The sequence below is a fragment of the Streptomyces sp. NBC_00988 genome (genome assembly GCF_045162645.1).
Lineage (GTDB): Bacteria > Actinomycetota > Actinomycetes > Streptomycetales > Streptomycetaceae > Streptomyces.
Map to the genome: position 1 here is coordinate 4,986,198 of NZ_CP108730.1, position 57,671 is coordinate 5,043,868.

The window sequence follows — 57,671 nt, forward strand, 5'->3', positions numbered from 1 at the left end:
CGCCAGGTCGTGAGCACCGCGGGGTGCGCGTCGAGCCAGGCCTGCTGGACGACGGCCAGTCTGGTGTAGGCCGTGCGCAGGTAGTCGGTGTCGGACTTGCAGCGGGTGTCGGCCTTGGCCACCGGGCTGGTGGCGAAGTCGGTGTCGCGGGGGAGGCTGGCGAGAAGGTTGACGGGGTCGTCCGTCTCGACCCCGGCGACTCGCATGCAGTGCGCCCAACGGGCGTCGGCCGCACGGAAGTCCGGGTCCTTGTCCAGGTTCTTGCGGGCCTGCTGTTCGCCTTCGCCGAGTTCGATACTCACCTGGAGCCACCGCGCGCGCTCGGAGCCCAGCAGCCGCTTCTCGGCCTCGGCCTGGCAGCCTTCGGCCGGCCAGGTCACCTTGATGGACTTGCCCTTGGCGGAGATACGGCGGTCGGCGGGGCCGTAGAGCGCGGCGAGGAACGCCTTGCTCTCCTGCTGTTCCGACGCGGCAGGCGCGGGGCCGGCGGTGTCGGAGGTGAGCGACTCCAGGCCGAACGGCAGCGGATGGTCGGCGGTTGCCGCGCTCGGCCGGGGAATGGCTGCCGGCGTGTACCGGTGGCCGTGGGCGGCCATGCACGTGACGGCCAGCCGGCGTTCCGCCTCGGCGATCCGCCACTGCCGCTCGCTGGGCGCGTGCAGGAGTGCGTAGAAGGGCAGGTCGGCGCTGAGGCGGGCGATGTCCGGCTCCGACGGCCCGGCGGCGGGCGCGGACGGACCGGACCGGCCGACGAACACCCAGGCGGCACAGGCGATGACGGCCACGGCGGTCGCGATGACGGCGATCTTGCGGGTTACCAAGGTGCTCCTCCTCCCGGCGGGGTGGATCCGGCGGCGGACCGCCGGATCCATGACGCGGCGCGGATCAGTAGCAACCGCCCGGGTTCGAGGTGGTCAGCGAGAGGGAACTGGCCGACAGCGCGGCCGACAGCTCCAGGACCTGGCTGCCCGGCTTGACGCAGAAGAGCATGCCGCCGCCGTAGTTGATGTCCAGGTAGTACCTGGAGTAGTAGCCGCCGGTGCTGGAGTTGCTGGCGGACCAGGCGTTGTCGTTGACGGTCGTGCCGGAGCCGCTGCTGCCGTACGTCGTGTCGTTGAAGGTGTCGTTCGTGAAGTTGCTGTCGCTGTTGAAGTACGAGTGCCGCGCGCTGCTGTAGCTGGACCAGAACACACAGTGGTAACCACCGGCGCAGTTCGTGCCGGCCGATGCCGGCGACGCCGTGACGACTCCGCCGACGGCAACCGCCGCGGCCAGTGCCGCGGTCGCCGCGAGTGTCCTGCGCGAGCGGGCCCACCTGGACCCTAATGGCATAGACATGACATTCCCTTTTCTGTCGGTCTCCGGATGACCCGGGCAACACTGGCAGCAGCCCGACCGATTTCCCATGCTTTGCGGCCATGACCGAAAAGCACAGGTCAGCCACGGAAATCCGGCAAGCCCGCCGATCCTCGGATGGATGAACACATGTCTGAATAACGCCTGTTGCAGGTGTTGTCAGCCGCGTTCGGCGGCGGCCATGATGACTCGCGCGGCCACACCGGCCGGACGGGGGGGGCCGTCATGCTGCGCATCCACTTCACCGAGGCCGATCTGGCCCGCACCCGGCTGGCGTCCGAGCCGGATCCGCTCTGGGAGATCGCCCTGAGCCTGCACCGGCTGCAGACCCAGCAGGGACGCAGCGCGCACGCGGAGTGGTACCGGACGACCCGCACGCGACTGGCGGCCCACGGGCTGGAGGGGGTCCTACGGCACCTTCTGCTGCCGCTCTTCCCGAGAACGGCGTACTTCCCGGACTTCCTGACCCCGGCGGAGGGCGCCCAGGGCCTCACGGCCGGGCTCGCGGCGCTGGTGGACACCCCCGCGGACCGGGTGCGCCAGGAGGTGGCGCGCTTCGTGTCGGTCGGAGCGCCGCCCTGGGCACCGCGGCTCGTGGAACGCGACACGCGCCAGGACGTGGCGGATGCCCTGCGGCGGTATCACGAGGTCGCCGTGGCGCCCTACCGGGAGCGGACGCTGGCCCGGGTGGAGGCGGACCGGTCGATCCGGGGGCGGGCCCTGCTGGCCGGCGGACTGGACGGACTGCTCTACGGGCTGAGACCGCAGATGCGCTGGGAGGCACCGGTCCTCCATGTGCACTATCCGGCGGAGGACCGCGACCTGAGACTCGACGGGCGCGGGCTGACCCTCGTCCCGTCGTACTTCTGCTGGGGCCCGCCGATCGCGCTGGCCGACTCGTCGCTGCCGCCCGTGCTCGTCTACCCCGTACTGCGCGAGGCGCGCCCGGTCGCCGTCGACCGACCGCTCGGCGTGCTGCTCGGCCGGACCCGGGCCCAGGTGCTGCGAGGCATCGCACCCGGCACGACCACCGGCGAACTGGCCCGTCTCGCAGGGGTGTCGGCACCGACGGTGAGCCAGCACATCACGGCCCTGCGGGACGCGGGGCTCATCAGCAGCCTCCGCTTCGGCACGAGCGTCCTGCACACACTCACCCCGCTCGGGGCGGCCCTGCTGCGCGGCACGGGCAAGCCGGTCTCCTCCGTGCCCTGACCCACGGCAGGTGGCGCAGGCATGCGACCGTTCGGCCGTTCGGTGGAAACCGGAGTCCTGCCGGTGCTCGTACGCGGACGGCGGCGGGCGGGGCGGCATCGTGGCCCCCGACCCGATCCACCCGATCCACCCGTCCCACGCAGTCCAGCAGGAGGACTTCATGCTCGGCACCGACTTCACCACCGGATCGCCCAACTGGCTCGACCTCGGCAGCCCCGACACCGACGCGGCCGCCGCGTTCTACGGCGCCGTCCTCGACTGGCGGTTCGTCTCCGCCGGTCCCGACACGGGTGGATACGGGTTCTTCCAGGTGGACGGCAAGACCGTCGCCGCCCTCGGACCGCTCACCGAGGAAGGGGCGGACTCCGCGTGGATGATCCACTTCAAGACCGCCGACCTCGCCGCCACCGTCGAGGCCGTCACGTCCGGCGGCGGAACCGTCCGCCTGGAGCCCGTGGACGTCATGGGCGAGGGCATGCTGGCCCAGGCCACCGACCCGCAGGGCGCCCAGTTCGCACTCTGGCAGCCCGGCAGGACCGCGGGCCTGGAACTCACCTCAGCCCCGAACACCCTGCTCTGGGCCGAACTGCACGCCCCCGACCCGGAGGCCGACATCGCCTTCTACCAGGGTCTGTTCGGCTGGCGCAGCCAGGAGATGCCGGCCCCCGGTATGACGTACCGGGTACTGAGCACCGCCGAGGGGGACCAGCAGGACGCGTCCTTCGGCGGGGTCGCACCGCTGAGCGACGGAGCGGGCGAACTCCCGCGCTGGGTACCGTACTTCCACTCGACGGACGTCGACGCCACGATCGCGGCGGCACAGTCCAACGGCGGTTCCGTACTGATGCCGGCGACGGACGTACCCGAGGTCGGCCGGATGGCGTGGCTCGGGGACCCGTTCGGAGCGGTGTTCGCCCTGCTGAAGCCGGATCCGCGGATGTGAGGCCAGGGGTGCGCCACGGAAGTGTGACACTCGGCGCCGAAGTGTCACACTTCCGCAGGGAGGGACCCGTCACCCCAAGTGCGTAGCCGCGAACATCCGCAACACAGCCGGCAGTACGACCACGGACGGCCCCGGCTCCCCCAGCGCCTTCGCCAGGTCCGCCTCCAGCGCCTCCGGCGAAGTCCGCACTCCCCGCACCCCGAACGACTCCGCCAGCGCCACATAATCCGGCCGGGTCAACTCCGTCGCCGTGGCCTCGCCGAACGCGTCCGTCATGTACTCGCGGAGGATGCCGTAGCCGCCGTCGTCGACGATGAGCCACGTGACGTTCAGGTCGTACTGCCTGGCCGTGGCCAGCTCCGCGATGGAGTACAGCGCGCCCCCGTCCCCCGACACCGCCAGCACCGGACGCGTCGGGTCCGCCGCGGCCGCGCCCAGCGCCGCCGGGAAGCCGTAGCCGAGGCCGCCGGCGCCCTGGGCGGAGTGGAGGTGGTTGGGGCCCTTCGCGTCGAAGGCCGACCAGGCCCAGTAGGCGAGGATCGTCATGTCCCAGAAGGACGGGGAGTTGGGCGGTAGGGCCCTGCGTACCGACTCCAACACGCCCTGTTCCAGGGTCAGTTCCTGGGACGCGATGCGTTCGCGGACCTTACCCAGCACCTCCGCCACCCGCACCGGCGCCGAAGTGTCCGCCCGCTCCGTCACCGTCTCCAGCAGCGCCTGCAGCCCGTGCCAGGCGTCCGCGTGGATGCCCAACGCCGGGTGGTTCGACTCCAGTTTGCCGAGGTCGGCCTCGATCTGGATGACGCGGCCGCGCGGTTTGAACGTGTGGTAGTTCGAGGAGAGTTCGCCCAGGCCCGAGCCCACCACCAGTACTACGTCCGCGTCCTCCAGGAAGTCCGTCGTATAGCGGTCCTCCAGCCACGACTGCAACGACAGCGGATGGGTCCACGGGAAGGCGCCCTTCCCACCCGGCGTCGTCACCACCGGCGCCCGGAGTTTCTCCGCCAGCTGCCGCAGCTTCTTCGACGCGTCCGCCCGTACGACTCCCCCGCCCGCGATGATCGCGGGGCGGGCCGCGCGCGACAGCAAGTCCGCTGCTACGGCGGTCAGTTCGGGGCGGGGCAGAACGTCCTCCGGTGTCGCGTCCACCGCCGTCACCACCGGGAGGAGGGTCGGAGCCAGCAGCACGTCCTGGGGGATCTCCACCCACACCGGGCCGTGCGGAGCCGTCAGCGCCGACTTCCAGGCCTCCGCGATCGCGGACGGGATCTGCGACTGGGTGCGGACGGTGTGGACCGACTTCACCACGCCCCTGAACGAGGCGGACTGGTCCGGGAGTTCGTGGAGGTAGCCGTGGCGGCCGCCGCCCAGACCGGGGGTCGGGATCTGGCTGCTGATCGCCAGGACGGGGGCCGAGGCCGCCCGTGCCTCCTGGAGCGCCGCCAGTGAAGTCAGCGCGCCCGGGCCCGTGGACAGCAGCAGCGGTGCCGCCTCGCCCGTGATGCGGCCGTACGCGTCGGCCGCGAACCCGGCGTTGTTCTCCACCCGCAGGCCGATGTACCGGAGGTCGGAACGGCGCAGCGCGTCGAACATGCCGAGCGCGTGCTGGCCCGGCAGGCCGAACACCGTCGTCGCGCCGAGACCCGCCAGGGTCTCCACGACCAGGTCACCGCCGTTGCGCCCGGGAGGAGGATTCAGCGCGGCCTCCGTCTGAGCCGCGGTCGGGCGGAGTTCCAGGTCGTGGTCGTGGGTCACTTCGAACGAGCCTCGGCAATCTGACGGGACATGATCGTGATCAGGTCGTACGCGGTGTGCGACGCGGCCACCGACGTGATCTCGGCGTGGTCGTACGCCGGTGCCACCTCGACGACGTCCGCCGACACCAGGTTGCAGGATGCCAGGCCGCGCAGGATCTCCAGAAGTTCGCGGGAGGTCAGGCCGCCGGCCTCGGGCGTGCCGGTGCCGGGTGCGTGGGCCGGGTCGAGGCAGTCGATGTCGATGGAGATGTAGAGGGGGCGGTCGCCGATGCGCTGGCGCAGCTGGTCGGCGACCTCGTCGGCGCCCCGGCGGTACACGTCCGCCGACGTGACGATGCCGAAGCCCATCTTCTCGTCGTCCTTGAGGTCCTGCTTGCCGTACAGCGGACCGCGGATACCGACGTGCGAGAGCGCCTCCGTGTCGAGGATGCCCTCCTCAACTGCCCTGCGGAACGGCGTCCCGTGCGTGTACTCCGCGCCGAAGTACGTGTCCCAGGTGTCGAGATGGGCGTCGAAGTGCAGCAGCGCCACCGGGCCGTGCTTCTTCGCCACCGAGCGCAGCAGCGGGAGCGCGATCGTGTGGTCGCCGCCCAGGGTCATCAACCGCGCGCCGGTGCCCAGGAGTTGGTCCGTCGCGGCCTCGATGGTCTCGACGGCCTCGTTGATGTTGAACGGGTTCGCCGCGATGTCGCCGGCGTCCGCGACCTGCGCGAGCGCGAACGGGGACGCGTCCTGCGCCGGGTTGTACGGCCGCAGCAGCCGGGACGCCTCGCGGATCGCGTTGCCGCCGAAGCGCGCGCCCGGCCGGTACGAGACACCGGCGTCGAACGGCACCCCGACCACCGCCACGTCCGCGGTGCCGACCTCGTCCAGGCGCGGCAGCCGGGCGTAGGTCGCGGGTCCGGCGTACCGCGGGGTGCGGGAGGAGTCGACCGGGCCTCGGGGCGTCTCGTTGCTGGTCATGGGCACTGCCTTCTTTCCTACGCTTCGTCGCGTATGGGTTCTTTGTACGTTCGGCTACGACTCTACTGGTGGGCGGCGACCCGATCGGACGCGCGTTCGGCTGCGCCGCGCCCCGCGAGCCGGTCCCGCCACGCGGCGAGTACGGCCGCGTCGGTCGCCGGCGTGGCGAGGGAGACGGTCACATAGGCGGCCAGAGACAGCAACAGGCCGTAGTACACAGGCTCGTTGGCGAGGATGCCGTAGCCCGCCATCAGGCCGACGACCGCGAGGCCGCCGACGGTCACCGAGGCGAGCGCGCCCTGTGCGGTGCCGCGCTTCCACAGCAGGCCGCCGAGGATCGGGACGAGGAGTCCGCCGACGAGGAGGTTGTAGGCGACGGTCAGCGCCTCCACGACGTTGTTCAGCGCGATCGCCGTGACGATCACCGCGACGCCCATGACGAGGATGAAGACGCGGTTGCCGCGCACCTCGTCGCGCTCCTCGTCGTCCTCCCGCCGTACGGCGCCCCGCAGCCGCGACCAGATGTCGTTGTTGGCCACCGTGGCGCAGGCGATCAGCGCGCCGGACGACGTCGACATCACGGCGGCCAGGGCGGCGGCGAGCACCAACCCCCGTACGCCGACCGGGAGTTCGTCCTTGACGATGGTCGCGAAGGCGTCGTCCGGGCTGCCGAGGTTCGGGTAGAGGACCTTGGCCGCCGTGCCGATGACGGCGCCCGCGACGGCGTAGACGAGGCAGTAGGTGCCCGCGACCGTGCCGCCCCACTTGGCGGTCCTGTCGCTGCCCGCCGTGAACACGCGCTGCCAGATGTCCTGGCCGATGAGCATGCCGAACGTGTAGATCAGGACGTAGGTGAAGATCGTCTCGCCGCCGATGCCCAGCGGGTCGAAGTACTCGGTGGGCAGCTTCGCCTTCATCTCGCTGAAGCCACCCGCCTTGACCACCGCGATCGGCAGGAGCAGGAGCAGCACGCCGATCGTCTTCACCACGAACTGCACCATGTCCGTCAGCGTGATGGACCACATGCCGCCGAGCGTCGAGTACGCGACGACGATCGAGCCGCCGAGGACGATCGCGAGGGTGCGGTTCATGTCGAAGAGGACGTCGAAGATCGTGGCGTAGGCGATGGTCGAGGTGACCGCCAGCATCAAGGTGTACGCCCACATGACGATGCCGGAGATGACGCCCGCGCGGCCGCCGTACCTGAGATCGAGCATCTCGGAGACGGTGTACACCTTCAGGCGGGCGATGCGGGCGGAGAAGAAGACGGAGAGGGCGAGCAGGCCGAGGCCGATGGTGAAGACCATCCAGGCGCCGGAGAGGCCGTACCGATAGCCGAGACCGACTCCACCTATGGTGGACGCGCCGCCCAGGACGATCGCCGCCATGGTGCCGGAGTACATGACCGGGCCCAGGCGGCGGCCCGCGACCAGGAAGTCGCTCTTGGACTTGGCGCGGCGCATGCCCCACCAGCCCATGGCCAGCATGCCGGCCAGGTAGACGACGATCACGGTGTAGTCGACGGCCATACGGGGGCCTCCTTCGCGCGCGCTGTCGGGGTCGTCCCGGTGTCTCGGGGGGGGCTTGCGGCCACGCTCGGGTGGCTTGCGTCGCGACTGACCCTAGGTGGCCGGAAAGCGGCTGCGAAGTGTACGTTTCATCCATCCGAGCCCGAGGTGATGGAGGAAACGTCCACCATGCCGGACCTCACGGTTCCGCCCACACCGCCCACCCCACCCGTGCTTCTCTCCGCCCTCCTGGCCCGCGAGGACCTGGGGCTGCGGCAGATCGCCGGGCCGTCCGACCCCGACGTCGCGATCCACTGGGCGCACACGTCGGAGATGCCGGACCCGTATCCGTACCTGCTGGGCGGCGAACTGCTGCTCACGGCAGGGGTCCACATCCCGGACGCGGCCGGCTCGGGCACGTACTTCGCCGACTACGTCTCCCGGATCGTCGAGGCGGGCGGCGTGGCCCTCGGCTTCGGCGTCGCACCGGTCCACGACACGGTGCCGCGCGCCCTGGTCGCGGCCTGCGACCACTACGACCTCCCCCTACTGGAAGTCCCGCCGCCCACCCCGTTCTCCCGCGTGGCCCGCGCGGTCTGGCAACTGATGGCCCAGGCCCGCCTCGCCGAACTCCGCCGCGTCACCGAGGCCCAGCAGAGCCTCGCGGCAGCGGCCTCCCGCCCGGATCCGGTCCCTTCGGTGCTACGCCAACTCGCCCAACGGGTCAGCGGCCGCGCGGTGCTGTACGGGCCGGACGGCACGGAGATCGCGGCGGGAGGACAGGGCGCGTCGGGGGCCGACATGGACACGCGGGAGGCGTTGGCGGGCCTGGCGCGGGTGGTACGGCCCACCGTCACGCTCTCTCCCCCTACGGCCTCCCCCACCCCCGCCGACAGCGCATCCCCGAACCGCCCCGCCCCCACCTCCGCCACCGACACCGTCCCCGGCGCCCACCTCGCCGCGTACGCCCTCGGTACCGGTCAGGGTTTCGTCCTGGGTGTCGCCGCCCCGCAGCGCGCCCCCGGCGACCACACCATCGCCTCCGTCGCCGCCGTACTCCTCTCCCTCCTCACCGGCGAACACCAGAGCCGCACGGGAGCGGACCGTTCGTCGGCGCTCGTACGGCTGCTGCTGGGTGCCCCGCCGGAGGACGTCGCGTCGCTGCTCGGCGGGGACCGGTGGGTCGTCGTGCACGCACGACCGGACACGCCCGCGCCCGACCCCGTCGCCGCGTCCGCGCTCGGCGCCGCCCTCGGTTCCACGCTGATCGACCGGACACCGGAGGTCGTACGGGTACTCCTCCCCACCGATCGCGAACCCGCTCCGCAACCCGGCTGGACCCTGGGGGTCAGCGCCCCCGTCACCCCCGAGGACTGGCCCGCCGCCGACACCCAGGCGTCCCGCGCCCTGGCCCGCGCCCGTGCGACCCGTACCCCGTTGGTACGACACGGTTCCTCCGGCCGCGCCGGTCTCGACGAACTCGTACCGCACGACGAGGCCGAGGCGCACGCCCGTACCCTGCTCGCCCCGCTCGCCGCGCACCCCGCGCTCACCGAGACCCTGCGCACCTGGCTCTCCCTGCACGGGAGTTGGGACCGTACGGCGGTCGCCCTGGCCGTGCACCGCAACACCGTGCGGCAGCGGATCGCCCGGTGCGCGGCACTGCTGGAGACGGACCTGGACGATCCGGACGTACGGATGGAGCTGTGGTTCGGCCTGCGTCACGTGTGAGTGGTCGCCGGTGAGTGATCCACATCCCAGCGTTCGGGACGTCGGGCGGGCGCACATCCCTCTGCTCCACAATGGGAACCATGCCGATACCCGGGACCCCCAGCCGCGCCGAGCTCGTCGATCACCTTGTGAAGACCCGTATCGCGGGCGACGTAGCCACGCCCCGTGAGAACAACCTCTCGCACTACCGCAAGCTCGCGAACGGCGACCGTCACTACTGGTTCGGCCTGGAGCTCGGCAGCCGCTGGACCGACGAGCAGGACGTGCTCGCGGTGATGGCGGAGCGGGTGGGTGTGAACGACGATCCCGAGTACCGCTACGGCCAGGACACCATCGACCCGGAGCTGACGGTCGAGGGTCTCGACCGGCTGGCGGCGCGGCTGCGCAAGGCGGCCGACGGGCGGCAGCGAGTGCTCTTCGCGACCGGTCACCCGGGTGGTCTGCTGGACGTGCACCGTGCCACGGCCGCCGCCCTGCGCACGGCCGGCTGCGAGATCGTCGTGATCCCGGAGGGGCTGCAGACCGAGGAGGGGTACGTCATGCAGTTCGCGGACGTGGCCGTCCTGGAGCACGGTGCGACGCTGTGGCACACGCACTCCGGTGAGCCGATGAAGGCGATCCTCACCGCCCTGGAGCGCGAGGGCCGCCCGCTGCCGGACCTGGTCGTCGCCGACCACGGCTGGGCGGGCTACGCGGGGCGGCACGGCGTCGACTCCGTCGGGTACGCCGACTCGAACGACCCGGCGCTCTTCCTCGCCGAGTCGGAGGGCACCGTCCAGGTGACGGTCCCCCTCGATGACCACGTCGTCAGCCCCAGGTACTACGACCCGATGACGGCGTATCTGCTCGCGGAGGCGGGACTCAGCTGAGGGTCGGGACTCGACTCCCCTGTCACGGCCAGGGGTTGAGCCCCTCCGCCCGGCGCTGCGCGTACCCCGGTGTCGGGTCCAGGTAGACCCGGTTCACCGACGGGAACGCCTCGCGCAGTCGCTGCTCGGCCTGTTCGCAGGCCCACTCGATCTGCGCGGCGCTCGACCGGTCCCGGAAGTCGATCTTCGCGGCCACCAGCGCCTCGCGCGGGCCCTGCACGAGGGTCGTCAACTCCAGTACGGCCTCGATGTGTTCGACCCCGAGCAGCTCCTCCCGGATGCGGTCCCGCATGGCCTTGGGGAGCGGGCGGCCGATGAGGAGTTCCGCGTTGGAGCGGCCGAGCACCCAGGCGACGTAGAGCAGCAGGGCGCCGATGCAGAGCGAGGCGATGCCGTCCCAGACGCCGGAACCCGTGAGCTGGCCGCCGAGCAGGCCGCCGGCCGCGAGGACCAGGCCGACCAGGGCGGCGGAGTCCTCAAGGACCACGGCCTTCACGGCGGTGTCGGGGGTGTAGCGGAGGTAGCGCTTGAAGGAGGCGTCGAAGCGGGCCGCCTCGCCGCGCGCCTGGCGTACGCCCGTCCGCAGGGAGTAGCCCTCCAGGAGGAAGGCGACGCCGAGCACGATGTAGGAGATGCGCGGGTCGCCGAGGTCCTCGCCGGCGACGAGGGTGTGGATGCCGTCGTAGATCGAGAAGACCGCGCCGCCGACGAAGGTGGCGACGGCGGCGAGCATCGCCCAGATGTAGCGCTCGGGGCCGTAGCCGAGGGGGTGTTCCTCGTCGGCGGGTTTGCTGCTGCGTTTGAGGGCGGTCAGGAGGAGGAGTTCGGTGACGGTGTCGGCGACCGAGTGCGCGGCCTCGGAGAGCATCGCGCTGGAGCCGCTGATGACGCCGGCGACCGCCTTGGCCAGGGCGATGCCCAGGTTGGCGACGGCCGCGACGATCACCGTGACGGTGGACTCGCCGCCGCCGTCACCTTCCTCTGTTTCTGCCATGGCCTCAGTGTTCCCGAGGAACCCGGACCACGCCCTCCTGAATGACCGAGATGGCCAATTGCCCGTCCTGCGTGTAGATCCGCGCCTGCCCGAGCCCCCGCCCGCCGGACGCCGACGGCGACTCCTGGTCGTAGAGCAGCCACTCGTCCGCGCGGAACGGCCGGTGGAACCACATCGCGTGGTCGAGCGACGCGCCTACGACATCCCCTACGGCCCAGCCGCCGCGGCCGTGCGCGAGGAGGATCGAGTCGAGGAGCGTCATGTCGGAGACGTAGGTCGCGAGTACTACGTGGAGGAGCGGGTCGTCGGCGAGCTTGCCGTTGGTGCGGAACCAGACCTGCGAGTGCGGTTCGCGGGGCTCACCGAACTTGCCGTACGGCGGCTCCTCGACGTAGCGCAGGTCGATGGCCTCGCGGGCCTCCAGGAACTTCTCCACGACCTCGGGGGCGAGATGGTCGTAGCCGCTGAGCCGCTCCGCGGAGGTGGGCAGCGTGACCGGGTCGGGGGCGGCCGGCATGGGGGCCTGGTGCTCGAAGCCGTCCTCGTGTTTCTGGAAGGACGCGGACAGGGCGAAGATCGGCTGTCCGTGCTGGACGGCGACGGTGCGGCGGGCGCTGAAGGAGCGGCCGTCGTTCATGCGCTCGACGGTGTAGACGATGGGCGCGCCGGGGTCGCCGGGGCGCAGGAAGTACGCGTGCAGGGAGTGGGCGAGGCGGTCCTCGGGGACCGTGCGCCCGGCGGCGACGAGGGCCTGGGCCGCCACCTGTCCGCCGAAGACGCGGGGGACGACGGCGGCCTGGGACCGGCCGCGGAAGATGTTCTCCTCGATCTGCTCAAGGTCGAGCAGATCGAGGAGAGACTGAAGTGCCTGACTCATGGAGTCTTTTCTACTGGCCAGTAATTTCCGGGACCTTACGGGTCCGTGTCCTGGAGCCTGCTGAGGCCCGTGACCTGGAGCCTTCTTACAGGCCCATGTCCTTCGCGATGATCGTCTTCATGATCTCGCTGGTGCCGCCGTAGATGCGGTTGACGCGGTTGTCCGCGTACAGGCGGGCGATCGGGTACTCGTTCATGAAGCCGTAGCCGCCGTGCAGCTGGAGGCAGCGGTCGATCACGCGGTGGGCGACCTCGGTGGTGAACAGCTTGGCGCTGGCCGCCTCGGCGGGGGTCAGCTCACCGGCGTCCAGGGCCTCGGTCGCGCGGTCCACTACGGCCTCGGCGGCGTCCACCTCGGCCTGGCAGGCGGCCAGTTCGAACTTGGTGTTCTGGAACGCGGCGACGGGCTGGCCGAAGACCACGCGCTCCTGGACGTACTGCTTCGCGAACCGGACAGCGGCCTTGGCCTGCGCGTACGCGCCGAAGGCGATGCCCCAGCGCTCGGAGGCGAGATTGTGGCCGAGGTAGGAGAAGCCCTTGTTCTCCTCGCCGAGGAGGTCCTCGACCGGGACCTTCACGTCGACGAACGCCAGCTCGGCGGTGTCGGAGGTCTTCAGGCCCAGCTTGTCGAGCTTGCGGCCGACCGAGTAGCCCTCGGCCTTGGTGTCCACCACGAAGAGGGAGATGCCGTGGCGGCGGTCCTCCTTGGTGGACGGGGAGGTGCGGGCGCAGACGATCATGCGGTCGGCGTGCACGCCGCCGGTGATGAAGGTCTTGGCGCCGTTGAGGACGTAGTGCGTGCCGTCCTCGGAGAGCTTGGCGGTGGTCTTCATGCCCGCGAGGTCGGAGCCGGTGCCCGGCTCGGTCATCGCGATCGCCCACATCTCCTCGCCGGAGACGAACTTCGGCAGGAACTTCTTCTTCTGCTCGTCGTTGGCGAGCAGCTTGATGTAGGGCAGGCCGAGCAGCACGTGCACACCGGAGCCGCCGAAGGAGACACCCGCGCGCGCGGTCTCCTCGTAGAGGACGGCCTCGAACTTGTACGAGTCGATGCCCGCGCCGCCGTACTCCTCGTCCACGCGGATGCCGAAGACGCCGAGCTCGGCGAGCTTGTAGTAGAAGTCGCGCGGCGCCTGGCCGGCCGCGAACCACTCGTCGTAGACGGGGACGACCTCGGCCTCGATGAAGGCCCGGAGGGTCTCCCGGAACGCCTCGTGGTCCTCGTCAAACACCGTACGGCGCACCGCCGCCACCTCCAGCTAGCCCAGGGTCGATTTCTAAGCGCTTGCTCAGAACATCACGGTACCGGCGAGTAGATCGAGCGTCCAGCGGAACGAGTACGTAACGCTCGTCACGCCGTCGCTCCGCTCAGCCACCCGCTCCTTGCCCACCCACCCGCCCGACCCGGCAGGCCAAGCCGCCCGACACGGGGCTCCGCCCCGGACCCCGACACAGCTGCGGCCCTCGACGCCGGCCCCGGCCCGCCCTCCGCGCCTACGACGCCCGGGCCCCGCCGAGGCTCAATTCCCACCCCCGTCACCCCGCCGAAGCCGCCGCCCCCAACGCCCCCCTCGCCATCCGGTGCAGCAGCTCCGCCGTAGCCCCCCGCCCGGGCAACGACCCCGGTCGCCCCAGATGCGGAGTCGAGTTGAGCAGCCCGAACACCGAGTGCACCGCCGACCGCGCGCTGGGTTCGGCCAGCTCCGGATAGACCTCTCGTACGACCTCCACCCACAACTCCACGTACTGGCGCTGGAGTTGACGCACCAGCTTGCGGTCCGTGTCCCGGAGTCGGTCCAGCTCCCGGTCGTGCAGCGTGATCAGGGGGCGGTCGTCCAGGGCGAAGTCGATGTGGCCCTCGATGAGTGAGTCGAGCAGTACCCCCGAAGACGTCACCCCCTCCGCCTCCGCCAGGCGGCGCTTCGCGCCCGTCAGGAGCTGGCCGCTGATGCCGACCAGCAGCTCCGCGAGCATCGCGTCCTTGCCCGGGAAGTGGCGGTACAGGCCGGGTCCGCTGATACCGACCGCCGCGCCTATCTCGTCGACCCCGACGCCGTGGAAACCCCGCTCGGCGAAGAGCCGCGCGGCCTCCTTGAGGATCTGCTCGCGGCGGGTGGGGGCGTCGGTTCTCGTGGTCATGGAAGCAATTCTAGACAGGGAGGTTAGCGGTCGTTAACCTGAAGGAAATGGTTAACGCTCATTAACAGTCGAGAGCGGCCGATCGCTGTGCGAGGGGACCCACAGAATGCAAGAGGCACCGGAGCTGACGAGCGCGGCAGATCCCGCGTCGGAGGCGTGGCGGGCCAACGAGGCGGCGCACCGCGCGCTGGGCGAGGAGCTGCGGCAGAAGCTCGCCGCGGCCCGGCTCGGCGGCGGTGAGCGGGCCCGGGACCGGCACACCGCGCGCGGCAAGCTGCTCCCCCGCGACCGCGTCGACACCCTCCTCGACCCCGGCTCGCCCTTCCTGGAGCTGGCCCCCCTCGGCGCCGACGGCATGTACGACGGTGCCGCCCCCGCCGCCGGTGTCATCGCCGGGATCGGCCGGGTCAGCGGCCGCGAGTGCGTGATCGTCGCCAACGACGCCACGGTCAAGGGCGGGACGTACTACCCGATGACCGTGAAGAAGCATCTGCGCGCCCAGGAGATCGCCCTCGAAAACCGCCTCCCCTGTATCTACCTCGTCGACTCCGGGGGCGCGTTTCTGCCCATGCAGGACGAGGTGTTCCCGGACCGGGACCACTTCGGGCGGATCTTCTACAACCAGGCCCGGATGTCGGGGGCGGGGATTCCGCAGATCGCCGCCGTGCTGGGGTCCTGCACCGCCGGGGGCGCCTACGTCCCCGCCATGAGCGACGAGGCCGTGATCGTCCGGAACCAGGGGACGATCTTCCTGGGCGGGCCGCCCCTCGTGAAGGCCGCCACCGGTGAGGTCGTGACCGCCGAGGAGCTGGGCGGCGGCGACGTCCACGCACGCGTGTCGGGCGTCACCGACCACCTCGCGGAGGACGACGCGCACGCTCTGCGGATCGTCAGGAACATCGCCGCCACGCTCCCCGCGCGCGGGGCCCTCCCCTGGGAGGTCACCGAGTCGGTGGAGCCCAAGGTCGACCCGTACGGGATCTACGGCGCCGTCCCCGTCGACTCCCGTACCCCCTACGACGTACGGGAGATCATCGCGCGCGTGGTCGACGGCTCCCGTTTCGCCGAGTTCAAGGCCGAGTTCGGGCAGACCCTGGTCACCGGCTTCGCGCGCATCCACGGCCACCCGGTCGGCATCGTCGCCAACAACGGCATCCTGTTCTCCGAATCGGCCCAGAAGGGCGCCCACTTCATCGAGCTGTGCGACCAGCGCGGCATCCCCCTGGTGTTCCTCCAGAACATCTCGGGGTTCATGGTCGGCAAGGACTACGAGGCGGGCGGCATCGCCAAGCACGGCGCCAAGATGGTCACCGCCGTCGCCTGCGCGCGCGTGCCGAAGCTGACGGTGGTGGTCGGCGGCTCGTACGGCGCGGGCAACTACTCGATGTGCGGGCGGGCGTACTCCCCCCGCTTCCTGTGGATGTGGCCCGGCGCCAAGATCTCCGTCATGGGCGGCGAACAGGCCGCGTCGGTCCTCGCGACCGTGAAGCGGGACCAGTTGGAGGGGCGCGGGGAGTCCTGGCCGGCCGAGGACGAGGACGCCTTCAAGGACCCGATCCGGCAGCAGTACGAGCGCCAGGGCAACGCCTACTACGCCACCGCCCGCCTCTGGGACGACGGGGTCATCGACCCGACGGAGACCCGCCAGGTGCTGGGTCTGGCCCTGACCGCCTGTGCCAACGCGCCGCTGGGAGACCCCCAGTTCGGCGTCTTCCGGATGTGATGAGGATGCCTGAGATGGTCAACACATTCGAGACACCCGAGACGCCCGAGGTACCCGAGATGTTCGACACGGTCCTCGTCGCCAACCGGGGCGAGATCGCGGTCCGCGTCATCCGCACCCTGCGCTCGCTCGGCGTGCGCTCGGTGGCCGTCTTCTCCGACGCCGACGCGGACGCCCGGCACGTCCGCGAGGCCGACACGGCAGTACGGCTCGGCCCGGCTCCGGCGGCCGAGAGCTACCTGTCCGTGGAGCGGCTCCTGGAGGCGGCGGCCCGCTCCGGCGCGCAGGCCGTGCACCCGGGCTACGGCTTCCTCGCCGAGAACGCGGCCTTCGCGCGCGCGTGCGCCGACGCCGGGCTGGTCTTCATCGGTCCTCCGGCGGACGCGATCGCCCTCATGGGCGACAAGATCCGCGCCAAGGAGACGGTGGAGGCGGCCGGGGTCCCGGTCGTCCCCGGCGGCCGCGACCCCGAACTGGCCAAGGCGGCACACGAGTTGGGCGCCCCCGTCCTCCTCAAGCCGTCGGCCGGCGGCGGCGGCAAGGGCATGCGCCTGGTCCGCGACCTCACCCTCCTGGAGGAGGAGATCGCCGCCGCCCGCCGCGAGGCCCGCGCCTCCTTCGGCGACGACACCCTCCTGGTCGAGCGCTGGGTCGACCGCCCCCGCCACATCGAGATCCAGGTCCTGGCCGACGGTCACGGCAACGTCGTCCACCTCGGCGAACGCGAGTGCTCCTTGCAGCGCCGGCACCAGAAGGTCGTCGAGGAGGCCCCGAGCGTCCTCCTGGACGAGGCCACGCGCGCGGCGATGGGCGAGGCGGCCGTACAGGCGGCCCGCTCGTGCGGGTACGCGGGCGCGGGCACGGTCGAGTTCATCGTGCCGGGCAGCGACCCGTCGTCGTACTACTTCATGGAGATGAACACCCGCCTCCAAGTGGAGCACCCGGTAACGGAGTTGGTCACCGGGCTCGACCTCGTGGAGTGGCAGCTGCGGGTGGCGGCGGGCGAGCGACTGCCCTTCACGCAGGACGACATCAGGCTCACCGGGCACGCGGTGGAGGCGCGGATCTGCGCGGAAGACCCCGCACGCGGGTTCCTCCCCTCCGGCGGCACTGTGATCCGGCTGCACGAACCCCAGGGCGACGGCATCCGCACCGACTCCGGCCTCTCCGAAGGCACCGAGGTCGGCAGCCTCTACGACCCGATGCTCTCCAAGGTCATCGCCTACGGCCCCGACCGCGCGACCGCGCTCAGGAAGCTCAGGGCGGCCCTCGCGGACACGGTGACGTTGGGCGTGCCGACGAACGCCGGTTTCCTACGGCGCCTGCTGGCCCATCCGGCGGTCGTGGCGGGCGAGTTGGACACCGGGCTCGTCGAACGGGAGGCGGACTCCCTGGTGCCTGACGGGGTCCCCCCGGAGGTCTACGAGGCGGCAGCGGCCGTACGACTGGATGCTCTCCGCCCCGAGAACGACGGGTGGACCGACCCCTTCTCGGTGCCGGACGGGTGGCGGCTGGGCGGTACTCCCAAGCCGGTCGGCTTCCATCTCAGGGTGACCGAGCCCGTGGAGTACGTCCCGCGCGGCAGCCACACCGTTACCGCTGACCAGGTCGCCGTCACCCTCGACGGGGTGCGGCACACCTTCCACCGGGCCGGTGAGTGGCTGGGCCGGGACGGGGACGCCTGGCAGGTGCGGGACCACGATCCGGTGGCCGCCTCGCTCAGCGGGGCCGACCGGTCCGGTGCCGGTTCGCTGACCGCGCCGATGCCGGGGACGGTGACCGTGGTGAAGGTCGCCGTGGGGGATCAAGTGGCCGCGGGGCAGAGCCTGTTGGTGGTGGAGGCGATGAAGATGGAGCACGTCGTCTCCGCGCCGCACGCCGGCACCGTCGCCGAACTCGACGTGACACCCGGCGCGACGGTCGCCATGGACCAGGTACTGGCGGTCGTCACACCCGTGGAGGAGGACCAGTGACACGCGGACCAGAGACACTCCCGATGGTCGTACCGGCTCCCGGTCTGCCCGCCCGGGTGCGCATCCACGAGGTGGGCGCGCGGGACGGGCTGCAGAACGAGAAGTCGACCGTGCCCACGGAGGTGAAGGCCGAGTTCGTGCGGCGGCTGGCCGACGCGGGCCTGACCACGATCGAGGCGACGAGCTTCGTGCACCCCAAGTGGGTGCCCCAACTGGCCGACGCCGAGCAGCTGTTCCCGCTCGTGCGGGACCTGCCGGGCGTGCACCTCCCCGTCCTCGTGCCGAACGCCCGCGGACTCGACCGGGCGCTGTCCCTGAAGGCGACCCGCGTCGCCGTCTTCGCCAGCGCCACCGAGTCCTTCGCGAAGGCCAACCTCAACCGCACGGTGGACGAGTCGCTGGCCGTGTTCGCCCCGGTCGTGGCCCGCGCCAAGGACGAGGGCGCCCATGTGCGCGGCTACGTCTCCATGTGCTTCGGCGACCCCTGGGAGGGCACGGTCCCCATCGCCCAAGTGGTGCGGGTCTGCCGGGCGTTGGTCGACATGGGCTGCGACGAGCTGAGCCTCGGCGACACGATCGGCGTGGCAACTCCCGGACACGTACTGGAACTTCTCGCCGCGCTCAACGAACAGCACGTCCCCACCGACGTGTTGGGCGTGCACTTCCACGACACCTACGGCCAGGCACTGGCCAACACCTACGCGGCACTGGAGCACGGCGTCACCACCGTGGACGCCTCCGCGGGCGGCCTCGGCGGCTGCCCGTACGCCAAGTCCGCGACCGGCAACCTCGCCACCGAAGACCTCGTGTGGATGCTCCAGGGTCTCGGCATCGACTCCGGCGTCGACCTCGCCCGTCTCACCGCCACCAGCGTGTGGATGGCCGAACAACTGGGCCGACCCAGCCCGTCCCGCACCGTCCGCGCACTCGGTAAAACAGCACAGCCCCACAAGGAGCAGTGACCGCCATGGACCACCGTCTCTCCCCCGAGCTGGAAGAACTCCGCCGTACGGTCGAGGAGTTCGCGCACGACGTCGTCGCGCCGAAGATCGGCGACTTCTACGAGCGGCACGAGTTCCCGTACGAGATCGTCCGCGAGATGGGCCGCATGGGCCTGTTCGGGCTGCCGTTCCCCGAGGAGTACGGCGGGATGGGCGGCGACTACCTGGCGCTCGGCCTCGTGCTGGAGGAGCTGGCCCGGGTCGACTCGTCGGTCGCGATCACCCTGGAGGCCGGGGTGTCGCTGGGCGCGATGCCGATCCACCTCTTCGGCACCGACGCCCAGAAGGCCGAGTGGCTGCCCCGGCTGTGCTCCGGCGAGATCCTCGGCGCCTTCGGGCTGACCGAGCCGGACGGCGGCTCCGACGCGGGCGCGACGCGGACGACGGCACGCCTGGACCCGGACACCGACGAGTGGGTGATCAACGGTTCCAAGTGCTTCATCACCAACTCCGGTACGGACATCACCGGTCTGGTGACGGTCACCGCGGTCACCGGCCGCAAGCCCGACGGCAAGCCGCTGATCTCGTCGATCATCGTGCCGTCCGGGACCCCCGGCTTCACGGTCGCGGCGCCGTACTCGAAGGTCGGCTGGAACGCCTCCGACACCCGCGAGCTGTCCTTCGCGGACGTCCGGGTCCCGGCGGCGAACCTGCTCGGCGAACTCGGGCGCGGCTACGCCCAGTTCCTGCGCATCCTGGACGAGGGCCGCATCGCCATCGCGGCGCTCGCGACCGGTCTCGCCCAGGGCTGTGTCGACGAGTCGGTGAAGTACGCCAAGGAACGGCACGCGTTCGGGCGGCCGATCGGCGCCAACCAGGCCATCCAGTTCAAGATCGCCGACATGGAGATGAAGGCCCACACCTCCCGGCTGTCCTGGCGCGACGCGGCCTCCCGCCTGGTCGCCGGCGAACCCTTCAAGAAGGAGGCCGCCCTCGCCAAGCTGTACTCCTCCACGATCGCCGTCGACAACGCGCGTGATGCCACGCAGGTGCACGGCGGCTACGGCTTCATGAACGAGTACCCGGTGGCCCGTATGTGGCGCGACTCCAAGATCCTGGAGATCGGCGAGGGCACCAGCGAGGTCCAACGGATGCTGATCGCCCGCGAGTTGGGCCTCACGGGCTGACAGCCACAGCTAAACGGGCTCAGGTGCCGGGGCGCCCAGGCCTGCCGACAACTCCCCCGAGATCAGGGCGATATGACGGTAGGCCCGTTCAGCGGCGGCCAACACCCTTTCCTGTACGGCGGGTTCGCCGAGCGCGCGGTCGAGGCGCTCGGCGAAGGCCGCCCAGCGGGTGCGGTCGCCGCTGCCGTAGTACGAGGCACCGTTCCCGTCCGTGAGCCGGTACGCCTCGGTGACGTAGCGGTACAGGAACATCGCGCCGAGGGTCGAGCCCTCCAACACGTAGAGGAAGCCGAGGAGTTCACGGGGTTCGGTGGCCGCGGTGCGCCGTATCTCGCCGACGAACTCCTCGGCGGCCGGGCCGGGTTCGGGGAGGGCGCCCTGGGTGGCGGCGAAGTGGTGCAGGTCGCGTTCGAGGAGGGGGAGCTTGACGAGGTCGGGCGACCACACCGAGGTGACGGACAGGCAGGTGGCACGAGTCAGTTCGCCCTCCAGCGCCTCCAACACCACGCGGTAGGCGGCGAGTTGGCCGACGTAGCGGTCGAGCGGGAGGGCGCCGGCGAGCATCGCGGTGGCGAACCCGCTGCTCTCCAGAGCCTGGTGCCAGGCACGGGTGCCGTTCCTCAGGCGTCCGCTCAGCTGGTCCGTCATACGCCGCTCCGCTGCCGGACCGTCGCGAGCAGACGGTCGATGAGGTGGCCCTTGCGTTCGATCGTCACGTCGAAGTAGGCGGCGCTGCGCTCGGAGCGGCACACGCCGTGCACGGCGTCCTTCGCCGCGTGCTTCAGGGCCACGGCCTCCTCGGCGAGCGCGAGGAGCGTGCGCTCCAGGTGGGGGTGACCGAGAACGTACGGTTTGAAGTCCTCGCGCGGGCTCCCGGCCGGTACGTCGTCGAGGAGTTCCAGGAAGACCCGGTTGCCCAGGCCGTCGAAGTCCTCGTGGGTGTTGGCGCCGCCGAACTCGGGCACGAAGTCGGTCAGGTCGTTGAACAGCTGGCTGGCGAGGCCCAGTTGGCGCATCGCGCCGTCCAGGGCGAGCCGGTCGTCCTCGACCACCCGCAGCCCGGCGACCGCCGCGTCGAGCGGCATCCAGAACAGGGTCCCGGTCTTCAGCGCGGCCGTCGACTCCCAGAAGTCGACCCGTGTGGCGCGCGGCGCGGCCAGCAACTCCGCGCGTGTAAGCGCCGTACGCGAGGACATGTCGACGGCCTGTCCAGTAAAGCCGCCGCCGACGGAGCGGACCAGGCTGTCCACGACGGCCGGGTCGGCCGCGTGCCGGAGCGCGGACATGATCAGCCAGGCGCCGGCGTTGAGGGCGAGCGGGGTGCCGTGGGTGGCGTGGAGGGCGGGTTCGCCGTAGCGGACGTCGCTGTCGTCCTGGATGTCGTCGAGGGCGACCGCCGCCTTCAGCAGAATCCTTACGGCAACTGCCGTGCGGCGGATGACCGCGAGGTCGGAAGCGGTGTCCGCCTTCTCGGGGGACCCGTCCGCCCTCCCGGGCAACCCCTCCGTCTCCTCGGGGAACCCCCGGTAGTTGCGGTACGCCCAGTACACCATCGAGGGGCGCAGCGGGGCCCGGCCGCCGGGTGCTCCGGCGGTGGGGGGCAGTGCCTGCTGGCCCACTTTCGAGCCGAGGGCGTCGGCGACCGGTTCGTACAGGGCGCGGCGCAGGGCCGTGTCGTAGACGGAGACCGCCGCCGTCCGCGCAGGGGCGGTCAGGGTGTCGAGGAACTCGGCGAGGTCGTCCTCCAGCAGGGCCGCGTCGCTCCGGACCACCGCTTCCACGTCCGTCACATCCATCGTGGTAGCCACTCCACCTCCACAGACGACCGAACAGCAGTGCGCAGATCCCCGTAGGAGGAGCGTGATCACAACGGCCGGACGAGACAAGGCGGTTGAAAGCCAAATCGCATAGGACATGGGCTCATAAGCACGGCACAGGACAGACATGGCGCGCGTACAGACCCGGGCGGTGGCCACCCTGCCCGCTGGACAGGTAGTGAGGTTAGGCTAACCTACCTTCGAATTGTCCGGCGGGCGCTCCCGCCCTGTTCGAAAGCAGCCACACATGTCCAACGCCCGTGCCACTCACCTCTCCCGCCGCGGCATCCTCGCCGCGGGCGGCGCCCTCGGCCTCGGTGCCGTGCTCGCAGCCTGCGGCGACGACGACGCGAAAAGCGGTGGCTCGGACAAGGAGACGACGGCCGCCAAGTCCGGCCCCTGGACCTTCAAGGACGACCGCGGCACCACCGCGACGACCGACAGGATCCCGGCGAACATCGTCTCGTTCATCGGTGTCGCCGCGGCGCTGCACGACTACGGCATCGAGTCCAAGGGCGTCTTCGGGCCGACGAAGCTGAAGGACGGCAAGGCCGACGTGCAGGCCGGCGACCTGGACATCAGCAAGGTCACCGTCATCGGCAACGAGTGGGGCCAGTTCAACATCGAGAAGTACGCGGCCCTCTCCCCCGACGTCCTCATCACCACGATGTTCGACTCGGCCGGCACGCTCTGGTACGTCCCGGAGGAGTCGAAGAAGAAGATCCTCGCCGTGGGCGCGCCGACCGTCGGTATCTCGGTGTACGACGTGCAGCTGCCGACGCCGTTGCAGCGGATGCTGGAGCTCGCCAAGTCCCTTGGCGCGGACACGACTTCGGCCACCATCACCGCGGCGAAGAAGCGGTTCGAGGACGCGGCGGCCCGGCTGCGCGCCGCGGCCAAGGCCAAGCCGGACATCAAGGTGCTCGTGGGGTCCGCGAGCCAGGACATCTTCTACGTCTCCGGGTCGAACCTCTCCGTCGACCTGGAGTACTTCAAGTCTCTCGGCGTGAACTTCGTCGAGCCGGCCGCTTCCGCGCTCAAGGCGAGCGGTGGGTGGTACGAGAACCTGAGCTGGGAGAACGTCGACAAGTACGGGGCGGACGTCATCATGATGGACAACCGGACGTCGGCGATTCAACCCGCGGACATCACTGAGGGCACGTGGAAGAAGCTGCCCGCGGTGAAGGCGGGGCAGGTCATCGCGCGTAACCCTGAGCCGATCCTGTCCTACGACAAGTGCGCGCCGTTGCTTGAGGACCTCGCGAAGGCCATCGAGAACGCGAAGAAGGTCAGCTGATTCAGGGGTGGTTGAGCTTTCGCGGGGAGCTGCGGGCCGGATGCGGCTGGGCGCGCCCACGCGGCGGAGCCGCACATCAGATGCGGCCCCGCGCCCCTGAAGAGTTGCCGCTGACCTCCGATTGAGGAGTTGCCCCCGTGACTACGGCCGTAGCCGCCCCCTTCCGCTTCTTTTCCCTCCAGGTCGTGCGGACGGAGCGGCTCGGGCCGTCTCTGGTCCGGGTCACCTTCGCGGGGGACGATCTGGCGTTCTTCTTCTCCGACGGGTGTGATCAGTCCCTGTCGCTCTTTCTCCCCCAGCCCGGCCAGATCGAGCCCGCCGTGCCGTATGAACTCGGTGACGGGTGGTGGCAAGGCTGGCGTGAACTCCCGGACGACGTACGGGCCGTGATGCGCTCGTACACCCTCCGCGCCCTGCGCCGCGACCCCGACGAGATCGACATCGACTTCGTGTTGCACGAACCCGCCGGGCCCGCCTCCCGTTGGGCCTCCCTCGCCGCCCCCGGTCATCGAGTCGTGTTGCTCGGACCGGCGGTCGCGGACAATCGGGCGATTCGGTTCCGGCCGCCGGAGGACGCCGATCTCGTGGTCGTGTGGGGGGACGAGACCGCCGTACCGGCCGTCTCCGCCATTCTCGAAGCGCTGCCTGCCGGTACCCGTGCGCGGGTGTGGCTGGAAGTCCAACATGCCGGTGACATCCAGGACTTGGCGACCGACGCCGACGCCGAGGTCACCTGGCTGGTGCGTGAGAACCAGGGCGCCGAGGGGTCCCCCATGGCCCTCGGCGCCCTTCGGGATGCCCGACTCCCGCCCACCGAGCGGCCGTACGTGTGGATCGCGGGTGAGGCCGGTCAAGTGAAGGCGCTGCGGCGGCACTTCGTGGGTGAGCGTGGGTTCGACCGGCGGCGGGTGACCTTCGTCGGGTACTGGCGGAAGGGGCTCAGCGAGGAGCAGTTGCGCGACGCCGGGTGACGGTGCGAGGGGCAGCCGGGGCGTGAGTGACGGCTGTCACGGGAGCGGCGGGTTTCATGGACGTTAAGTTAGGTTAGGTTAGGCTTACCTAAGTTGATGTTGCGGAACCCCGCCGCTCACCTGTCCCGCACGGACTTCCCCACCGGAGGACCCCCACATGCGCTCGCACCTGCTCAATGACACGACTGCGGAGCACTACCGCCGCTCCGTGACGGAAGGCGTGGAGCGGGTGGCGGCCAAACTCGCCACCACCGAACGGCCGTTCACCGGCGTCACGGTCGACGCCCTCTCCCCCCTCATCGACCGCATCGACCTCGACCGCCCGCTCCACGACACCGGCGCGGTGCTCGACGAGCTGGACGAGGTCTATCTGCGTGACGCGATCTACTTCCACCACCCCCGCTACCTCGCCCACCTCAACTGCCCGGTCGTCATCCCGGCCGTGCTCGGCGAGGCGGTGCTCTCCGCCGTCAACTCCTCCCTGGACACCTGGGACCAGTCGGCCGGCGGCACGCTCATCGAGCGGAAACTGATCGACTGGACGAACGAGCGGATCGGCCTCGGGCCGCACGCCGACGGGGTGTTCACCTCCGGCGGCAGCCAGTCCAACCTCCAGGCGCTGCTGCTGGCCCGCGAGGAGGCCAAGACCGACAGCCTCGGCAAACTGCGTATCTTCGCCTCCGAGGTCAGCCACTTCAGCGTGAAGAAGTCGGCGAAACTGCTCGGCCTCGGGCAGGACGCCGTCGTGTCGATACCCGTCGGCGCCGACAAGCGCATGCAAACGGTCGCGCTCGCCCGCGAGTTGGAGCGCTGCAAGAACGCCGGGCTCGTCCCCATGGCCGTCGTCGCCACCGCCGGCACCACCGACTTCGGCTCCATCGACCCGCTGCCCGAAGTCGCCGCCCTGTGCGAGCAGTTCGGGGTGTGGATGCACGTGGACGCGGCCTACGGCTGCGGGCTGCTCGCCTCGTTGAAGTACCGGGGCCGGATCGACGGCATCGAGCGCGCCGACTCGGTCACCGTGGACTACCACAAGTCCTTCTTCCAGCCGGTGAGTTCGTCCGCCCTGCTGGTCCGCGACGCCGACACCCTGCGGCATGCGACCTACCACGCGGAGTACCTCAACCCGCGCCGCGCGGTCCAGGAGCGCATCCCCAACCAGGTCGACAAGTCCCTCCAGACCACCCGCCGCTTCGACGCGCTCAAGCTGTGGATGACGCTGCGCGTGATGGGCGCCGACGGTGTCGGTCAACTCTTCGACGAGGTCTGCGACTTGGCCGAGGACGGCTGGAAGCTCCTCGCCGCCGACCCGCGCTTCGACGTCGTGGTCGAGCCCTCGCTCTCCACCCTCGTCTACCGCTACATCCCGGCCGCCGTCACCGACCCGGCCGAGATCGACCGCGCCAACCTGTACGCCCGCAAGGCCCTGTTCGCCTCCGGCGACGCGGTGGTCGCGGGCACCAAGGTCGCGGGCCGCCACTACCTGAAGTTCACCCTGCTCAACCCCGAGACGACGGCCGACGACATCGCCGCCGTCCTCGACCTGATCGCCGGCCACGCCGAGCAGTACCTGGGAGAGTCCCTTGACCGCGCATCCTGAACCCGCCACCAGGACCCACGACTTCGTGGGCATCGGGCTCGGACCCTTCAACCTCGGCCTCGCCTGCCTCACCGAGCCCATCGCCGAACTCGACGGCGTCTTCCTGGACTCGAAGCCCGACTTCGAGTGGCACGCCGGCATGTTCCTCGACGGCGCCCACCTCCAGACCCCGTTCATGTCGGACCTGGTCACCCTCGCCGACCCGACCTCGCCGTACTCCTTCCTCAACTACCTGAAGGAGAAGGGGCGTCTGTACCCCTTCTACATCCGCGAGAACTTCTACCCGCTGCGCGTCGAGTACGACGACTACTGCCGCTGGGCCGCCGACAAGCTCACCAACGTGCGCTTCAGCACGACGGTGAGCGAGGTGACGTACGAGGACCAGAGCGAGGTCTACGTCGTCCGGACGGAGGCCGGCGACGTGTTCCGCGCCCGGCATCTGGTCCTGGGCACCGGCACCCCGCCGTATCTCCCGGAGGCCGTCGCGGGGTTGGGCGGGGACTTCATCCACAACTCCCGTTACGTACAGCACAAAGCGGAGTTGCAGGCCAAGGAGTCGATCACGCTGGTCGGCAGCGGGCAGTCCGCCGCCGAGATCTACTACGACCTGCTCAGTGAAATCGACGTCCACGGCTACGAGTTGAACTGGGTGACGCGCTCGCCGCGCTTCTTCCCGCTGGAGTACACGAAACTCACGCTGGAGATGACCTCCCCGGAGTACATCGACTACTTCCACGCCCTGCCGGAACAGACCCGCTACCGCCTCACAGCCGAGCAGAAGGGCCTCTTCAAGGGCATCGACGGCGACCTCGTCAACGAGATCTTCGACCTGCTCTACCAGAAGAAGGTCGGCGGCCCCGTCCCCACCCGGCTACTCACCAACTCCTCGCTGGACAGCGCCACTTACCGCGACGGCGTCTACGAACTCGGCCTCCGCCAGGAGGAGCAGGAGAAGGACTACACCCTCCGTTCCCAGGGCCTGATCCTCGCCACCGGCTACAAGTACGCCGAGCCCGAGTTCCTCAAGCCCGTCCACGAGCGGCTGCGCTACGACTCCCGGGGCAACTTCGACATCGCGCGCAACTACTCGATCGACACCACGGGCCGGGGCGTCTTCCTCCAGAACGCCGGCGTCCACGCGCACAGCATCACGTCCCCGGACCTGGGCATGGGCGCGTACCGCAACTCGTACATCATCCGTGAGCTGCTCGGCACCGAGTACTACCCGGTCGAACAGACCATCGCGTTCCAGGAGTTCGCCGTATGACCGCCCTCACCGACACAGGCACCTTCACCTTCCGGCCCCTCGACCCGCTCCAGGACGCCGAGTTGCTGCACCGGTGGCTCACGCATCCCAAGGCCGCGTTCTGGATGATGCAGGACGCGAAACTGGAGGACGTCGAGCGCGCGTACATGGAGATCGCGGCCGACGAGCACCAGCACGCGCTGCTCGGGCTCCAGGACGGTGTCCCCGTCTTCCTGATGGAGTACTACGACCCCCGTCACCGCGAACTGGTCGGGCTGTACGAGCCGTTGCCCGGTGACGTCGGCATGCACTTCCTGACGCCGGCCACCGAGGCGCCCGTGCACGGCTTCACCCGTGCGGTGATCACCGCCGTGATGGCCCGCCTCTTCGAGGACCCGGCCGTCGAACGCGTCGTCGTGGAACCGGACGTGTCCAACACCGCCGTCCACGCCCTGAACGAGGCGGTCGGGTTCGTGCCCGAGCGTGAGATCCAGAAGCCGGAGAAGAAAGCCTTGTTGAGCTTCTGCACACGGGAACGCTTCCTCAAAAGGCACAGCGTCGCGGCCACGGCGGTGTCCGCATGAGCCTCGCCGACGCCGTCGCCCACCTCTCCCCCGAGCGCTGGGAGAAGGCCAACCGCCTCCTCATCCGCAAGGCCCTCGCCGAGTTCGCGCACGAGCGGCTGATCACCCCCGAACCGGTCGAGAAAGACGGCGACTTGTACGTCGTCCGCAGTGACGACGGCCTGAGCCGCTACCGGTTCACCGCCACCCGGCACGCCCTCGACCACTGGCAGGTCGACGCCGACTCCATCAGCCGTCACCGTGACGGTGCCGAACTCCCGCTCGCCGCCCTGGACTTCTTCATCGAGCTGAAGCAGGAGCTCGGGCTGAGCGAGGAGATCCTGCCGGTCTACCTGGAGGAGATCTCCTCCACCCTGTCCGGCACCTGCTACAAGCTCACCAAGCCGCAGATCCCGGTCGCCGAGCTGGTGAAGAGCGACTTCCAGGCGATCGAGACGGGGATGACCGAGGGCCACCCCTGCTTCGTCGCCAACAACGGCCGCCTCGGCTTCGGCATCCACGAGTACCTCTCGTACGCCCCCGAGACCGCGAGCCCGGTCCGCCTGGTGTGGCTGGCCGCGCACCGCTCCCGGGCGGCGTTCACGGCGGGCGTGGGCATCGAGTACGAGTCGTTCATGCGGCGGGAGTTGGGCGCCGGGACCGTCGAGCGGTTCGGGCTGACCCTGGTCGACCGGGGGCTCGACCCCGACGACTACCTCCTCATCCCCGTCCACCCCTGGCAGTGGTGGAACAAGCTCAGCGTCACCTTCGCCGCCGAGATCGCCCGCGGCCACCTCGTGTGCCTCGGCGAGGGCGACGACGAGTACCTCGCCCAGCAGTCCATCCGGACCTTCTTCAACAAGTCCAACCCGGAGAAGCACTACGTGAAGACGGCCCTGTCCGTCATCAACATGGGCTTCATGCGCGGGCTTTCGGCCGCCTATATGGAGGCGACCCCGGCGATCAACGACTGGCTCGCCCAACTCATCGACAACGACCCGGTGTTGAAGTCCACCGGCCTGTCGATCATCCGTGAGCAGGCGGCCGTCGGCTACCGCCACCTGGAGTACGAGGCGGCGACCGACCGCTACTCGCCGTACCGCAAGATGCTCGCCGCGCTGTGGCGGGAGAGCCCGGTGTCCTCGCTCCAGGAGGGCGAGTCCCTCGCGACGATGGCCTCGCTGGTGCACCTGGACCACGAGGGCGCGTCCTTCGCAGGCGCGTTGATCGAGCGGTCGGGGCTGGCCCCGGTGGAGTGGCTGCGGCGGTATCTGCGGGCGTACTTCACCCCGTTGCTGCACAGCTTCTACGCCTACGACCTGGTGTTCATGCCACACGGCGAGAACGTCATCCTCGTTCTGAAGGACGGTGTCGTCGAGCGCGCGATCTACAAGGACATCGCCGAGGAGATCGCCGTCATGGACCCGGACGCGGTGCTGCCGCCGACGGTCGAGCGGCTACGGGTCGAGGTCCCCGAGGACAAGAAGCTGCTGTCGATCTTCACCGACGTCTTCGACTGCTTCTTCCGCTTCCTCGCCGCCGGCCTGGCCGCCGAGGGCGTCCTGGAGGAGGACGACTTCTGGCGTACGGTCGCGGACGTCACCCGTGAGTACCAGGACGCGGCACCCGAACTCGCCGACAAGTTCCGGCAGTACGACATGTTCGCGCCCGAGTTCTCGCTGTCCTGCCTCAACCGTCTCCAGCTGCGCAACAACAAGCAGATGGTGGACCTGGCGGACCCCTCCGGCGCGCTCCAGCTCGTCGGCACCCTGAAGAACCCCATCGCCGGGTTCTGACCAACGGACAGGCGGGCACCCCGGGGTACGGTCCCCCGGGGTGCCCGCCCTTTTGCCGTGGCTCAGCAGCCTTCCGCGTCAACTAGCCCGCGGGCCAGGGCACTTGGGGCGACCGGTAGTAGTCGATCCCGAGCGCGTCCCAGCGCGGCGCCTGTGCCGCGAGCCGCACCTTGTACGTGTCCCAGTCGTGCGTCGAGGCCGGCGACCAGCCCAGCTCGGCCACGCCCGGCAGCCTGGGGAAGGCCATGTAGTCGATGTTCGCGCCGGTCACGATCGTCTCCGACCACAGCGGCGCCTCGACCCCCTTGATCGCCGAACTCGGCACCCCGGCAAGGTAGTTGCCCGGGTCCCAGTCGTAGGACCGCTTGACCTCGACGAGCCCTGCCCAGTCCTGGCCGAGCGGGGTGTCCTCGGTGTACTTCATGTCGAGGTAGACGCGGTCGGCGGGCGAGAGGATCAGCCCGGTGCCGTTCTTCGCGGCCTCGGCGACCTGTGCCTTCTCGGCGGCGTCGGTGTCGTCGAGACCCCAGTACTGGGCGAGGGCACCCTTCACGGGGTGGGCGCCGGTGATCTGGTGCCAGGCGATGACCGTCTTGCCGTACTTGGTGACGATCGGCTGCACCCGGTCCATGAACTTGACGTAGTCCTCATGGCTGGTGGAGTGCGCCTCGTCGCCGCCGATGTGGATGTACCGGCCCGGGGTGATCGCGGCCAGTTCACGGATCACGTCGTCCACGAAGCTGTAGGTGAGGTCCTTGCCGACGCACAGCGAGCTGAAGCCGACGTCCGTGCCCGTGTAGAGCGGGGGCGCGACGCCGTCGCAGTTCAGGTCGGCGTAGGAGGCGAGGGCGGCGTTCGTGTGACCCGGCATGTCGATCTCCGGCACGACCTCCAGGTAGCGCGAGGAGGCGTAGCGGACGATCTCCTTGTAGTCGTCCTTCGTGTAGTGGCCGCCCGCGCCACCGCCGACCTCGGTCGAGCCGCCGTAAGTCGCCAGGCGGGGCCAGGAGTTGATGGCGATGCGCCAGCCCTGGTCGTCGCTGAGGTGCAGATGCAGGGTGTTGATCTTGTAGAGCGCCAACTCGTCGATGTAGTGCTTGACTTGGGCGACGGTGAAGAAGTGCCGGGAGACGTCGAGCATCGCGCCCCGGTAGGCGTAGCGCGGGGAGTCCTCGATGGTGCCGCCCGCGATTTGCCAGGGGCCGCGCTGCACGGAGTTCTTCTCGACGGCGGCGGGCAGGAGTTGGCGCAGGGTCTGCACGCCGTGGAAGAGGCCTGCGGGCCTGCTCGCGGTGATGGTGACCCCGGCGGGGGTGCTGTTCAGCCGGTACCCCTCGGCGCCGAACGTGCCCTTGGCCAGGCGGAGTTGGATGCCGCCCTTGCCGCGCGAGGTGATCGGCAGCCGGTAGCCGGTGGAGGGGCGCAGGATGCCCGCGAGGTACTCGCCGATCCGGCGTGACTCCCGGGTGTCGTCGACGCGGATACGGGTGCTGCTCGTGATCTTGTACGGATGCCCGGCAGGGGTGACCTTGGCGGGGGCCGGGACCACCCGGCCCAGCGGGGTGGCGGTGGCGGGCGCGGCGGAGGGTGCGGCGCCGACGACGGACACGCTCGCGGCGGCGACGAGCAGCAGCGAACCGAGGAGGCGGGTCGTTCTGTGGCGCTGTCTCACAAGGCGTCTCACGAGCGGTCCCTTCCTTTGAACTTCCTTTGAGCCCGGACAGGTACAGACCATTCTGTCGCCTGACCGGTGGAAGAATCCCTCCCATGGCGGAAATCATCCAGAAGGACGGCACCTGGATCTTCGACGGCGACGCCCTGCGGCTGACTCCCGGACGGGACAAGAACGTCGGTCTGTTCCGCAAGACACTCGGTGAACTCGTCATCCCCTTGGGCGCGTTGGCGGGCGTCTCCTTCGAACAGGGTCGCAGGTCGGGGCGGTTGAGACTGCGGCTGCGGGACGGCGCCGACCCGCTGCTGCACGCCACCGGCGGCCGGCTCACCGAGGGCGACGATCCCTACCAACTCCCCGTCGAGTCGGACCGGTACGGCGTCGCCGAGTACTTCGTGGACGAGGTCCGCAACGCCCTGCTGCTCGACCAGGTACCGGCCGACCCGGTGGACGCGTACCTGCTGCCGGGCCCCGCCGTGCCGCTCTCGGTGTCCGCCGGGGACGGCACGGCGAGCTTCGACGGCGAGCGCGTCCGGCTGGAGTGGAACTGGAAGACCGAGGACGCCAAGTCCGCCGCCGGCGCCCGCACGCTCGCCGTCACGGACCTCGTCGGCGTGGAGTGGCGCCCCTCGGCCGGGCTGGAGAACGGCTACATCCGCTTCTCGGTGCGCCACGCGCCGACCAAGGCACCGCCCAAGTACGACCCCAACTCCGTGGAACTGTGGGGCTTCAAGAAGGACCCGCTGATGGCCCTGGTCGCCGCGGCCGTACAGGCCCGCCTCCCGCACCCGGCCGCCGAGACGGACGTACGAGCTGAACAGCCCGAGCCCGTAAGGCAGTTGGCGGCCGCGACGGAGGACGGGCACGACGCGCTGCTGCGGCGGTTGCGGGAACTCGGGGAGCTGCACCGGGACGGGGTGCTCACGGACGAGGAGTTCGCGATGGCCAAACAGGCGGTCCTCAAACGGATGTGACCATCCAGGGAGGACCGCCTGCGGGATGAGTGGCGCCCTGCCTTCTGGGCACAACTCGGACTACTTCAGGGCTACTTGGCCTTGCGGGCGACCGTGAAGCGGTCGATCTCGGCTCCGGTCTCGGCGATGCCGCGGACCGTCAGGGTCGCCGTACGACCCTTGTGGGCGGGCTGCACGTCGACGCGCAGGAACGAGTAGTTGAGGTAGCGGACGCGCGACCAGGCGACCGTCTCGTTGACCTTGCCGTCCTTCGTGTTGACGAAGGCGGCGACCGAGTCGAGGTCGGCGACGTGACCCTCGTAGGAGTCCGGGGCGGAGAACGCGTACAGGCTGCGGCCGGCCGCGCCCGCCGTCACGTAGACGACACCCTCGGTCTCCGGGTACGCCGTGCCGCCGATCGGCAGCTTCTTGACGACCGCGTTCTTCTTGATGACGTCGGTGCGCTCGTACTGGTGGTTGTGGCCGTTGATGACCAGGTCCACCGTGTACTTCTCGAACAGCGGCACCCACTCGTTGCGCACTCCCCCCTCCGAGGAGTGCGCCGTCGAGGTGCAGTACGCGCAGTGGTGGAAGAAGATCACCACGAAGTCGATGTCCCGGGACGCGCGGTACTTCTTGAGCTGCGCCTCCAGCCACTTGGTCTGGGTGCCGCCGGAGATGCCGAGGTTGGCCGGGATCTCGAAGGACACGTCGTTGGCGTCCAGCGAGATGACCGCCGTGTTGCCGTAGACGAAGGAGTAGACGCCCGGCAGGTTCGCCTTGTCGGGGCCGTTGTCCGGCAGGTTCCAGCGGGCGTCCTCGCCGCCGTAGCCGTTGGGCGAGTACCAGGCCTCCATGTCGTGGTTGCCGTAGGCGGGCATCCACGGCACGGACTTGGCGACCGACTCGGTCTGCGCAAGGAACAGGTCCCAGGTGCGCGAGTCGAAGCCGGCGTCGGCGGTCTGGCCCGCGCCCGCCGGGTCGGCGTAGCAGATGTCGCCGGCGTGCAGGTGGAAGGCCGGGTTCTGGCCCAGCAGCAGGCTGTTGTTGGCCAGGCCGTGGTAGCCGACGCCCTCGTCGCCGAAGGCCGTGAAGGTGAACGGCACGGCGCGGTCGGGGGCGGTGGTGAAGGTGCCCAGGGTGCCGAGCAGGTGGGCCTCGGCCGGGTCGAAGCCCGCGTGGCCGACGCCGTAGTAGTAGGTCCTGCCCGGGCGCAGGTGGGTCAGCTTGGCGTGCAGGTAGTACTGGGTGTGGTCACCGCTCGCGCCGACGCCCGCCGGGGTGTAGAGGGAGCGCACCTCGGCCTCGATCTTGTGGGAGAGGTCCCAGGGGTGCGCGCCGATCCGGACGAACGGTTTCTTGACGTCGGTCGGGACCTGCCAGGAGACCGTCACCTCCGTGCTCGGGTCGTTGCCGAAGGCGAGGTGCCGGCCGAACGGGGAGACGAGGGCCCCGTTCACCGACTCGGTGGCCGGGGTGGTCTTGGTGGTGGCCTGGGTGGGGACGGCCGCCTGGGCGATACCGCCCGGCACGAACACGCCACCCGCGACGGCGCCGAGCGTGACGGCACCGCCTCTGATCATCGTGCGCCGCGAGAATCTCGCGCGCAGGTACTCGTGCTGCTCCGCCATGCTCATGCGCTCTGCGAGCTCCGCGGGTACGCCCATACGAGGAATGTCCATGGCGTCTGAAACTCGTCGACATGAGCAACGGTGCGCAAGACACAGGATGGACAGCTTACGAACAGAGCCCCATAAGACTTTCAACAGGCCGTTGCCCGATATCGGGCAGGATTCTTGCAAACCGTCCTTCGGTACCCCAGGATCATCCAGGTGCACGACGAACTCGTTGATCATCTGACGCGCTCCTCCCCCCTCAGCCGGGGCGAGGCACTGCGGGTGATCCAGGACGTGCTCGCCTACTTCGACGAGACGACCGAGGTCTACGTCCGTCGCCGCCACCGCGAGCTCCAGGCCCAGGGCCTGGTCAACGCGACGATCTTCGACCGGATCGAGGCGGACCTGAAATACCGGGCGGTCGCACCGCCGGAGCTCACGCTCAGGCAGTTGCGCCGCATCGTCTACGGCTAGGAATGCTCATACATGTGCGGAATCGTCGGATACATCGGCAAGCGTGACGTTGCTCCGCTTCTGCTGGAGGGCTTGCAGCGGCTGGAGTACCGCGGCTACGACTCGGCGGGCATCGTCGTGACGACCCCCAAGACGGCCGGCCTGAAGATGGTCAAGGCCAAGGGCCGGGTCCGTGACCTGGAGGCCAAGGTCCCGGCACGCTTCAAGGGCACCACCGGAATCGCCCACACCCGCTGGGCCACGCACGGCGCCCCCTCCGATGTGAACGCCCACCCGCACCTGTCCGCCGACAGCAAGGTCGCCGTCGTCCACAACGGCATCATCGACAACGCGTCGGACCTCCGGAAGAAGCTCGAAGCGGACGGCGTCGTGTTCCTCTCCGAGACGGACACCGAGGTCCTCACCCACCTCATCGCCCGCTCGCAGCAGGAGAAGCTGGAGGACAAGGTCCGCGACGCCCTCCGGGTGATCGAGGGGACCTACGGCATCGCCGTTCTGCACGCCGACTTCCCCGACCGCATCGTGGTGGCTCGAAACGGTTCCCCGGTGGTCCTCGGGATCGGCGAGAAGGAGATGTTCGTCGCCTCGGACATCGCCGCACTGGTGACGCACACGCGCCAGATAGTGACGCTGGACGACGGCGAGATGGCCACCCTCAAGGCCGACGACTTCCGGACATACACGACCGAGGGCACCAGCACCACGTCCGAGCCGACCACCGTCGAGTGGGAGGCCGCCTCCTACGACATGGGCGGCCACGACACCTACATGCACAAGGAGATCTTCGAGCAGGCCGACGCCGTGGACCGCGTGCTGCGCGGCCGCATCGACGACCGCTTCTCCACCGTGCACCTCGGCGGCCTGAACCTGGACGCCCGCGAGGCTCGGCAGATCCGCCGCGTGAAGATCCTCGGCTGCGGCACCTCGTACCACGCGGGCATGATCGGCGCCCAGATGATCGAGGAGCTGGCCCGCATCCCCGCGGACGCCGAGCCGGCCTCGGAGTTCCGTTACCGCAACGCGGTGGTCGACCCGGACACCCTGTACATCGCGGTCTCCCAGTCCGGTGAGACGTACGACGTCCTGGCGGCGGTACAGGAGCTGAAGCGCAAGGGCGCCCGGGTGCTGGGCGTGGTGAACGTCGTCGGCTCGGCGATCGCCCGTGAGGCGGACGGCGGCATGTACGTGCACGCGGGCCCCGAGGTCTGCGTCGTCTCGACCAAGTGCTTCACCAACACCACAGTCGCCTTCGCCCTGTTGGCCCTGCACCTCGGCCGCACCCGCGACCTCTCGGTCCGCGACGGCAAGCGCATCATCGAGGGCCTGCGCAAGCTGCCGGCCCAGATCTCCGAGATCCTCGACCAGGAGGAGGAGATCAAGAAGCTGGCGGCCGAGTACGCCGAGGCCCACTCGATGCTCTTCATCGGCCGGGTCCGCGGCTACCCGGTGGCCCGCGAGGCCTCGTTGAAGCTCAAGGAGGTCTCGTACATCCACGCCGAGGCCTACCCCGCCTCGGAGTTGAAGCACGGCCCCCTCGCCCTGATCGAGCCGGCCCTCCCCACGGTCGCGATCGTCCCCGACGACGACCTCCTGGAGAAGAACCGCGCCGCCCTGGAGGAGATCAAGGCCCGCAGCGGCCGCATCCTCGCGGTGGCCCACCAGCACCAGGAAAAGGCCGACCAGACGATCGTCGTCCCGAAGAACGAGGACGAACTGGATCCCATCCTGATGGGGATTCCGCTCCAACTCCTCGCCTACCACACGGCGTTGGCGCTGGGCCGGGACATCGACAAGCCGCGCAACCTCGCGAAGTCGGTCACGGTCGAGTAGAGGTTTTAGGGGCTCGGGGCCGTATCAATCTGCGGCTCCGCCGCGTGGGCGCGACAAGCCCCCACCGCCCCGCAGAGGCCAACGAACTGAAAGGCCCCCCACGTGTTGCCTCACACACGTGGGGGGCCTTTCCGCTGCCGATCAGCCAGTCGCCGTCACGCCCCGACCAGCAGCCCGCCGCGGGAGCGCCGTCGGCCAGTGAGCCAACGCCGCAGTCGCCGAGTACCAGGCAACAGCCCCCGCAGCGACACCGAACCACCCCCCGACCTTGCCCAGCCCATCGTTCCCGGCGAACTGGGCGATCGCGAGAAGCACGAGGGAAACAAAGAACAACCCGTAGGTGCCCTGGGTGAGTTGGTCGCCGCCCGCGAGGGTCACGGAGAGGGCGACGAGGGCGAACAGGACCAGGAACAGCCCCGCCGCGTTGTCCGACACGGAGTTGCCCGCGGAGACGGCCCAGGTGAACCAGAGCGCGCCGAACGCGGTGAACGCCGTACCGGCCGCCGTGTCGCCCTCGCGGAACGCGAGCAGTCCGACGACGAAGAGGGCAACTCCGCCCACATAGTGGGCCAGTGACACGGCGTCAGCCGTGGAGACCCCGTTGATGACATTCGTGTACCCGAGCCCGAAGGCCAACAGGGTGATTCCCAGGGCGAGTCGGCCGACGATCGAGGTGGTGCTTCCCGCAGAGACGTCATTGTCCACGGCGGGCTCCCTTCATGCATGTGCGGTTGTGCGGTGTGACCGATATATGCCCTTCACAAGGACACAAACACCTCTGCACAGCGGCGAATTCGGGAGCTCACCTGTGAGTTCGACCGACGGGCCGACGAGTCAGGGAATGACGACGACGGGCCGCTGCGCCCGCTTCGCGAGCCGCCCCGCGACGGAGCCGAAGATGCGTCCGACGATGCCGTGGGTCGAGCCCACGACGATCGCGTCCGCCTCGTACTCCCGCCCCACCTCTTCGAGTTCATGGCAGATGTCGCCACCGCGCTCGACAAGGATCCAGGGCACTTCCGCCAAGTACTCGGCGCACGCCAGCTCCAGACCCAGCACCTCGGTGCGGTGGTCCGGCACATCGACGAAGACCGGTGGCTCGCAGCCCGCCCACACCGTGGTGGGCAGCCGGTTCGCGACATGCACGATGACCAGGCCCGAGCCCGAGCGGTGGGCCATGCCGATCGCGTACGCGAGGGCACGTTCACTGGACGTGGAGCCGTCGAAGCCGACGACCACTCCGTGCTTGAAGGCTGGATCGCAGGAATGACGTGGCTGTTCCGCCGCCAGGGGCTCGGCCGCCGTGGGGTCGGCGACGGGGCGCTTGCGGTCCGCTGGTTCGAAAGATTCGTGACCGGCCATGGGTGTCTCGGCTTTTTGATCCTCTTGGGAGGGGACAACAGGGTGCGGCGGAGCTGTGTCCGGGAATCATCTTCCCAACCCCATACCCCCAAGGGTACGGCGGCACTCCTCCTTAGCCCATATCCCGCACATGCTCCGGCGGAGTTCCCCGGAGCATGCACGAGGGGGCGCCCGTAACGCAATGGTTGCTGCCCCGTACAGGCGGTTTGCACAGGATTCACTTATCCGCAGGCGTCCATGTCCCTCCATGGACTGCCCTACAGTGACCGACGCATCGAACACGCGTTGAACCCGGCGAGCCGCCGCCCCAGGGAGCACGCCATGTCCGGACACCGCACGACCTCCGAGACACACCCCAGCCACGACACCGCCACCGACGTGGTCCGCTGGGCGGTCTTCAGCTGCGTCCTCGTCCCCCTCGTCCTCCTCTGGTACGGCACCTCGTTCGCCGGCGCCACCGGTACGGCCCTGGGTCTCACGGCCGTCACCGCCGCCTGCCGGGTGCTGCTGCGCCGCTCCGAACAGGGCGAGGCCCGGCTGCTGCCCGAGGAGCAGGCACCGCCGCTGGCCGAAGAACACTCCTCGCACCGCGGCCACCGCCACCGGGCCGCGGCGGGGGCGCACAGGGGCGGGCGGCACGCCGGGGGAAGTGCACCGGTCGACTGACCGGTTTCCGCGCACGCGCCCGACGCTTTTCAGCCAACTTCCGGCCACCGCGCATCTGTTGTCCGAACCACCCCCCAACCCCCGTTCCACCTGCACCGAAAGGGTCTGGGGGGCCTTGCGCACCCTACGGGGATTGGCCACTAAGACGAGGCGCACTTCCCTGCACGGCCCACGAGTGCAACGCTTCGTGATCGAATGCTTCACGCCAAGTTGCCATGTCGACAATGTGCCGGTTGCCGAACTGGTCACCCCGGCACCACTGGACACAGTAGATTCGATCTTGACGTCTTACGGCGGGGGACTCGTGCAGGACCGAGGGGAAACGTGCTGGAGCGACAAGCCCGACAAGATAGGGGCGACGCGACCACCGAGGGGGGCTTAGCAGTATGAGCCACGACTCCACTGCCGCGCCGGAAGCCGCGGCCCGGAAACTTTCCGGGCGACGCCGCAAGGAGATCGTCGCGGTGCTGCTGTTCAGCGGCGGCCCCATCTTCGAGAGTTCCATACCGCTGTCGGTGTTCGGAATCGACCGGCAGGACGCCGGAGTTCCGCGCTACCGCCTTCTTGTGTGCGGTGGCGAAGAAGGACCGCTGCGTACGACCGGCGGGCTGGAACTCACCACACCGCACGGCCTGGAGGCGATCTCACGGGCGGGCACCGTCGTCGTGCCTGCCTGGCGGTCGATCACCTCGCCGCCGCCGGAGGAGGCACTCGACGCCATCCGCCGGGCGCACGAAGAAGGGGCCCGCATCGTCGGCCTGTGCACCGGCGCCTTCGTGCTGGCCGCGGCGGGTCTGCTGGACGGCCGTCCCGCGACCACCCACTGGATGTACGCGCCGACGCTGGCCAAGCGCTATCCGTCGGTGCACGTCGATCCGAGGGAACTCTTCGTCGACGACGGGGACGTGCTGACGTCCGCCGGTACGGCGGCCGGAATCGATCTCTGTCTCCACATCGTGCGGACGGACCACGGCAACGAGGCGGCCGGCGCGCTCGCCCGGCGCCTGGTGGTCCCGCCGCGCCGAAGCGGCGGTCAGGAGCGCTACCTCGATCGGTCTTTACCAGAGGAGATCGGCGCCGACCCGCTCGCGGAGGTCGTCGCCTGGGCGCTGGAGCACCTCCACGAACAGTTCGACGTGGAGACGCTGGCGGCACGCGCGTACATGAGCAGGCGTACGTTCGACCGCCGCTTCCGCTCGCTCACCGGGAGCGCTCCCCTGCAGTGGCTGATCACGCAGCGGGTGCTCCAGGCGCAGCGTCTGCTGGAGACGTCGGACTACTCGGTGGACGAGGTCGCGGGTCGCTGCGGCTTCCGCTCGCCGGTGGCTCTGCGTGGCCATTTCCGGCGCCAGTTGGGCTCGTCGCCCGCCGCCTACCGGGCCGCGTACCGCGCCCGCAGGCCCCAGGGCGACAAGCAGGTGGACGGCGACGGCGCTCCCGGCCAGCCCGGCGGTCCGGCGTCCCTGGGTCCGGCCGGGCTGCCGCCCGCGCTGCACCCGGACGGCCCGGTCCCGATGCAGACCCGCCGTACGGCGGCGAGCGCGCTGTCGGCGACGGCGTCCGCGTCGGCCTCCTCGGCGGAGAACGGCCGTGAGGCGTACGCCACAAGCCGGGCCGCGAGTCTGCCCAGCCAGCGGAGCGCGACGTAGCAACCGCACGCCCCCGGAGGTCTCTCGCAGGAGATCTCCGGGGGTTTCCGCATGTACCGGCGGCACAAGGTCAGCGCACGGTCGGCTCAGCCGGGCGGCACGCACCTTAAGGTTAGACACATGAACGATCGCATGGTGTGGATCGACTGCGAGATGACCGGCCTCTCGCTGTCAGACGACGCTCTCATCGAGGTGGCCGCCCTCGTCACCGACTCCGAGCTGAACGTGCTCGGCGAAGGGGTGGACATCGTCATCCGCCCGCCGGACCAGTCGCTGGAGACGATGCCGGACGTAGTACGCCAGATGCACACCGCATCCGGCCTGCTCGACGAGTTGGCCGGCGGTACGACGCTGGCCGACGCGGAGGAGCTGGTCCTGGCGTACATCCGGGAGCACGTCAAGGAGCCGGGCAAGGCCCCGCTGTGCGGCAACTCGGTCGGCACCGACCGCGGTTTCCTGCTCCGTGACATGCCGACGCTGGAGGAGTACCTCCACTACCGCATCGTGGACGTGTCCTCGGTGAAGGAGCTGGCCCGCCGCTGGTACCCGCGGGCGTACTTCAACAGCCCCGAGAAGAAGGGCAATCACCGCGCCCTCGCCGACATCCGCGAATCCATCGCCGAGCTGCGCTACTACCGCGAGGCGATCTTCGTCCCGCAGCCCGGCCCCGACTCGGAGACGGCCCGCACGATCGCGGCCAAGCACGTCGTGCCCACCTCGTAAAAGGCGGGCGCGAGCACCCCTTCGGACCCTGTACACTTTTTCTCGGCCGGTCGGAAACTTTCAGAGTGAACGACCGGGCATGGTGGGTGTAGCTCAGCTGGTAGAGCACCTGGTTGTGGTCCAGGAAGTCGCGGGTTCAAGTCCCGTCACTCACCCTGAGTAATCAGCCGGTGACTTCGGAAACGAGGTCACCGGCTGATTCGTTTTCCGGAGCCTCCCATGTACCCAGCGCGCATCCGCACCCCCCGTCTCGACCTCCTCCCCCTCCGCGCGGAGCACGCCACCGAGATGGCCGCCGTCCTCTCCGACCCGGCGCTCCACACCTTCACCGGCGGGGCTCCCCTCACTCCCGCCGCCCTTCGCACCCGTTACGAGCGCCTGGTCGCCGGCTCCCCGGACCCGGCGGTCTCCTGGCTCAACTGGGTCCTCCGCCTCCGCGCCGAAGCCCGCCTCACGGGCACCGTCCAGGCCACCGTGACCGGGTCCGGGGCCGAGATCGCCTGGGTGGTGGGCGCACCCTGGCAGGGCCGCGGCCTGGCGAGCGAGGCGGCGCGGGGCCTGGTGTCCTGGCTCGGAGAACAGGCGGTTCCTACGGTCGTCGCGCACATCCACCCGGACCATCGGGCGTCCGCGGCGGTCGCCACGGCGGCGGGCCTGACGCCGACCGACGAGTGGCAGGACGGCGAGATCAGGTGGCAGCGCGCCACGCGTCCGTGAACTCCCGTACGCCCGCGAACCGTTCGGCGGGATCGGCACGGGTTGCCCTTTCCAGCACGGCGAGTTGACCCGCCGTACCCCGCCAGGCGCGCTCGCTGTCACCGGCGTCGAGGAGGAGGCGGGCGGTGCGGCCGAGGGCGTAGACCGTCGTACGGATGTCGATGCGGGCGCCGTGGTGCCACTCCTCGGGGGCCATGAAGCGGGCGGAGCCCGGGAGTCGGTCGCTCTGGAGGACGAAGGGGCCGGGGCGGTACTCGTCGAGGTCGACGAGGTGGAGGACGTCGCCTCCGAAGTCGTAGAGGAACGCCCCGTCGTACAGATCGACCGCCACCATCCCCGCGGCCTCCACCGCGAGGTGCGCGTCCAGCACACGGTCGACCGCGCGGAGGACGGAGGCGAGGGGCAGGGCCCGGAAGCGGGCGCGGGCGGGCCCGTAGAGGGACTCGCCGTGATGCCAGGGCATGACGACCGCCGTACGTCCACTGCCCGCCACGGCGATCCGGTGCAGCTGCGGGGCGATCGCCGGGTGCCGTACGGCTCGGTGGAAGGCCCAGGCGCCGTCAAGTGAGGCCTGGGCGGCGGGAGTTGTCGCCTCCTTCACGAACCAGCGTTCCCCGTCCGGGAGTTGGACACCGTAGGAGACGCACCCGGAGTCCTGTTCGCGGAAGGCTCGGAACACCTTGCCCACGGTGCGGAGGTAGGGCTCGGTCGCGGGGATCCTGTCGACGGTCAGGAGCGGGTGGGGACGGGGTGTCATGGGACCCAGCCTGGACGGTGGAGGGCCGGGCGGGGAGCGGAAATCCCTGAACGCGCCCCACGTTTCAGGACGACGCCCGCGTCACCAACTCCGTTGCCAGGACCGCCTGTCGGCGCTCAAGTCCCCGGGACGTGGCCGGCCGCCGGTCCGCGATCTCCGCGAGCAACAGGTCGATCATCGCTCGGCCCATCTCCTCGATCGGCTGGCGGACGCTGGTGAGGGGCGGGTCCATGTGGCGGGCGATGGCCGAGTCGTCGTAGCCGACGAGGGCCACGTCGTCCGGGATGCGGCGGCCCTCCTCGCGGAGGACCTGGCGGGCGCCCGCCGCCATGACGTCCGAGCCGGCGAAGACCGCGTCCACGTCGGGGCGGCGGGCCAGCAACTCCTTCATCGCCCGGCGGCCGCCCTCCTCCGTGAAGTCGCCCAGCTGGATGAGGTGTTCGTCGATCTCGTGGCCCGCGTCGAGGAGTGCCTCGCGGTAGCCGTCCACGCGGCGCTGGGCGCCGTACACGTCCAGGCGGCCCGTGATGTGCGCGATGCGCGTCCGGCCTCGGGACAGCAGGTGTTCCACGGCGGAGCGCGCGCCGCCGTAGTTGTCCGAGTCGACCGACGTGAGCGTTTCCGCCGCCGAGCGCGGGCCGCTGATCACCGCCGGGATCTCCAACTGGGCCAGCAGGTCCGGGAGGGGGTCGTCCGCGTGGACCGAGACGAGCAGGACGCCGTCCACCCTATGGGCCGCCAAGTACTGGGCCAGGCGCTCCCGTTCGCGGTCGCTGCCCGCGAAGATCAGCAACAACTGCATCTCGGTTTCCGAGAGTTCGGCGCCCACGCCCTTGAGCATGTCCGAGAAGTACGGCTCCGCGAAGAAGCGGGTCTCCGGCTCGGGGACGACCAGGGCGATGGCGTCGGTGCGGTTCGCGGCCAGCGCACGTGCGGCCGTGTTGGGGACGTAGCCCAGCTCGGCCACCGCCGCCTCCACCGCCGCGCGGGTCGCGTCGCTGACCCTCGGGGAACCGTTGATCACCCGGGAGACCGTGCCGCGGCCCACACCGGCGCGCGCCGCGACCTCCTCCAGGGTCGGCCGGCCGCCACTCCGGCTCCGCGCTCCGTGGCCTGCCATTGGCTCCGCCTCCTGTCGACCCACCCGTTGGCCTGGAATGTAACAGTCCTGATCAGGGAAGAGGGGCGTGAGGAGCCCCGCCTCCGGCCGAATCCCCGCCTTCCCCACGGTTAGCTAACAGACGAATAACTGAACGCATCTCTCCGCGTCCGCTCCCTTGACACCCCCGCGCGAACCGACGACTCTTCAACACATCACCGGTGGGAGCGCTCCCACGGTACCTGACACATACACATCCCGCACGTTCCCCGCCCGAGCCGCAGCGTGAACTAACGGGCCCAACAATGCAGTTGGCCGGGGGGTCGGCACGTCAGGCAACAGGAGGACGTAATGCGCACGAGTACCCGACGGTCCCATCGGCTGATGGCCCTCGCGGCCGTCGCCGCGCTGACCACGGGAGTTCTGGCCGGCTGCTCCAGTGACTCGAACGACAACTCGTCGAGCTCGAACGGCGGCGGCAACTCCAAGGGCAAGACCACGCTGACCGTCGGTACCTTCGGCGTCTTCGGCTACAAGCAGGCCGGTCTGTACGACGAGTACATGAAGCTCCACCCGAACATCACCATCAAGGAGGACGTCACCACCCGTACCGACGTGTACTGGCCGAAGGTCCTCACCCGGCTCCAGGCCGGTTCGGGCACCGACGACATCCAGGCCATCGAGGTCGGCAACATCACCGAGGCCGTCCAGACGCAGGCCGACAAGTTCGTCGACCTCGGCAAGGACGTCGACAAGTCCCAGTGGCTGCCCTGGAAGAACTCCCAGGCCACCACCAAGGACGGCAAGCAGATCGGCCTCGGCACCGACACCGGCCCGATGGCGATCTGCTACCGCAAGGACCTCTTCAAGAAGGCCGGTCTGCCGACCGACCGCACGCAGCTCGCCAATCTGTGGAAGGGCGACTGGGCGAAGTACGCCAGCGTCGGCAAGGACTACATGAAGAAGGCGCCCAAGGGCACCAAGTTCGTGGACTCCGCGTCGTCCGTCTACAACGCGGCCATCGGCGGCGAGAGCCAGCGGTACTACGACAAGGACGGCAACGTCATCTGGGACAAGTCGACCGGTGTGAAGGCGGCTTGGAACGCGGCGATGGACGTGGCGACCAGCAACATGTCGGCGAAGCTGAAGCAGTTCGACCCGACCTGGGACCAGGGCTTCGCCAACGCGAGCTTCGCCACGGTGGCCTGCCCCGCCTGGATGATCGGCTACATCGAGCAGAAGTCGGGCGCCTCCGGCAAGGGCAACTGGGACGTGGCGGCCGCGCCGACCGCGTCCAACTGGGGCGGTTCCTTCCTCGGAGTTCCCACGGCGACCAAGCACCAGGCGGACGCCGTGGCGCTGGCGAAGTGGCTGACCGCGCCCGCACAACAGGAGAAGGTCTTCGCCAAGCAGGCGAGCTTCCCGTCCACCCCGGCGGCGTACCCGAACCTGAAGCCGGCCGCGGACACGACGGCGTACTTCTCGAACGCGCCGATCACCCAGATCTTCTCCGACTCGGCGAAGACGATCCCGGTGCAGACCTTCGGCATCAAGGACCAGCCGATCGGTACCGCGATCACTGACGTCGGCATCCTCCAGGTGGAGCAGAAGGGCAAGACCCCGGACCAGGGATGGAGCGCCGCCACCAAGGAGATCAAGGACGTGCTCGGGCAGTGAGCAGCTCCAAGCAGGCCCTCGCACACCCCGCGCCGGGCTCCGGCGCCGCGCCCGGCGACAAGCCGGGCGCGGCCCGCGGCGCCGGCGGTCGCGGTACGCCGGCTCCCGGCCCGAGTTCGTGGCGGAGCCGGCTGTACCGCTGGGACATGAAGGCGGCGCCGTACGCGTTCATCTCCCCGTTCTTCATCATCTTCGGGGCCTTCGGCCTCATCCCGCTGCTCTACACGGCCTGGTACTCGCTGCACAACGTGCAGTTGTCGTCGCTGGACCACAAGACGTGGGCGGGGCTGGACAACTACCGGAACCTGCTGTCCTCGGACTTCTTCTGGAACGCCCTGAAGAACACGTTCACCATCGGGCTGATCTCCACCGTGCCGCAGCTGTTGATGGCGATCGGGATCGCGCATCTGCTCAACTACCGGCTGCGCGGCTCGACCGTGTGGCGGGTCGTGATGCTCACCCCGTACGCCACCTCGGTGGCCGCGGCGACCCTCGTCTTCACGCTGCTGTACTCGTGGGACGGCGGGATGGTCAACTGGCTGCTGCACTTCGTCGGGGTCGATCCCATCAACTGGCGTGAATCCACGTGGGGTTCGCAGTTCGCGGTGTCGTCGATCGTGATCTGGCGGTGGACGGGGTACAACGCGCTGATCTATCTGGCGGCGATGCAGGCGATCCCGGGCGACCTGTACGAGTCGGCGGCGATCGACGGCGCCAACCGCTGGCAGCAGTTCCGTCATGTGACGATCCCCCAGCTGCGCCCGACCATCCTCTTCACGGTGGTCGTCTCCACCATCGGCGCGACCCAACTCTTCGGCGAGCCGCTGCTGTTCGGCGGGGTGAGCGGTTCGAAGGGCGGCTCCGAGCACCAGTACCAGACGCTCGGTCTGTACATGTACGACCAGGGCTGGATCATCGGCAACCTCGGCAAGGCGTCCGCGATCGCCTGGTCGATGTTCCTGATCCTGCTGATCGTCGCCGCGATCAACCTGCTGTTCACCCGACGGCTGAGGAAGTCCCAATGACGACAAGTGAATTGACGCTCCCTCAGGATCAGGTGCCGGTACCGGCGGCACGCACCCCGCGCCGCCGGGTGATGGGCGCGGGCAAGCAGATGCACGCGGGCCCGCTGACCTACGTCGTGCTGGTGGTCTTCGCGCTGGTCTCGCTGGCCCCGCTGGTGTGGACGGCGATCGCGGCCTCGCGCAACAATCAGCGGCTCGCGGAGACCCCGCCGCCGCTGTGGTTCGGGGCGAACCTGTTCAAGAACCTCCAGGCGGCCTGGGAGCAGGCCGGCATGGGCACCGCGATGTTCAACTCCACGATCGTCGCGGGCTCGATCACCATCGGCACGGTCCTGTTCTCCACCCTGGCGGGCTTCGCCTTCGCCAAGCTGAAGTTCAGGTTCTCCAGCACGCTGCTCCTGCTGACCATCGGCACGATGATGATCCCGCCCCAACTGGCCGTCGTACCGCTGTACTTGTGGATGGCGGACCTGCACTGGTCGAACCACCTCCAGACGGTCATCCTGCCGACCCTGGTCAGCGCCTTCGGTACGTTCTTCATGCGCCAGTACCTCGTGCAGGCGCTGCCGACCGAACTGATCGAGGCGGCGCGGGTGGACGGCGCGAGCAGTCTGCGGGTGGTGTGGCACGTGGTCTTCCCGGCGGCGCGCCCCGCGATGGCGGTGCTGGGGCTGCTGACCTTCGTGATGGCCTGGAACGACTTCCTGTGGCCGATCATCGCCCTCAACCAGCAGAACCCGACCGTCCAGGTCGCCCTGAACTCCCTGGGCACCGGCTACATCCCCGACCAGTCGGTGATCATGGCGGGCGCGCTGCTGGGCACGCTGCCGCTGCTGATCGCCTTCCTCCTGTTCGGCAAGCAGATCGTGGGCGGGATCATGCAGGGCGCGGTCAAGGGCTGAGGGTTCGCCCGCTTCCTCACCTCGCTCATCCCGCTTGTCTCCTACGTCAGCCGGGGAGCCGGGGCGCCGCCGCCCCGGCCTCTCCGGCCCCCTCTCCTCCACTATGGGAGCGCTTCCATGTCTGAGCCCATTACACCTGTCACCTTCCCTCCCGCCTTCCTCTGGGGCGCCGCGACCTCCGCCTACCAGATCGAGGGGGCGGTGCGGGAGGGCGGCCGTACGCCCTCGATCTGGGACACGTTCAGTCATACGCCGGGCCGTACGGCCGGTGGTGAGCACGGTGACATCGCTGTCGACCACTACCACCGCTACCGCGACGACGTGGCATTGATGGCGGACCTGGACCTGACGGCGTACCGCTTCTCGGTCTCCTGGCCGCGGGTGCAGCCGACCGGCCGGGGCCCGGCGGTCCAGGTGGGCCTGGACTTCTACCGCCGCCTGGTGGACGAGCTGCTGGCCGTCGGCATCAAGCCGGCGCTGACCCTCTACCACTGGGATCTGCCGCAGGAGCTGGAGGACGCGGGCGGCTGGCCGGAGCGCGACACGGCGTACCGCTTCGCCGAGTACGCGCAGATCATGGGTGAGGCGCTGGGCGACCGCGTAGAGCAGTGGATCACGCTCAACGAGCCCTGGTGCAGCGCGTTCCTGGGCTACGGCTCGGGGGTGCACGCGCCGGGCCGTACGGACGCGGCGGCTTCGCTGAAGGCCGCGCATCACCTCAACTTGGCGCACGGGCTGGCGACTTCGGCGCTGCGGGCGTCGATGCCGGCCCGCAACTCGATCGCGGTGAGCCTCAACTCCTCGGTGGTCAGGCCCGCTTCGCAGTCCCCCGAGGACATGACGGCGGCCCGGAAGATCGACGACCTGGCCAACGGGGTGTTCCACGGACCGATGCTGCACGGGTCGTATCCGCAGTCGTTGTTCGAGGCGACGAGGTCGGTCACGGACTGGTCGTACGTCCTGGACGGCGACCTGACGCTCATTCACCAGCCGTTGGACGCGCTGGGGTTGAACTACTACACCCCCACCCTGGTGGAGGCGACCGAAGCGGCCCCGGCGGGCAGCCCGCGCGCCGACGGCCACGGCCTGAGCGCGTACTCCCCCTGGCCGGGCGCGGACGACGTGGCGTTCCTCCAGACCCCGGGCGAGCGTACGGAGATGGGCTGGACGATCGACCCGACGGGCCTCTACGACCTGATCATGCGCTACACGAGGGAGGCCCCGGGCCTGCCGTTGTACGTGACAGAGAACGGCGCGGCCTACGACGACAAGCCCGACCCCGAGGGCAACGTCCACGACCCGGAGCGGATCGCCTACCTCCACGGCCACCTGTCGGCCGTACGCCGGGCGATCACGGACGGCGCGGACGTGCGCGGCTACTACCTGTGGTCCCTGATGGACAACTTCGAGTGGGCGTACGGCTACGGGAAGCGGTTCGGCGCGGTGTACGTGGACTACGCGACGCTGGCCCGCACGCCGAAGTCGAGCGCGCGGTGGTACGGGGAGGCGGCGCGGACGGGGGCGCTGCCCTCGGTGCCGGGGGTCTGACCGACGGGGGCCCGGGGGACGGGGCGCGGCATGCCGTGGGGGCGTGCCGCGCCCCGTCGGACTAACCGGCCGGGAGGATCAAGGGGGTTAGACGGAGCCCCAGCCTGCACGCAGCGAGGTCCTGAATGCGCCCACCATCGCCTACCGCCCTTGCCAAGCTCTAAATAGAGTGATTCATTCGATCCGCAAATGAATGGATGAGCGTCAAGCGCGAGGAGAGGTCCGTGGCCGCACCTGAGATCAACGCTGTCACCTTGGGTGGGGATCCGGTCACCATCGACCAGTTCGTCGCGGTCGCCCGGCACGGCGCCCGGGTCGAGTTCGACGCGACCTACGTCGACCGCGTACGCAAGTCCCGCGCGTTGGTCGAACGCTTCCTCGCGGAGAACCGCCTGGTCTACGGCGTCACCACCGGCTTCGGTGACAACGTCACGGAGGTCATCGACCCGGCGGACGCGGAGCGGCTCCAGCGCAACATCGTGCGGTCGCACGCCGTGTCGGTCGGGGAGCCGTTGCCCGTCGAGGTGGTCCGTGCCATCGCGTTGATGGAGCTCGTCGGGCTCGGTGAAGGGTTCTCCGGTATCCGGTTCGAGACGCTGGAGCTGATCCGGCGGATGCTCAACGCCGGGGTCACGCCGCACGTCCCCGGCGAGGGTTCCGTGGGCTATCTGGCCCCCGAGGCCCACATGGCGCTCGTACTCCTCGGCGAGGGCCGGGCCTGGTACGGCGGCGAACTCCTGCCCGGCGCCGAGGCGTTGGCCCGGATCGGCGAGCGGCCGACCCGACTCGCCTGCAAGGAAGGGCTGTCGCTCACCAACGGGACGCACTCGGTCACCGCGATCGCCGTCCTCGCCGCCCACGACGCCGAGGTCGCGGCGACCACCGCCGACGTCGCCGCGAGCCTGTCGGTACAGGCGCTCAAGGGCACCGTCCGCGCCTACGACGCCCGGATCCAGGAGCGGAAACGGCACCCGGAGCAGGCCGCCGTAGCCGAGAACCTGCGACGGCTGACCGAATCCAGCGCGATCAGCGCGGAGTTCCTCGACCACCGGCTCCAGGACAGCCTGGCCCTGCGTGCCGTTCCGCAGATGCACGGCGGTGCGAAGCGGGCGCTCGCGCAGGCCCGGGAGGTCATCGTCGAGGAGTTGCACTCCGTGGGCGACAACCCGGTCATCCACCCCGAGGGCGAGGACGGGGTCGCGCTGAGCGGGGCGAACTGCGACAGCACGTACGTCGGCATCCAGGCCGACACCATGGTCAACGCGATGACCGTGCTGGCCAAGGTCTCCGAACGCCGCACCGACCGCATGGTCAACAGCAACTTCAGCGAACTGCCCGCCTTCCTGGTCCGGCGGCAACCGGGCCTCAACAGCGGCTACATGATCGCCCAGTACACGGCCGCCGCCCTGACCATGGAACTGCGCGGCCTGGCCGTACCGGCCTCCGCCGACAACGTCACCACCTCGGCCAACCAGGAAGACACGGTCAGCAACGCCTACTTGGCGGCCCTGAAGGCCTACCGCGCGGCCCGCAAACTCGCCTACGTCATAGCCATCGAGCTGATGTGCGCCGCGCAGGCCCTCGACCTCCTCGCGCCCCTCTCCCCCTCACCGGCCGCGGAGGCGCTGCGCGCCCGCATCCGGGAGACCGTACCGACCGTCGACGGGGACCGGGCCTTCCATGTCGACATCGAGCACATCGCCGAACTCGTACGGAGCGGGGAGGCGTTGCGGGTCGTGGAGGGCGTGGTGGGGGCGCTGCACCACTGAGGTCGGACATCCGGAGACGGCCGCCCCGCTGACCCGCTGACCCGGGAACGAAACAGGATCAGCGAGTCAGGGGAACATCGAGGTCAACCGCCCAGTGGAGTAGCCGCAGTTGTATCGATCTCGAGGTCTGTCGATCGGGCGGGAGTCGAGCTATCACGAGGCTCCGCCGTCACGCGGAGAGTCAGGACGTCTTGACCGCTTCGGCCAGCATCCGGGCGACCTCCTGGGTGGAGGGGGTCATCTCGATCTCGTGGGCGATCTTTTCTGCCACGGCCCGGTACTCGGGCCCTGCCAGAACATCGGCGAGGGCCTGAGCGACGGCCTGCGGCGGCGCCTCTCCCAGACGGAACGAGATCCCCGCACCGCTGTCGGCGACCCGCTGTGCGTTCACCGGCTGGTCCGCTCCCTGAGGCACCACCACCATCGGCAGTCCCACAGCGAGCGCGCCCAGCACTGTGCCCGAGCCGCCGTGGGTCACGACCACGTCAGCACCGGAAAGCAGCTGGGCCAGGGGCGCGAACGGCGCAAACTCCACCCGCTCGTCCCGCGGCTTGTAGTCGGAGACCTGCGACATGAGGCCGAGAGTCACCCGCAAGTCGACGTCCAGGGAGAGGAATTCCTCGATGAGCGGGTCCACGATCTGCGGCGAGGAGAACATGGTGCCAAAGCTCACCAGAACGCGGGGACGGCCTGCGGACGGTGCGGCCTGGGCATCCGGCTGCCCGGCCGACCTGTGGGCCTCGGGCCGCAGACCGTGCCACTCCTCGGGTCGCTTCCAGCCCTCGCGCTGCAAAGCGGACGGACAGGTGTCCAGGTACCAGTGCTCGGGTCGCTGCTCGATGCCCAAGGCGCTGTAGCGCAGTGCGAGGCGCTTCCCGAACTCCTCCACGGAGGCCTCGGCCGTCGCCGGTCCGATCCCCACGACGGCCACGGGCACACCGAGCGCTGCCGCGACCGCCGGGCCGAGGAAGTCGTACATCTCCGAGACGATCAGGTCCGGCGCCCATTCCTGGGCCGCGGCCAGAGAATCCTTGAATCCAAGGTCGATTCGGGCACCGGCGAAGAACTCCGCCTCCGCTTCCACCGTCACCCCCTGGAAGAGGTTGTGCCCAGTGGTCCTCAGAACCTCGGCCACGAGCTCCGGTGCGGTCGCACCCGCGCCCAGAACGAGAATGCCGTCAGGTTCGAGTATGGGCGCGGCGGCGGCCGCCGTGAGCATCGCTACGTCCGTCCCCTGCTCGCGCAGCGCGCGGGCCAACGGAAGAAGCGGCAGGATGTGACCGTGTACGGGCGTACTGGAGAACAACACGCGCATTGAAGATGGCTCCAAGGGAATGGGGAACGGTCTGTGCGAGCGAACCGTTCACACACACCTCGACGCCCGGCGTCGGATGGTTTGGGTGAGGCGACCCACTACTCGGATGATCATACCGTTAGTCCCATTTGACCAGGGCGACATTCGATGCCGGTAGACCAACTGCCGTACTGGCTAAGCGAGTTGCCGTTCCCGTCGATCCCTGGTGTCGTGGTCGCGGCTGTGCGCACGGACGGCGAGGCGATACCTGTTGTCGAGGCTCGGTGCACTCCGCCGGGGGCCGCCTCAGATCAAAGACCAAGCTCAGATCGTATACAGCAACCTCTCAGCCCCAAGGTGTCCAATCCCTGCGTACGGGGTGATCCGATCCCGGCGCGGACGGGAGGACGTCATGTTTTTCATCGTGTTGGTGCTGCTGGCCCTGATCGTCGGCGGGGCGGTCGCCTTCGGCAAGAGGCAGGCGGGGGGCGGGAGTTCGCGGTTCGACGGCAGCGGCTACAACTCCGGGTCCGCTTCCCAGTCCTACGACGCCGACGCCGGCGCGGAGGCCACCCGCTGGGTGGAGCGGCTGGGCGGGAGTCTGTCGACGCTGGACGCCGGCGACGACACCGCCGCCCGGCAGGCCGTCGCCGACGCCACCGAGCGGCTCCGGGCCGCGGAGGGCCAACTCGCCGTCGCCTACTCGCCGATGCAGTACGGGCTCGTGACGCAGACCGCCGTCGAGGGGCTGCATCACATCCGAACCGCCCGCGGTGCGCTGGGACTCGACCCGGGGCCCGAGTTGCCCGCGCAGGGTGCCGGTGGACAGGTCACGGTGGGCGGGCAGACGTACACCGCGTCCGCGCGGCCCGGCGCGAGCACGCCGTACTACTACCCCGGCGGGGTCGTCAACGGCCGTTCCATGGCCGGGGGTTGGTACAGCACGCCCTGGTGGAAGACCGCGCTCGTCGCGGGTGCCGCCGGGGTCGGGGGCATGCTGCTCGCGGACGCGTTGTTCGACGGCTTCCACCATCACGGGCCGCACGGTGGGATGTTCGGCGGTGGGCCGGGCGGACCCGGTGGGTTCGGGGGCTTCGGCGGGCCCGGGGGCTTCTGAACGGGATCGCCACCGGCCACCGGCGGGTACCTCAACCACCCTTGATTCTCAACGCAGTTGGGGTAGTGGTACCGCGGTCCCACGCGGCGGAACCGATTGTGTCCGGTGGTCCCACGGACACGGACATGGGCGTTCCTAGCCTGGTGCGGGAATCCGGCACCACCGGTGACCGTCACCGACCGGACCCGACCCATGAGCATTGAGGATCGATCCCCATGGTGCTGTTCAGAAGTCCGTCCGCGAGATTGAGCACGGCGGCACTCTCCGCGTTGTTCCTGCTCTGCGAGGGGTCCGCCGCCGTGGCCGCGCCGAGCGCCGTCGGCCGTACCTCCGTTCACGAAGTCGACGTCACCGACCTGCCCGCCACCAAAGAGGGTCAGCCGACGGTCGCCGTCAATCCGAGGAACCCCGACAACCTCGTCTTCGTCTCGACGATCTTCCCGCCGTCGCCGGGCCTGGAACCGGTCGACGGCGGGTGTTTCCTCGCCTACTCGAACGACAGGGGGGACACGTGGACCCGGGTGGCGTGGCCGTTGGGCACCGCGGCGCCCAAGTGTGGTGAGCCGAGCGTGCAGTTCGACGCGAAGGGCACCGTGTACGTGGACAACAACCAGGTCAGCTCGGGTCTGGCCGCGAACCTGGTGAACCACAACCAGGTCGCCAAGTCGACGGACGGCGGCCGGACTTGGACCGACCCGGTGTCCACGCCGTTGCTTCTCGGGGGTGCCCCGAAGATGCGGGTGGACGCGGCGACGGGCAAGGTCTACGCGGTCGCCGGGGCGGCGTGGGAGTACCCGAGCGCGGTCTCCGTCAGCGCCGACGGCGGCAGGACCTTCAGCAGTGACTCGCGGGTGATCCCGGGGCCGATGCCGTGCATCGAGGTGGCGCCGGGCATCCCGTTGGTGTGCGGCTACCCGGGGCGTGAGATCGCCGTGTACGGCGGGATCCTCGTGTCCGCCTCCCAGGAAGCGGGACAGCCGGTGAACTTCCACGTCAGCCGCGACGACGGCAGGACGTGGACGAACACCACCGTCAAGAACGGCCGGGGAGCGCCCGTCGCGGCGGGCACCGGTTCCCTGGTGCCGACGCCTGGTCTGGGCGCGGCTGCCGATCCCGTCCCGTGGGTGGCGGCCGACCCCTCCCACCGCGGCCGGTTCGCGGTCATGGTGCCCCGGGACTCCAGCACCCTCGACGTCTACGTCACCCCGGACGCCGGCAGGACCTGGACCGGCCCGGCGACGATCGACACCCCGAACGCCCAGCGGCCGGCGATCGACTTCGGCGCCGATGGTGACCTGGGTGTCATGTGGCGGACCACCACGGGCGACGCGTTCTCGGTCGTCTCGTTCGACCACGGACGCTCGTTCGGCGACCCGGTGCGGGTCAACCGAGTGACCGAACCGGTCGGGGAGATGGGCCCGCCCGGTGACCGCTGGTCGGGCATCACCATCGCCGGCGGCTTCGCGTACGTCACCTGGGCCGACGGGCGGAACGACTCCTCCCTCGACTCGATCATCAGCCGGGTGCCACTGGAGCTGTACAGGAAGCACACCCACCGATAACCCGCACACACCCTCAGGGCCGGGGCGTGACCAGTCCCGCGTCGTAGGCGATGATCACTGCCTGGATACGGTCGCGGGCACCGATCTTGGCCATGACCCGGCCGACGTGTTTCTTGACGGTGGACTCCGTCAGTACGAGGTGTTCGGCGATCTCGGCGTTGGTCCAGCCCGTGCCGACGGCGACGAGCACCTCGTGCTCGCGTTCGCTGAGGGCCGCCAGACGCGGGTCCGTCCGGCGCTCGGCCTCGGGCGCCAGGACGTCGTGCGCGTGGGCGTCGAGCAGTCGGCGGGTCAACCGGGGGGAGACGACCGCGTCGCCGGTCGCGACCGCCTGGATCCCGGCGAGGAGTTCCGCCGGCCGGACGTCCTTGAGCAGGAAGCCGCTGGCCCCGGCGCGCAGTCCGGCGTAGGCGTACTCGTCGAGGTCGAAGGTGGTCAGGATGAGCACGCGGGTGCGGCCGCCCGCCGCCACGATCCGCCGGGTCGCCTCGATGCCGTCGAGACCCGGCATCCGTACGTCCATCAGGACCACGTCGGGGCGCAGTTCGGCCGCCATACGGACGGCCTGCGCGCCGTTGTCGGCCTCGCCGACGACACTCACGCCGGGCGAGCCGTCGAGCAGCATCCGGAAGCCCATGCGGGGCAGCGGCTGGTCGTCGGCGATCAACACGGTGGTCATGGCGCGGGCTCTCCGAACGTTGCCGGGGCGGACAGGTCCAACAGGACTTCTACGATCCAGCCCCGGCCGTCGGCGCGCGGTCCGAGGGTGACGGTGCCACCGTAGAGCGCGGCTCGTTGGCGGATGCCGACCAGGCCGTGCCCGGCGTCCTCGCGGGGAGCCGTGGACCGTTCGCGCCCCGGTGAACCGGTGTCGGTGACCCGCACGCGGAGCCGGCTGTCCTCGACCGTGAGCGTGACCTCCGCCGTGGCGCCGGGGCCGACGTGTTTGAGGGTGTTGGTCAACGCCTCCTGCACCACGCGGAACACCGTGAGCTGCACGCCCCGGCCCAGCGCGTCGACCGGGCCGGCGGTGCGGTAGGCCACCGGCAGGCCGGCCGCGCGCACCCGGTCGAGCAGGGTGTCCAGGTCCGGGAGACCCGGTTGCGGGGACCGCGAGGTGTCCTCCGGCTCCGCGGATTCGCGCAACACCCCCAGTACGCGCCGGAGTTCGTCCATCGCCTGCCGGCCGGTGTCGCCGATGAGATGGAGTGCCTGCTCGGTCCGGCCGGGGTCGCGGGTGGTGAGTACGGCGGCGCCGTCGGCGAGGTTGACCATGACCGACAGGTTGTGGCCGACGATGTCGTGCATCTCGCGGGCGATCCGCGAGCGCTCGGCCGCCGCGGTCAGCCGGACGCGCTGGTCCCGCTCGACCTCCAGTCGCGCCGCCCGGTCCCGCAGCGCGGACAGGTAGAGCCGGCTGATCCGGAGGGTCAGTCCCAGGGCGACGGACCCGACGCCGGTACCGACGGACAGGATCAGGAAGGCCACCGGACCGGCCACCGGGATCACGGTCACCACGATCAGTAGCCAGCCCGCCACGGTCACCGGCAGCGCCCAGCAGATCGCTCGCGGCGCAGCGTGCAGTGCCAGGTCGAACAGGGCGATCAGCAGCACGGCGGCGGCCGCGGGCCCCAGGCCCAGCGACCACATGACCGGGCAGACGAGGAGGCAGACACCGTAGACCGCGGCGGGATTGCGGCGGCGCCACCACAGTGGGACGACGAGCACGGCCGCGACGGCCAGCACCACACCGACGGGCAGGTCGGCCCCCACCGGGCGCGACACGGGATGACCGGGGCTGTGCACGAGCAGGTCCGGCGGCGCGGCGGCGGCGAGCAGGACCACCACGGTGGTGTCGAGGAGCCACGGACGCCGCCGGTCGGCCGCCCGCAGCCGGCCCAGCACCCGCAGCAGCAGCCGCATCAAGGGGTGCGCCCAGACGGCGTCCGGGCCGGCACCGAAAGTCTCCGGGCCTACGACCTGCGGCCCGGGCGGGGGCGCGTCCGCCCCTGTCCGGGCCGACCGCACCCTCGTCCTGTCGTCCATCGGCTCCATCCTCACGGACGCGACCTCAGACGTCACTGCGGCGCAGCCGCCGGGCAGCACCGGCCAGCAGCAGTACGGCCCACACCAGCAGCGCCGCCAGACCCGCTCCCGGACCGACCAGGGAGTCGCTCGACTCGTGCAGGGTCATCACCGACTGGCCGGCGTTGCTGGGCAGGTAGCGGCTGACGGTGTCCCCCAGGGAGCTGGGCAGCAGCCCGGTCAGGCCGGGCAGGACCAGCACCGCGCCGGCCAGGATCGCGATGCCCCCGGCGTTGTTGCGCACGATCAGGCCGACCGTCACGCCGTACACACCGACCAGGCCCAGGTACACGCCCGCGCCCACCAGGCACCGGAAGACCCCGGCGTCTCCGAGGGACAGGGCGATCCTCTCGCCGTGCAGGGCGGCGCTCCCGAGCAGGAAGGAGATCAGGGCGCCGAGGGTGGTCGTGACGAACGCGATCGGGCCGTAGACCGCGCACTTCGCCCACAGGACGGGCAGTCGGCCGGGCACGGCGGCGAACGTCGAGCGGACCATCCCCGTGCTGTACTCACCCGCCGAGAGCAGGACGCCGAGCGCGCCGACGGCCAGGGCCGCGAGGTTGGTGCCGGCCAGTGCCAGGGTCAGCGCGGCACCGGATGCCGCGTCCTTTCCACCCAGCGGGCCGCTCGGGCTGTAGAGGGCGGCGGCGATCACCCCGATCACCACCAGGAACAGCACGGCCACCCCCAGCGTGATCCAACTGGAGCGCAGCGACCAGAACTTGGACCACTCGGAGCGAACCACCCGTCGGCCGGTCACGCGGTACACGGGTCGCACCGGCGATGGGGCGCTCGTAGGCGAAGTGATGGTGTCGGCGGTCATCAGGCGGCCCTCCCGGCGTCGATGCTGTGGTACTCCACCGCGTCCTGGGTCAGATTCATGAACGCCTCCTCCAGGGACACCGACTCGGTGACCAGTTCGTACAGCGGCACCTGGTGCTCGGCGGCCAGCTGCCCGATCCGCCGCGTGTCCAGGCCGGAGACCACGAGCCGCTCGGCGCCCGTCGAGGTGACGGTGACGCCAGGTGCGGCCAGCAGCGATCGCAGCCGCGCGGGCTCGCCGGTGGCCACCCGCACCCCCTTGTCCTCCGACTGCTCCACCAGCGCGTCGACGGTCGTCTCGGCCAGCAGCCGGCCCCGGCCGACGACCACGAGACGGTCGGCGGTCTGCGCCATCTCACTCATCAGATGCGAGGACAGCATCACCGTGCGGCCCTCGGCGGCCAGCCCGCGCAGCAACTCCCTTACCCAGCGCACGCCTTCGGGGTCGAGCCCGTTGACCGGCTCGTCCAGCATCACGACCGCGGGGTCGCCGAGGAGCGCGGCGGCGATGCCCAGCCGCTGCCCCATCCCCAGCGAGAACGCCCCGACCCGCTTGTGCGCCACGTCGTGCAGACCGGCCAGGTCGATGACCTCCTCCACCCGTCGACGCGGTACACCATGGGTGTACGCCAACGCCATGAGGTGGTTGAACGCGGAGCGACCCGGGTGCACGGCCTTCGCTTCCAGCAGCACCCCCAACTCCTGCAAGGGGGCCCGGTGTTGGGCGTAGCGCTTGCCGTTGACCAGGGCCGTACCGCTGGTCGGCGCGTCCAGGCCCACGATCATGCGCATGGTGGTGGACTTGCCCGCCCCGTTGGGCCCCAGGAACCCGGTGACCTGTCCGGGCGGGGCGGTGAAACTCAGGTCGTCCACCGCGGTCCTGTCCCCGT

At 69.9% G+C, this 57,671-nt stretch carries 50 protein-coding genes and 1 tRNA gene (2 of these 51 cut by a window edge); 29 read left to right on the forward strand and 22 right to left on the reverse strand.

Annotated elements, in window-relative coordinates:
* Both OG496_RS22635 and OG496_RS22640 read right to left on the reverse strand, forming a co-directional pair.
* Positions 1-821, reverse strand: partial view of a hypothetical protein gene (locus OG496_RS22635; RefSeq protein WP_405972188.1) — the 5' portion only. 49 nt of this gene lie to the left of the window's left edge; 821 of the gene's 870 nt are visible here — the first part of the coding sequence; its start codon is at positions 819-821; the stop codon falls past the left edge of the window.
* A gap of 64 nt (positions 822-885) precedes the next feature.
* A complete protein-coding gene (locus OG496_RS22640; protein ID WP_405972189.1) occupies positions 886-1,338 on the reverse strand; it encodes a hypothetical protein in 453 nt (150 codons plus the stop codon).
* A 243-nt stretch (positions 1,339-1,581) separates the two neighbouring features.
* On the opposite strand from OG496_RS22640, the gene OG496_RS22645 reads away from it, so the two are divergent.
* Positions 1,582-2,568, forward strand: coding sequence for an ArsR/SmtB family transcription factor (locus OG496_RS22645; RefSeq protein WP_405972190.1), 987 nt, complete (start codon positions 1,582-1,584; stop codon positions 2,566-2,568).
* A gap of 160 nt (positions 2,569-2,728) precedes the next feature.
* Positions 2,729-3,511 (forward strand): VOC family protein, encoded by a 783-nt coding sequence (locus OG496_RS22650; RefSeq protein ID WP_405976681.1) that lies wholly within the window; start codon positions 2,729-2,731, stop codon positions 3,509-3,511.
* Positions 3,512-3,580: 69 nt separating this feature from the next.
* Here OG496_RS22650 and OG496_RS22655 read toward each other — a convergent pair whose 3' ends face one another.
* The 3 genes from OG496_RS22655 to OG496_RS22665 all read right to left on the reverse strand — a co-directional run bounded on the left by OG496_RS22655 (position 3,581) and on the right by OG496_RS22665 (position 7,760).
* Entirely contained in the window at positions 3,581-5,266 is a 1,686-nt protein-coding gene (locus OG496_RS22655; RefSeq protein ID WP_405972191.1) for a thiamine pyrophosphate-binding protein, read from the reverse strand.
* Positions 5,263-6,231: an agmatinase gene (speB, locus tag OG496_RS22660; RefSeq protein ID WP_405972192.1), complete on the reverse strand. Its 969-nt coding sequence runs from the start codon at positions 6,229-6,231 to the stop codon at positions 5,263-5,265. Before speB ends, OG496_RS22655 begins: the two co-directional genes overlap by 4 nt.
* A gap of 62 nt (positions 6,232-6,293) precedes the next feature.
* Positions 6,294-7,760 (reverse strand): sodium:solute symporter, encoded by a 1,467-nt coding sequence (locus tag OG496_RS22665; RefSeq protein ID WP_405972193.1) that lies wholly within the window; start codon positions 7,758-7,760, stop codon positions 6,294-6,296.
* A 168-nt stretch (positions 7,761-7,928) separates the two neighbouring features.
* On the opposite strand from OG496_RS22665, the gene OG496_RS22670 reads away from it, so the two are divergent.
* Positions 7,929-9,470: a PucR family transcriptional regulator gene (locus tag OG496_RS22670; protein WP_405972194.1), complete on the forward strand. Its 1,542-nt coding sequence runs from the start codon at positions 7,929-7,931 to the stop codon at positions 9,468-9,470.
* An 80-nt stretch (positions 9,471-9,550) separates the two neighbouring features.
* Positions 9,551-10,339, forward strand: coding sequence for a phosphatase (locus OG496_RS22675; protein ID WP_405972195.1), 789 nt, complete (start codon positions 9,551-9,553; stop codon positions 10,337-10,339).
* A gap of 22 nt (positions 10,340-10,361) precedes the next feature.
* On the opposite strand, the gene OG496_RS22680 is transcribed toward OG496_RS22675, so the two are convergent.
* From OG496_RS22680 to OG496_RS22695, 4 genes are all read right to left on the reverse strand, one after another.
* The gene (locus tag OG496_RS22680; protein WP_405972196.1) at positions 10,362-11,333 is read right to left on the reverse strand and encodes a cation diffusion facilitator family transporter; all 972 of its coding nucleotides are present in this window, start codon (positions 11,331-11,333) and stop codon (positions 10,362-10,364) included.
* Positions 11,334-11,337: 4 nt separating this feature from the next.
* On the reverse strand, positions 11,338-12,210 hold the full coding sequence (locus OG496_RS22685) for an acyl-CoA thioesterase II (RefSeq protein ID WP_366490655.1): 873 nt from the start codon (positions 12,208-12,210) through the stop codon (positions 11,338-11,340).
* 85 nt (positions 12,211-12,295) lie between these two features.
* Positions 12,296-13,453, reverse strand: a complete 1,158-nt coding sequence (locus tag OG496_RS22690; RefSeq protein ID WP_405972197.1) for an acyl-CoA dehydrogenase family protein — start codon at positions 13,451-13,453, stop codon at positions 12,296-12,298.
* Positions 13,454-13,745: 292 nt separating this feature from the next.
* Positions 13,746-14,348 carry a TetR/AcrR family transcriptional regulator gene (locus OG496_RS22695; protein WP_366490653.1) on the reverse strand — a complete coding sequence of 201 codons (603 nt, stop codon included), beginning with the start codon at positions 14,346-14,348 and terminating at the stop codon, positions 13,746-13,748.
* Positions 14,349-14,454: 106 nt separating this feature from the next.
* On the opposite strand from OG496_RS22695, the gene OG496_RS22700 reads away from it, so the two are divergent.
* The 4 genes from OG496_RS22700 to OG496_RS22715 are packed head-to-tail and all read left to right on the forward strand — an operon-like array spanning position 14,455 to position 20,172.
* Entirely contained in the window at positions 14,455-16,071 is a 1,617-nt protein-coding gene (locus tag OG496_RS22700; RefSeq protein WP_405972198.1) for a carboxyl transferase domain-containing protein, read from the forward strand.
* A 59-nt stretch (positions 16,072-16,130) separates the two neighbouring features.
* The gene (locus OG496_RS22705) at positions 16,131-18,044 is read left to right on the forward strand and encodes an acetyl/propionyl/methylcrotonyl-CoA carboxylase subunit alpha (protein ID WP_405976682.1); all 1,914 of its coding nucleotides are present in this window, start codon (positions 16,131-16,133) and stop codon (positions 18,042-18,044) included.
* A 23-nt stretch (positions 18,045-18,067) separates the two neighbouring features.
* Entirely contained in the window at positions 18,068-19,006 is a 939-nt protein-coding gene (locus OG496_RS22710) for a hydroxymethylglutaryl-CoA lyase (RefSeq protein ID WP_405976683.1), read from the forward strand.
* A 5-nt stretch (positions 19,007-19,011) separates the two neighbouring features.
* Positions 19,012-20,172, forward strand: coding sequence for an acyl-CoA dehydrogenase family protein (locus tag OG496_RS22715; protein WP_329350783.1), 1,161 nt, complete (start codon positions 19,012-19,014; stop codon positions 20,170-20,172).
* Between the two features lie 9 nt (positions 20,173-20,181).
* Here the strand turns inward: OG496_RS22715 and OG496_RS22720 are convergent, their stop codons facing one another.
* Together OG496_RS22720 and OG496_RS22725 are read right to left on the reverse strand one after the other, a co-directional pair.
* A complete protein-coding gene (locus OG496_RS22720; RefSeq protein ID WP_405972199.1) occupies positions 20,182-20,820 on the reverse strand; it encodes a biliverdin-producing heme oxygenase in 639 nt (212 codons plus the stop codon).
* A complete protein-coding gene (locus tag OG496_RS22725; RefSeq protein WP_405972200.1) occupies positions 20,817-21,980 on the reverse strand; it encodes a polyprenyl synthetase family protein in 1,164 nt (387 codons plus the stop codon). The genes OG496_RS22720 and OG496_RS22725 overlap by 4 nt, the downstream gene beginning before the upstream one ends.
* Positions 21,981-22,236: 256 nt before the next feature.
* Between OG496_RS22725 and OG496_RS22730 the strand changes: the two genes are divergently transcribed.
* From OG496_RS22730 to OG496_RS22755, 6 genes are all read left to right on the forward strand, one after another.
* A complete protein-coding gene (locus tag OG496_RS22730) occupies positions 22,237-23,286 on the forward strand; it encodes an ABC transporter substrate-binding protein (protein WP_405972201.1) in 1,050 nt (349 codons plus the stop codon).
* 137 nt (positions 23,287-23,423) lie between these two features.
* A complete protein-coding gene (locus OG496_RS22735; RefSeq protein ID WP_405972202.1) occupies positions 23,424-24,257 on the forward strand; it encodes a siderophore-interacting protein in 834 nt (277 codons plus the stop codon).
* A 157-nt stretch (positions 24,258-24,414) separates the two neighbouring features.
* Positions 24,415-25,857 (forward strand): lysine decarboxylase DesA, encoded by a 1,443-nt coding sequence (gene desA, locus OG496_RS22740; protein ID WP_405972203.1) that lies wholly within the window; start codon positions 24,415-24,417, stop codon positions 25,855-25,857.
* A complete protein-coding gene (locus OG496_RS22745; protein WP_405972204.1) occupies positions 25,841-27,124 on the forward strand; it encodes a lysine N(6)-hydroxylase/L-ornithine N(5)-oxygenase family protein in 1,284 nt (427 codons plus the stop codon). The genes desA and OG496_RS22745 overlap by 17 nt, the downstream gene beginning before the upstream one ends.
* A complete protein-coding gene (locus OG496_RS22750; protein ID WP_405972205.1) occupies positions 27,121-27,687 on the forward strand; it encodes a GNAT family N-acetyltransferase in 567 nt (188 codons plus the stop codon). Before OG496_RS22745 ends, OG496_RS22750 begins: the two co-directional genes overlap by 4 nt.
* The gene (locus tag OG496_RS22755) at positions 27,684-29,462 is read left to right on the forward strand and encodes an IucA/IucC family protein (RefSeq protein WP_405972206.1); all 1,779 of its coding nucleotides are present in this window, start codon (positions 27,684-27,686) and stop codon (positions 29,460-29,462) included. Before OG496_RS22750 ends, OG496_RS22755 begins: the two co-directional genes overlap by 4 nt.
* Before the next feature lie 82 nt (positions 29,463-29,544).
* Here the strand turns inward: OG496_RS22755 and OG496_RS22760 are convergent, their stop codons facing one another.
* Positions 29,545-31,134, reverse strand: a complete 1,590-nt coding sequence (locus OG496_RS22760) for a beta-N-acetylhexosaminidase (RefSeq protein WP_405976684.1) — start codon at positions 31,132-31,134, stop codon at positions 29,545-29,547.
* Positions 31,135-31,229: 95 nt separating this feature from the next.
* Here OG496_RS22760 and OG496_RS22765 point away from each other — a divergent pair, with 95 nt between their 5' ends.
* Positions 31,230-32,108, forward strand: a complete 879-nt coding sequence (locus OG496_RS22765; RefSeq protein WP_405972207.1) for a DUF4429 domain-containing protein — start codon at positions 31,230-31,232, stop codon at positions 32,106-32,108.
* Positions 32,109-32,179: 71 nt separating this feature from the next.
* Here the strand turns inward: OG496_RS22765 and OG496_RS22770 are convergent, their stop codons facing one another.
* The gene (locus OG496_RS22770; protein ID WP_399391870.1) at positions 32,180-33,754 is read right to left on the reverse strand and encodes a purple acid phosphatase family protein; all 1,575 of its coding nucleotides are present in this window, start codon (positions 33,752-33,754) and stop codon (positions 32,180-32,182) included.
* 165 nt (positions 33,755-33,919) lie between these two features.
* Between OG496_RS22770 and OG496_RS22775 the strand changes: the two genes are divergently transcribed.
* Positions 33,920-34,177 (forward strand): hypothetical protein, encoded by a 258-nt coding sequence (locus tag OG496_RS22775; RefSeq protein ID WP_366490641.1) that lies wholly within the window; start codon positions 33,920-33,922, stop codon positions 34,175-34,177.
* Positions 34,178-34,189: 12 nt separating this feature from the next.
* The gene (gene glmS / locus OG496_RS22780; RefSeq protein WP_366490640.1) at positions 34,190-36,007 is read left to right on the forward strand and encodes a glutamine--fructose-6-phosphate transaminase (isomerizing); all 1,818 of its coding nucleotides are present in this window, start codon (positions 34,190-34,192) and stop codon (positions 36,005-36,007) included.
* 141 nt (positions 36,008-36,148) lie between these two features.
* Here the strand turns inward: glmS and OG496_RS22785 are convergent, their stop codons facing one another.
* Positions 36,149-36,712, reverse strand: coding sequence for a GPR1/FUN34/YaaH family transporter (locus OG496_RS22785; RefSeq protein WP_366490639.1), 564 nt, complete (start codon positions 36,710-36,712; stop codon positions 36,149-36,151).
* A 129-nt stretch (positions 36,713-36,841) separates the two neighbouring features.
* Complete coding sequence (locus OG496_RS22790) at positions 36,842-37,369, reverse strand: universal stress protein (RefSeq protein ID WP_019065779.1); 528 nt, start codon at positions 37,367-37,369, stop codon at positions 36,842-36,844.
* 321 nt (positions 37,370-37,690) lie between these two features.
* On the opposite strand from OG496_RS22790, the gene OG496_RS22795 reads away from it, so the two are divergent.
* From OG496_RS22795 to OG496_RS22815, 5 genes are all read left to right on the forward strand, one after another.
* Positions 37,691-38,035: a hypothetical protein gene (locus tag OG496_RS22795; RefSeq protein ID WP_405972208.1), complete on the forward strand. Its 345-nt coding sequence runs from the start codon at positions 37,691-37,693 to the stop codon at positions 38,033-38,035.
* Positions 38,036-38,421: 386 nt separating this feature from the next.
* Positions 38,422-39,684, forward strand: a complete 1,263-nt coding sequence (locus OG496_RS22800; RefSeq protein ID WP_405972209.1) for a helix-turn-helix domain-containing protein — start codon at positions 38,422-38,424, stop codon at positions 39,682-39,684.
* A 120-nt stretch (positions 39,685-39,804) separates the two neighbouring features.
* Positions 39,805-40,407, forward strand: coding sequence for an oligoribonuclease (orn, locus tag OG496_RS22805; protein ID WP_405972210.1), 603 nt, complete (start codon positions 39,805-39,807; stop codon positions 40,405-40,407).
* A gap of 82 nt (positions 40,408-40,489) precedes the next feature.
* A tRNA-His gene (locus OG496_RS22810) sits at positions 40,490-40,562 on the forward strand.
* Positions 40,563-40,626: 64 nt separating this feature from the next.
* Entirely contained in the window at positions 40,627-41,124 is a 498-nt protein-coding gene (locus OG496_RS22815) for a GNAT family N-acetyltransferase (RefSeq protein ID WP_405972211.1), read from the forward strand.
* Here the strand turns inward: OG496_RS22815 and OG496_RS22820 are convergent.
* Both OG496_RS22820 and OG496_RS22825 read right to left on the reverse strand, forming a co-directional pair.
* Positions 41,096-41,881, reverse strand: coding sequence for a serine/threonine protein kinase (locus OG496_RS22820; protein ID WP_405972212.1), 786 nt, complete (start codon positions 41,879-41,881; stop codon positions 41,096-41,098). The genes OG496_RS22815 and OG496_RS22820 overlap by 29 nt on opposite strands.
* A 64-nt stretch (positions 41,882-41,945) precedes the next feature.
* Positions 41,946-43,001, reverse strand: coding sequence for a LacI family DNA-binding transcriptional regulator (locus OG496_RS22825; protein ID WP_405972213.1), 1,056 nt, complete (start codon positions 42,999-43,001; stop codon positions 41,946-41,948).
* Positions 43,002-43,331: 330 nt separating this feature from the next.
* Here OG496_RS22825 and OG496_RS22830 point away from each other — a divergent pair, with 330 nt between their 5' ends.
* From OG496_RS22830 to hutH, 5 genes are all read left to right on the forward strand, one after another.
* A complete protein-coding gene (locus OG496_RS22830) occupies positions 43,332-44,657 on the forward strand; it encodes an ABC transporter substrate-binding protein (protein ID WP_405972214.1) in 1,326 nt (441 codons plus the stop codon).
* Positions 44,654-45,682, forward strand: coding sequence for a sugar ABC transporter permease (locus tag OG496_RS22835; protein ID WP_366490631.1), 1,029 nt, complete (start codon positions 44,654-44,656; stop codon positions 45,680-45,682). Before OG496_RS22830 ends, OG496_RS22835 begins: the two co-directional genes overlap by 4 nt.
* A complete protein-coding gene (locus OG496_RS22840) occupies positions 45,679-46,584 on the forward strand; it encodes a carbohydrate ABC transporter permease (protein WP_366490630.1) in 906 nt (301 codons plus the stop codon). The genes OG496_RS22835 and OG496_RS22840 overlap by 4 nt, the downstream gene beginning before the upstream one ends.
* Before the next feature lie 117 nt (positions 46,585-46,701).
* Positions 46,702-48,132 carry a GH1 family beta-glucosidase gene (locus tag OG496_RS22845; RefSeq protein ID WP_405972215.1) on the forward strand — a complete coding sequence of 477 codons (1,431 nt, stop codon included), beginning with the start codon at positions 46,702-46,704 and terminating at the stop codon, positions 48,130-48,132.
* 224 nt (positions 48,133-48,356) lie between these two features.
* Positions 48,357-49,901: a histidine ammonia-lyase gene (hutH, locus tag OG496_RS22850; RefSeq protein WP_405972216.1), complete on the forward strand. Its 1,545-nt coding sequence runs from the start codon at positions 48,357-48,359 to the stop codon at positions 49,899-49,901.
* A 181-nt stretch (positions 49,902-50,082) separates the two neighbouring features.
* On the opposite strand, the gene OG496_RS22855 is transcribed toward hutH, so the two are convergent.
* Positions 50,083-51,159, reverse strand: coding sequence for a glycosyltransferase (locus tag OG496_RS22855; protein WP_405972217.1), 1,077 nt, complete (start codon positions 51,157-51,159; stop codon positions 50,083-50,085).
* Positions 51,160-51,607: 448 nt separating this feature from the next.
* Between OG496_RS22855 and OG496_RS22860 the strand changes: the two genes are divergently transcribed.
* Entirely contained in the window at positions 51,608-52,312 is a 705-nt protein-coding gene (locus OG496_RS22860) for a hypothetical protein (protein WP_405972218.1), read from the forward strand.
* 215 nt (positions 52,313-52,527) lie between these two features.
* Positions 52,528-53,874 (forward strand): sialidase family protein, encoded by a 1,347-nt coding sequence (locus OG496_RS22865; RefSeq protein WP_405972219.1) that lies wholly within the window; start codon positions 52,528-52,530, stop codon positions 53,872-53,874.
* 13 nt (positions 53,875-53,887) lie between these two features.
* On the opposite strand, the gene OG496_RS22870 is transcribed toward OG496_RS22865, so the two are convergent.
* The 4 genes in view from OG496_RS22870 to OG496_RS22885 are tightly spaced (at most 25 nt apart) and all read right to left on the reverse strand, a layout consistent with a single transcriptional unit that may run on beyond the window.
* On the reverse strand, positions 53,888-54,553 hold the full coding sequence (locus tag OG496_RS22870; protein WP_366490625.1) for a response regulator transcription factor: 666 nt from the start codon (positions 54,551-54,553) through the stop codon (positions 53,888-53,890).
* A complete protein-coding gene (locus OG496_RS22875; protein WP_405972220.1) occupies positions 54,550-55,920 on the reverse strand; it encodes a sensor histidine kinase in 1,371 nt (456 codons plus the stop codon). The genes OG496_RS22870 and OG496_RS22875 overlap by 4 nt, the downstream gene beginning before the upstream one ends.
* 25 nt (positions 55,921-55,945) lie before the next feature.
* Positions 55,946-56,782, reverse strand: coding sequence for an ABC transporter permease (locus OG496_RS22880; protein WP_405972221.1), 837 nt, complete (start codon positions 56,780-56,782; stop codon positions 55,946-55,948).
* On the reverse strand, positions 56,782-57,671 hold the 3' portion of the coding sequence (locus OG496_RS22885) for an ABC transporter ATP-binding protein (protein ID WP_405972222.1). Its footprint extends 31 nt past the window's final position; 890 of the gene's 921 nt are visible here — the last part of the coding sequence; its start codon lies beyond the right edge, outside the window; the stop codon is at positions 56,782-56,784. Before OG496_RS22885 ends, OG496_RS22880 begins: the two co-directional genes overlap by 1 nt.

Excerpts from the sequence above, each read along its gene's own strand:
- OG496_RS22795 (WP_405972208.1), top strand. The coding sequence starts at position 37,691 with ATGTCCGGACACCGCACGACCTCCGAGACACACCCCAGCCACGACACC.
- OG496_RS22840 (WP_366490630.1), top strand. The coding sequence starts at position 45,679 with ATGACGACAAGTGAATTGACGCTCCCTCAGGATCAGGTGCCGGTACCG.
- OG496_RS22815 (WP_405972211.1), top strand. The coding sequence starts at position 40,627 with ATGTACCCAGCGCGCATCCGCACCCCCCGTCTCGACCTCCTCCCCCTC.
- OG496_RS22730 (WP_405972201.1), top strand. The coding sequence starts at position 22,237 with ATGTCCAACGCCCGTGCCACTCACCTCTCCCGCCGCGGCATCCTCGCC.
- OG496_RS22705 (WP_405976682.1), top strand. The coding sequence starts at position 16,131 with ATGTTCGACACGGTCCTCGTCGCCAACCGGGGCGAGATCGCGGTCCGC.
- OG496_RS22830 (WP_405972214.1), top strand. The coding sequence starts at position 43,332 with ATGCGCACGAGTACCCGACGGTCCCATCGGCTGATGGCCCTCGCGGCC.
- OG496_RS22685 (WP_366490655.1), bottom strand. The coding sequence starts at position 12,210 with ATGAGTCAGGCACTTCAGTCTCTCCTCGATCTGCTCGACCTTGAGCAG.
- OG496_RS22820 (WP_405972212.1), bottom strand. The coding sequence starts at position 41,881 with ATGACACCCCGTCCCCACCCGCTCCTGACCGTCGACAGGATCCCCGCG.
- OG496_RS22750 (WP_405972205.1), top strand. The coding sequence starts at position 27,121 with ATGACCGCCCTCACCGACACAGGCACCTTCACCTTCCGGCCCCTCGAC.
- orn (WP_405972210.1), top strand. The coding sequence starts at position 39,805 with ATGAACGATCGCATGGTGTGGATCGACTGCGAGATGACCGGCCTCTCG.
- glmS (WP_366490640.1), top strand. The coding sequence starts at position 34,190 with ATGTGCGGAATCGTCGGATACATCGGCAAGCGTGACGTTGCTCCGCTT.
- OG496_RS22680 (WP_405972196.1), bottom strand. The coding sequence starts at position 11,333 with ATGGCAGAAACAGAGGAAGGTGACGGCGGCGGCGAGTCCACCGTCACG.
- OG496_RS22845 (WP_405972215.1), top strand. The coding sequence starts at position 46,702 with ATGTCTGAGCCCATTACACCTGTCACCTTCCCTCCCGCCTTCCTCTGG.
- OG496_RS22670 (WP_405972194.1), top strand. The coding sequence starts at position 7,929 with ATGCCGGACCTCACGGTTCCGCCCACACCGCCCACCCCACCCGTGCTT.
- OG496_RS22755 (WP_405972206.1), top strand. The coding sequence starts at position 27,684 with ATGAGCCTCGCCGACGCCGTCGCCCACCTCTCCCCCGAGCGCTGGGAG.
- OG496_RS22675 (WP_405972195.1), top strand. The coding sequence starts at position 9,551 with ATGCCGATACCCGGGACCCCCAGCCGCGCCGAGCTCGTCGATCACCTT.
- OG496_RS22770 (WP_399391870.1), bottom strand. The coding sequence starts at position 33,754 with ATGGGCGTACCCGCGGAGCTCGCAGAGCGCATGAGCATGGCGGAGCAG.
- OG496_RS22645 (WP_405972190.1), top strand. The coding sequence starts at position 1,582 with ATGCTGCGCATCCACTTCACCGAGGCCGATCTGGCCCGCACCCGGCTG.
- OG496_RS22825 (WP_405972213.1), bottom strand. The coding sequence starts at position 43,001 with ATGGCAGGCCACGGAGCGCGGAGCCGGAGTGGCGGCCGGCCGACCCTG.
- OG496_RS22875 (WP_405972220.1), bottom strand. The coding sequence starts at position 55,920 with ATGGACGACAGGACGAGGGTGCGGTCGGCCCGGACAGGGGCGGACGCG.
- OG496_RS22800 (WP_405972209.1), top strand. The coding sequence starts at position 38,422 with ATGAGCCACGACTCCACTGCCGCGCCGGAAGCCGCGGCCCGGAAACTT.
- desA (WP_405972203.1), top strand. The coding sequence starts at position 24,415 with ATGCGCTCGCACCTGCTCAATGACACGACTGCGGAGCACTACCGCCGC.
- OG496_RS22870 (WP_366490625.1), bottom strand. The coding sequence starts at position 54,553 with ATGACCACCGTGTTGATCGCCGACGACCAGCCGCTGCCCCGCATGGGC.
- OG496_RS22715 (WP_329350783.1), top strand. The coding sequence starts at position 19,012 with ATGGACCACCGTCTCTCCCCCGAGCTGGAAGAACTCCGCCGTACGGTC.
- OG496_RS22700 (WP_405972198.1), top strand. The coding sequence starts at position 14,455 with ATGCAAGAGGCACCGGAGCTGACGAGCGCGGCAGATCCCGCGTCGGAG.
- OG496_RS22695 (WP_366490653.1), bottom strand. The coding sequence starts at position 14,348 with ATGACCACGAGAACCGACGCCCCCACCCGCCGCGAGCAGATCCTCAAG.
- speB (WP_405972192.1), bottom strand. The coding sequence starts at position 6,231 with ATGACCAGCAACGAGACGCCCCGAGGCCCGGTCGACTCCTCCCGCACC.
- OG496_RS22860 (WP_405972218.1), top strand. The coding sequence starts at position 51,608 with ATGTTTTTCATCGTGTTGGTGCTGCTGGCCCTGATCGTCGGCGGGGCG.
- OG496_RS22665 (WP_405972193.1), bottom strand. The coding sequence starts at position 7,760 with ATGGCCGTCGACTACACCGTGATCGTCGTCTACCTGGCCGGCATGCTG.
- OG496_RS22765 (WP_405972207.1), top strand. The coding sequence starts at position 31,230 with ATGGCGGAAATCATCCAGAAGGACGGCACCTGGATCTTCGACGGCGAC.
- OG496_RS22640 (WP_405972189.1), bottom strand. The coding sequence starts at position 1,338 with ATGTCTATGCCATTAGGGTCCAGGTGGGCCCGCTCGCGCAGGACACTC.
- OG496_RS22865 (WP_405972219.1), top strand. The coding sequence starts at position 52,528 with ATGGTGCTGTTCAGAAGTCCGTCCGCGAGATTGAGCACGGCGGCACTC.
- OG496_RS22790 (WP_019065779.1), bottom strand. The coding sequence starts at position 37,369 with ATGGCCGGTCACGAATCTTTCGAACCAGCGGACCGCAAGCGCCCCGTC.
- OG496_RS22880 (WP_405972221.1), bottom strand. The coding sequence starts at position 56,782 with ATGACCGCCGACACCATCACTTCGCCTACGAGCGCCCCATCGCCGGTG.
- OG496_RS22710 (WP_405976683.1), top strand. The coding sequence starts at position 18,068 with ATGGTCGTACCGGCTCCCGGTCTGCCCGCCCGGGTGCGCATCCACGAG.
- OG496_RS22720 (WP_405972199.1), bottom strand. The coding sequence starts at position 20,820 with ATGACGGACCAGCTGAGCGGACGCCTGAGGAACGGCACCCGTGCCTGG.
- OG496_RS22650 (WP_405976681.1), top strand. The coding sequence starts at position 2,729 with ATGCTCGGCACCGACTTCACCACCGGATCGCCCAACTGGCTCGACCTC.